Consider the following 57,671-nt stretch of genomic DNA (forward strand, 5'->3'; position numbering starts at 1 on the left):
CCACTGCCCACAGGGGGAAACGGCGACCGGGTTGTGGTGAGAGTCTGAGTTGGAGCGGTCGATGCCGGTCAGTTCACAAATGCGCTCCATGAGTTCGGCGGACCCGGCCATGGCGCAGGAGAGGGTGCGGCAAATACGGAAGTGATACTTTCCGGGCGCGCTTTCACGGAAGCCGGGGTAGAAGGAGACCACTTCAAATACCTGCATCGGTTCAAGTCCCAGTTTGCCAGCGATCCACTCAGTGGCCTCTTTGTTGATAAAACCAAACTGATGTTGGATGATATGCAGCAGGGGGAGAACCGCTGAACGTTTTTTGTCGTCCGGATACTGGGCAATACGTTTGTCAGCCTCCGCATCGATCTCAGCAGTAATTACAAAGGGCGGAAAAGTGGATGTGGTTTCCATTTCTAGGATGTTTTTTGCCTGCTGAGCAGACAGGGTTGACAGGTTTCTGTAAGATTTCCTGATGATTCAGGGGGAGTGGGTCTTGATCTTTTTTTGCGGTCTGGTTTCTGCTACCTGTCACATTCGCCGAGCACGAAGTCGAGAGAGCCGAGGATGGCCGGGACATCGGAGACCATGTGTCCTGGGATCATGTGGTCGAGGATGGACAAACTGACAAAGGATGGGGAGCGGATTTTCATGCGGTGGGGGACACCGCCTCCTTTGGAATGAATATAAAATCCAAGTTCTCCCTTCGGGTTTTCAGCGCCGAAGTAGACTTCACCGGCCGGGGCTTCAATCCCCTGGGTTGCGATGATAAAGTGGTGAATGAGCTCCTCCATGTTGGTCAGCACCTTGTCTTTTGCCGGGAGCATGTTCTTGCTGTCTGCGACGTTCACCGGGCCTTCGGGCATGTCGGCAATGATTTGGCGCAAAATGCGGATGGACTGGCGCATTTCTTCCATACGGACGAGATAGCGGTCGTAGGAGTCTCCGTTTTCACCGATTGGCACATCAAAGTCATACTGGTCGTATCCGAGGTAGGGGCTGTCTTTGCGGAGGTCGCGGGCGACTCCCGACCCTCTCAGGTTGGGGCCCGTCAGGCCCCAGGAAATGGCATCCTCTTTGGCGATGGTTCCGATATCGCACATCCGGATCATGTAGATCTTATTGCGGTCGAGTAATTGGGAAATCTCATCGATTGATTTTTCGCACTCGTCACAGAACTTGGCGAGGTTGTTGAGGAATCCGTCGGGGAGATCCCGGATTTGGCCGCCAACACGGGTATAAGAGGTGGTGAATCGCGCGCCGGTGAGTTGTTCGCAAAGGTTGTGGGTTTTTTCTCTTTCCGTGTAGCTATAGAGGAAAACCGTCATCGCTCCAACGTCCATAGCGCAGACCCCAACGCCGAGCATGTGCGAGGAGATACGGGCAAGTTCGCAGCAAATGACCCGGATGGCCTCGCCACGGGGGGGGAGTTTCCAGCCCATGAGTTTTTCCACCGCACAGGTGTAAGCCACGTTGTTGGCGAGTGGCGCCAGGTAGTCCAATCGGTCGGTGTAGGGGACAAACTGGTTGTAGTGCATGTTTTCGGCGATTTTTTCGTCGCCCCGGTGCAGGAACCCGATATCGGGTTGGCACTTGGTGACTTTTTCGCCATCGAGTTCGAGGATGAGACGCAGCACTCCGTGGGTTGCAGGGTGCGAAGGCCCCATGTTGAGCACCATTTTTTCACCGAGGATGTCCTGGGTTTCCGCCTGGTAATCGTCTTGGGTGGATTGCTGCTGGGCAGCGTCGAGCCCTGCCTGCGTTTTGGCAGCGGTGTCGGGGACTTGGTATTCCTGCGAATTCATGAGATTGAGACGAGGAAAAGGAGGGCCAAAACCGCCTCATAAGCAAGTCATTTGTTAAGCTTTTTTGTAAGAATCGGAGCCTTCTAGACGTGCATCGAGAGGTGGTCGTGACAGATGGGTGAAAAATAATTCCACAATAGTTAAAAAACTTTCAAAATGGGGGTTGCAATTTTCTTCGGTCTCTGCTTTTTTGCGCGCGTCTCCAACAATGTGCGCACGTGGCGGAATTGGTAGACGCGCATGATTCAGGTTCATGTGTCCTCACGGACGTGGAGGTTCGATTCCTCTCGTGCGCACCATTTATTTATAATAAGCCTCCGGTTAAACTCGGGGGCTTTTTGTTTGTATGGCTCGATCGAGCCTTTAACCACCATGCAGGTGGCTTTTTGGATAAGAAATGGGGATGAGCGCTGTATTTAAGAGAAAACGTGATTTCTACCTATTTCTATCGCTAAGGGGGCCTCAAGGAGGCCTCTAATCGTAGCCTCTAAGTCCGCAGTAAGGGGGCGTCAATTTGTTGAATAGGCGGAAAATTCAGCTTCGGTATCTTTTTGGCATCTATTGCTTATGATTCATCCCAACATACAACCATTTCGGAGTTCTGTAGCCCGAGCGGCACTTTTGTGGTTTTTTATGTGCTGTCTGGGGCTGAATTGTGCTTGGGCTCAAGTCGCGGATCATCCGCTTATCAGCGAAGTAATGGCGGACAACGATACGACCCTTGCCGATGCCGACGGAGATTTCTCCGATTGGCTGGAAATTTACAACCCGACAGAGCTTGCGTTTGATTTGACTGGATATTATTTGACGGATGATGCTGAGGAACTGACGAAGTGGTCATTTCCAAGTGTTTCGTTGGCTGCCGGTGGTAGACTTTTGGTTTATGCCTCGGACAAGGCCCCAGCTCAGCCAGGAGGAGAATTGCACACGAATTTCAAGTTGAGCAAAGCTGGGGAATACCTCGCACTGGTTTCTCCCGATGGCGTCACGGTGATGCATCATTTCTCTCCGATGTTTCCGGCTCAGACGAGTGATGTTTCTTATGGCGTCATCGGTGGGAATCCTGAGTATGAGCAATTCATGTCTATTCCGACTCCAGGTGCAGCCAATGACCAGACCCTTCCGGCACCCGGTCCGATTGCTTTTTCCGAACCAAGCCGAACTTTTTTCGGAGAATTAAGCGTGCGTCTTAGTTCCAATGAGCCAGAAGCGAGTATCTACTATACGACGGATGGAAGTGATCCTTCGCCTGCTAATGGGCTGGAATACAGTGGCCCGATTACGGTAAATTCCACAATCCGACTACGTGCCCTTGCCCTTTTTGCTGGCCAGACGGGTGAAATGTCAGGGGTGAGTTACATTCGTCTTGCTGCTGACCTTGCGACGTATCAATCGGATTTACCCTTGATGGTAATCGATAACTTTGGGGCTGGAACCATTCCGGCCAAATCTTGGAGTGGGAACGGTTCCGGGATTCAGCAGGTTGCCCGACAACCCGCCGTATGGGCTACATTCGACCGTGATGAGGTGTCGGGTATGGCCGCGTTGACTGACGCCCCGCAGATGATGAGTCTTTTGGGGATTCGTGGTAGGGGGGCGTATTCCAGTAGTTGGTCGCAAAAGCCATATAGCGCCGAGGCCTGGAATGAAGTGCAGGATGAAAAAAATGTGCAGGTTCTGGGCATGCCGTCTCATTCGGACTGGGTGTTGTATTACCCGGATACGGATTCCGACAAAGATCCGGTGATGATGTTTAATACCTTTATGTATGATCTTAGCGCACGGATGGGGCGTTATGCGCCACGGTTTCGTTGGGTCGAGGCTTTTGTCAATGAGGATGGCGGGGACTTGACACTGGCTGACCGGCGTGGGGTTTATGCCATTATTGAAAAAGTTTCACGGAGCGATCAGCGTCTGGATTTTAAAAAGATGAGCGATGATGGGACCGGAGGAGGGTTCTTGGTGGGCATCAATCGAATGGATTCCATCCCGGTTGGAGGATTCCCTGCGGAAAATGGCGCCACGTCCCCTCAGTTTTTCCATACCAAGGGGGCGAATCGTATTGCTGAATCTACTCCGAATGTCGGAGGGGGCGGGGACGATATTCCACGTCAAAGCAATGGTTATCTAAATTTTGATAACCCTGGAGGTTACAAAATCAATGCGGCTCAGCGCGCTGCTATCGAGCATTGGTTTTCCAGCTTTGAGGATGTGTTGTATGATGATGCGCGATGGTTGGATCCTGTTGATGGATATACGCGTTATCTCGATGCCGATGATTTTGTGGATTATTTTATCTATAATAACCTGTCCAAAAATGGTGATGGAATGCTGATCAGTATGTTTCCCTGGGTGGGTGATGATGGGAAGCTGAGTATGGGGCCGTCGTGGGACTATAATTGGGGGAGCTATTATCGCTCGGGCTCAGCGACCGGGACGTTGTGGCATCGGGCTGACCGCCTTTGGTACGGTAGGTTGTTTGCAGATCCTGATTTTGAACAACGTTATATCGACCGTTGGTTTATGCACCGCGACGGGCCCCTTAGTAATGCTGGGATCGCACAGGTGATTGACGAACAAGCGGCCGAGATTGGCGCGGAGCGAGCTCAAAGGCAGGGGTTTGCAAGCGAAAGTGCATGGTTGAATGAGCAGAGTACATTCAAAAACTGGCTGACGACACGTGCAGATTGGTATGATTCTCAGTTTGTCAGCAGACCGGTTTTTGTGACGGCGCCTGGGAATGTGCAGGCGGGTGACAGAGTGCGTTTTGCTTCGCCTGAAAATGGTATCATTTATTATACCGTCAATGGCACGGACCCAAGGGCAAGTGGTGGGGGCTTGTCCACTGGAGCGATTCAATATGACGGCTCGAGTCAGTTGACACCCTTGGTGGGAAGTGGGGCTGCTGTGAAGGTGGTGGTTCCTACTCAGAGCAACCCTGAGACCGGTCTTGGATGGACGGCCATTGGTTATGATGACTCACATTGGATTTCGGGGGCTGGCGGAGTCGGCTACGACCGTCAATCGACGTATCTTTCCGAGATTCAATTGGACGTCAGGAATCAAATGGATGGAGTGAATGCGAGCGCCTATCTGCGGTTAGTGTTTAATGTAGACGATCCTGCAAGCTATGATGTGATGCGCTTGAAGATGAAATATGATGATGGCTTTGTGGCTTATCTGAACGGGAATGTAATGGCTTCTGCCAATGCACCTTCGGATCTGGATTGGAATGCAGGGGCTACAACCTATATCAATGATTCGGACGCCTTGCAGTTTCAGAGTATCGATGTGTCGGAGCACCTTCAGCATTTGGTTTCAGGAGAGAATGTCCTGGCGATCCATGGTTTGAACTTTAATACGAACAGCTCGGATTTTTTGATGGTACCTGAGCTTGAGGCTGGGGTTGTCGCAAATGATGTCGGGATACCGATACCAAGGTCTGCTCTGCTGACCGCCCGGCGGTATTCGGGAGGGGGCTGGAGTGCCCCCGTGGACGGCTATTACTTCGTGAACGCCGTGCCCGCAGCTTTGGGCAATCTCGTGGTTTCGGAGATTCATTACCGTCCGGAGGATGCTTCCCCTGAAGAATTGGCTGCCGGATTTTCAGACCGGGACGACTTTGAGTTTGTCGAGCTCATGAATGTGGGGGCTCAATCTATCAATTTGACCGGTGTCAGGTTTGTTCGGGTCGAGGGTGAGGGTGTTGAGTTTGATTTTTCCAATGTCTACCCTCGGGTGTTAGGCTCAGGGCAACGTATGCTGCTTGTGAAGAATCAGGCAGCCTTTGAGTTTAGATACGGGACGGCCGTATCAGCTCAGACAGTGGGATCCTTTTCCGGCAACTTAAGTAATGACGGCGAGCTGCTCACCTTACTTGCTGATGATGGGCATACGATTCAATCGATTCGTTATAACGATCAACATCCTTGGCCGACAGAGGCGGATGGTGGTGGTGAAAGTTTGATTCTCATCAGTCCCGAACGAATACCCGATAGCTCGGATTTCGGGAATTGGCGCGTGAGTAAAAGCGATGGGGGAAATCCCGGGTTCAGTGATGCCTTGCCCTATCTAGGAGGCGACTTGATTGATTACGCTTTAGAGTCTCCTTTGAAATGTGGGGTGATGGACGGAGGGGTGGTATCGGTTTCGTATGCTGAAACCTTGGGTGCTGACGACGCAAGGGTGGTTTTACTGTCATCCACGGACATGGGTAGCTGGGAGCCCTTGTCCTCCTCGATCATGGAGAAAAGCTACGTCGATGGCAAAGTCATCTGGCAGGGAGTGCTGGATAGTTCACAGGCCAGCGGCAGAGAAAAGCTCTTTTTAAGGCTGTCTGTGACTGAGAAGTAATCCCTAGATCAGCGCAAATGAAAGTGAGACTTCTCCGAGGGTGATATGGTCACCGGGGTTTAGCGGCATGGGCTGATTCGGGGTAAGGCGCTTGCCATTGACGCTGGTGCTGTTGGATGAGCCGTTGTCTCGGATGTTGAGTTGGCCATTGATCAGGCTGATTATTGCGTGGGCTTTTGAAATACTTGTGTTGTCGATGACCAGATGGGCGATGCCGGGTTTGCGGCCAATGGTGATATTTCCACCGTAGCGTTGAATCAGTTCCGGGGTTAGTTGGAAATGGATGGGTTTGCTTTTCCCAGCCTCCGGGTTGTTTCCTTGGAGTGACCATCCGTTGGGTGTGTCGGTTGCGAGTGGTGGTGCACCCGCCGCGTTGGCTGGCATCTGAGGAAATGGGTTTGCTTCAGCTGCTGAAGGTGCCTGGGGTGTTGGCGGGTTTGCGGGAGCCGGGGGAGCCGGGGGAGGAGAAGCTGGCGGTGTGGGAGGAGAGTTGACAATCTGTCCTCCATCCCAGGTCGGGCCTGAGTTGGTCGGAGGCAAGCTGCCGGGGCGGCTCTGCAGGCGGGAGACTCCGGATACGCGTTTGATATACTGGGTGTAGCTTTCGGTGGATGGCTTTTTCCTTAGTGCGACAAGTAGAGAGGTGAGTGCGGCGAGAGTAACAAGCCCGAGGACAAGCCAGATTTTCCAGTCGACGCCCCCGCCTTGGCTTGTTTCACACGGCTCATCCGTGGTGACGGCTGAAATGCTCTGTTTTTTGAGAACCGAAATGAGTTCGGTGATACGTGACGAGTTTTTGACATTATCTGCGACTGAAAATGTCAGCCCCTGAGTGTTGATGCCGATGACCCGGCCGCATTCGTCAAACAAGGGGCCCCCGCTATTGCCATGGCCGATATTGACGTCGTGGTCGATCACTTCGAGTTCGGTGCTGTATTGGGGGGTCCATTTCCGGATGAGTGTTTTGCGGACTTCTCCACTGGATACCGTCGGGTCGAGGAATTGGACGAGGTCTTTGTCCACGTTGTCCAAGACGCCTCGGCGTGAAGAATAGGCAAGTTTGATGAATTCAACTTCGCTGGGACCAATTTTATCGCTGCCTGATCGGCGGCTGGCATCTGCGGCTGTAGGAAAACCAATGGCATAGGCTTGGCTGCCTTTTTCGATTGGGGCCTCTGATAAGGTCAGGGTGTCGCAACCGATGCCGTCCACTTTGAGAATGGCAATATCAAGTTCTTTATCCGACCAGGAGACGGAGGCGTCGACGATCTCAATTTGGTTGCTGCTGACCTTGCGTGCCACCACCAGCTTACCCTTGTCCGCGCCGTCGATGACGTGGTGGTTGGTAATCAGGGTGTTTTCCCCGATGTAAAAACCGGAGCCGCTGCCGTATCCCATCGAAGATGAGGATTTCATGGCGATGATGACCCGGACGACTCCCTGTTCGGCTTTTTTTGCATCAAACCCTTCTTGTTCCTCTTGGCAGGAACAGATGAGCCCCAAGCTGAGAAGGCAAAGGATGTGGAACAATGGCCGGAATGATCGGCGTGTCGATTTACGGGGCGGGGTAGCTGGATTCATATCGGATAGGGTTATTGGGATAAGAAAATGTAGAACAAAATGATGATGTCGATCACAATGAATGTATAGAAAATAATGAGTAAGGTCGACTTGATGACAGAACGAAGTGGAGACGATTGCGGATGTGCGGGCGCCTGATGTGATTTGTTGGGGGCTGCTACTTCGGCGATCGCAATGGTGGTGTTATCACCGTCAGGACCGTTTTGTTTGACGGCTTTTGTTACCAGTCGGTTGATATGATCCTCGAGTTTCCGGTCGCGTGGTCTGCTTGGTAGAATCGGTGCCTTTGCGGGCACACTCTCCCAGTAACCGTCAGAGCAGAGAAGGAATTGGTCACCTGGTTGATAGGTGCAGGATTGGTAGTCGCTACCTTTGAAGCTCCCTCCTCCGAGGCTTTTGAGGATGCGCCCTTTATCGGGGTGGCTATTGAGCTCTTCTTCGGTGATTTTCCCTTGCTCTACCAGAAGTTGAACCACCGAGTGATCTCTGGTTCTGGTGGCAGTTTGACCATTTTGAATTCGATACAGGCGGCTGTCTCCGCAGTGGATCCAATGGGCTTCGTGCTCATCGAGATATAGTGCGACAATGGTGCTGGCTGGATTGCGTCTTTCTCCAGGGGTAAGTGCTGCTATCCGTTGGTGGGCGAGCTCTGCAATGTTCTCTAGCGATTGCCGAGGTGAGGAGAATCGGCCATGCTGATGATTCCAGATTTCATCTGCGGTTTCAATGACCGTTTTGGCTGCTGCCGCACCTCCGATATTCCCTCCGACTCCATCTGCCAGGACCAGTAGGCAGGTGTGCTCACTGGTCCATGAGTGAGCGGCGTCTTGTTGTTCTTCTCGGCCCCCAATCGAGGATGCAATGGCGATATGGATAGAGTGCATGGTCGTTATTCGATAGGTTCTGAGCTTACCCCTGTGATGACTGGTTGTCCACGGTGGTAGGTGATCTGGTAGGTGTTAAACAGATTGCCACTGTAGGCCTTTCCCGAGTTGGTGTTGCGGGTGCGGTAGTGGAGAACTGCAAATGCGGTTAAGGTGTTGCGGCCTGCACCCTTGACCCGGATGGCTTCGGTGATTTGATAACTGCGCTGGTTGTATTTCCCTGCATATTTCAAGAGGTCTTTTTTGATGTAGTCTTGAGTAGCAGATTCGATTTTGTAGTAGGGGCTTACTTGCTTATCGTAGTAATCGAGCTGTTTGAGGATGGATCCTCTGTCTGAGTTGCCCGCTTTGATGAATCGGGTGATGAATTCGACGATGTCTTTTTTCTGGGCTTCGGCATTGTAGCGGACCGATGCTTCCTCGAGGACTTCGTTGTTGATCGCGGAGATGACAGGTTTGTTGTGTTTGGTTCCGATGGAGAGTTTGCTGAGGACTTTACCTGTGCGAGATTCCACACCATTGCTAACTTCGTATTGCAGGGCTGTTTGCGTGTGGTAGAGATGGGAGGATGCGCGATCAATATGGATGTTGGTGCCTGGTGTGTAATTTCGCTCGGGCCACCGCTGGTTATAATTCCGGCTGTCGGTGTCGATGGCATTCCGAGGATACGACGGTTTACCAAAGTAGTTGACGTAGTCGGCATAATATTTGAGTTGTTGTCCGGTTTTTCCATCATTGTAGTAGTCGAGGACGAACTGCCTGATGTCGGAATGGCTGACGGGTTTGAGGTCGTTTTTATTGTCAGTTGAGTCTTGCTGGTTCTGCTGCTGTTTTGATTCGGATGTTTTTGTTTGGTGATTGGTTTCTGATTTGAGGGTGTTGGTTTGCTTCGCAGTTTGGTTTTTGTTTTGCTGTTGGTAGTGTTTGACGCCGAGATAGGTTCCCAGCGTGATGAGTCCGATTAATAAAAAGATGATGCCGCTTAGGAGCACGACCGGTTTTTGTTTGCGGTGGCGTGTTGTCTGTCGGACGGTCGATGGAGACCTGCGGTCGGGCTGATGGGGGACGGGCGGTTTCGCTTTGTTGGGGTTCGGTTTGAGGGGGGCGGTGGTTTGCTGATGGTTTGTTTGTTGATGGTTTGTTTGTTGTTTCGCCGCTCTTGGGCCGATTTGAGCTGCGATATGCCTCAATTCATCTTGCCAGATGCGAGCATTTTGAGGTCGCTGGCGTTCGCTCATCTGCATAGCGTGCGCAATGGCGTTCGAGAGTGTTGGCGAGGCTTTGCGGAGCTGGAGCAGGGGAATGCATGGATCTTTTTTTCCATGGCGCAGGGCGTTGTTGCGGTCCGGGGCCTCAGGCGGAGGCGTGCCCGTGAGCATGAAATAGGCGACGGATGCCAGGGCGTAGACATCGGACCATGGCCCCTGGTATTTTGCTTCGGTCGAGTATTGTTCGATGGGTGCGTATCCGGGGGAGATGATGGAGGTGATGGCTTGGCTTTTGAGCGCGACGAGATTGCGGGAGGCTCCGAAGTCGAGCAGGATCGGCATCTGCTTGCTTTGCTCGAGGATGATGTTTTCGGGTTTAATGTCCCGGTGTAAGATCCCGGCTTGGTGGATGGTGTTGACGGCATCACAGAGAGAGATCAATATATTGAGACATTGGCCTTCCGTGAAGGTTCCGTAGGCTGCTACGTGACCTTTGATGTCATCGCCCTGAATGTAGGGCATCACCATGTAGGCTGTGCCGTTTTGCTCAAAAAACTCAAGCATCCGGACAAGGTGGGGGTGTTTGAACTTAGCCAGAGTTCTGGCCTCTTTGATGAACGAGTCGATGGCCCAACGGAAATCATCATGCAGCGACTGGGAGTGTGCGCTTACACTGAGGTCATGATGTCGTGTTGCGATCGCCGTGGGAAGCAGCTCCTTGATGGCTAGTTCCGAGCCCGTATGAATATCTTGTGCTGCATAGGTGATACCAAAGCCACCCTTGCCGATCACCCGCGTGATTTGATAGTGATTGACAATATGTCCAGGAGGGAGCGCCAAGGCGTCCTCATCTGGGAGGTTGGGGGACATGATTTTGTAGGAGGTGTGGGTCAGGGCGAAAGGGTCGCCCGGATCAGACTGTTGAGCATACGGCCGCTGTCTTCAATGTATTCTCCGTCACCGCGGCGGGCCAGATTTTGGAGGAAGCCGGGTGCTTGATCGTCCATGTTGTCCGTTCTGGCCAAAATGGATGTCACTCTGCTGGAGATTGACGAGCGGGAGCTGTTGCTGAACTTGGAAGCCAATTGCCAGGCCTGCTCTTCGTTTTTGGCGGAAGCATCGGTGATGACCACGATGATGTGTTTCCAATTACCTGAAGTCCAACTCATTTGACTAGCCTGCTCCAGGGCGATGGATACGGACTCGGGTTTGTCCGAGTTCTTATCGGAACTTGCTTCCAGAGCATCGACGAAGCGGCTCAGGCTGCGAAACGATTGGTCGTTCATTTCTCGGATTGGAAATTTTTTGGTGACATAGGATGTGGCGCTGCTGGCCTCGACTTCATCCCGGTAAGCGACAAAACCAATTCGAATCCGTTTATTGACGAGCTTGAGGGTGTCAACCACATCCTTGAGGTTGGTTTTGATGTCCTCCAGATGGCTGTCCATGCTGCTGGTCGTGTCGCAGACGAATACAATTTCCACATCTTTCGGTTGAAGTGATGCCGCTTCGGCTTCGGCTTTTTTTTGTGCGGCTTCGTGTCGGGCCGCTTTGGCTTCCGCTTTGTTACGGGCTGCCTCCATGGTGGCCGCTGTCTTTTTTGCTTCTTCTAACTGGGCTGAGACGATTCGAGCTTTGGCTACGAGGTCATCATTCTTCATGTAGTAGGGGAAGAGGATGACAGCGATGATTACGAAGGCCCCCATAGCCGACGCAAAAAGGTCGAGCGTGGAAATACTAAAAATATTCAATTGACGGGATGGGCGCCTCATAAGTAATACCACTAGGGTAGTCTTGTGATGTGTGACAAGTTTATTTCAGTGTCATAATGTCATTTGAACGTGCATCCAAACTCTTAAGCCACTAGGCTTGTTAAATCTTATCCCCCTATAAAATGATTAGACGCTCGATTGATAGTTCACTGTTTGCCAAGGTTTTTCTGATTTGGTTTTTGATTCTAACCAAACTGATGGGTGGGTTGGATGAACGATACACTGGGGTAAGTGAAGATGTGGATAAACCGAATCTGGTTCGTTTTGAATATAAGTTGAACCCTTACGAGGAAGTTACCGGAGTCTCCGTTAAGAGTGATGCAGATGAGCTCTTTCCCAAATTGCTTTCCTATGTTGATCAGCCGGATGCCAAAACCGCAGTGTTGTTTCTCATCGATACCAGCAACCCTCGGCGGGGAAAAGAGGTTGAGCAGGCGAGAAAGTTGGTTATGGACACCTTGAGTGCTGCGGATGCCACGCGTCATGTGATCGGGGTCTATCCTTTTCATGGTCAGATCGACGAGGGGTTTGCTCCCATGGGGACGCCTTTAAAGGAACTTCAGGAAAAAGCAAAGACGATCAAGGCAAACGGGATCAACACCATTCTTTATGGTAGTGCGTTGAAGGCAATTGGTATTTTGGAAAAGACCGAGGCCGAACGTAAGGCCATTGTAATTATTTCGGATTGGAAAAGTGAAGACAATGTCATGGATGCAAAGGGCTTTGTGCAGAAGGCCGAAACATTACTTCGAAATGGTAAGATTGTTTGCCATAGTGTGATTCTTGCAGAAGAGGATCAGAGTGAAGTGGATACGGCTGAGCATTTGGCTGAGTCAACCGGAGGGCAGGTAGTCAAGGTGTCGAAAAAGAATCTCCGGATCCCGGCATCTTTTGCTGGAGAGTTGCTGTTGCATTTGGAAAGTGGTGGGCAGGCTGTGGTTGATCTGACAGGTCGGGAACAAGCCGCCAAGGTTGTCTTCGAAGTGCAAACAAAATCAGGCGCTACTTATCCTTATACCTATGACCGTCAAGCGAAGACGGGAGGGGCTTCGGACGTTGTTGATCCAAAGAACCCCCAAGCGACAGATCCTGATGCTGATCCTGGTGCCGCTGTTGATCCTGATGAGGATACCAGTGGTGGCGATGCTCCGGGGGATACGACGAACCCTGATGAGGCTCAAGGACCTGACCAAGGTTCGGCGTCGTCAGATGATGGGGCAGCTGGGTCTGATTCGAAATCAACGAAATCGGAAGAGGGTGGTTTTCTTGGGCTGCCAATTTGGATGGTGCTTTCCGGTGTGGGAGTAGGTGTCGTTGTTCTGGTGATTTTGATTGTTCTGATTCTGCGCAATAAAGAGGAAGATGTTTTTGAGCAGGATTATCAGGCTCAGGATCTGGATGGGGACAACCCGTTTGTTGTTGATGATGCCGTAGATCCGGTTGACGCTCCTGAGAACGATCCATTGCAAGTGCCTGCTCTGTATGCCGCTGAGTTTGAGCTCGGCAATGGGACGGCCATTTGTAACACCTTGCCGGATCCTGGAGAGGAGGTTGCGGCCTACCTCAAATTTGGAGAAGCAGGCTCACGCGGTGTGTATCCGATTGCCAAGACCGCGGTTCGCATTGGCCGGGGGCAGGACAACGATCTGTCATTGAAAAATGACAGTGTGTCGAGGCATCATGCTGAGATTCTGAACAAACGCGACGGAAGTTTTTCCATCACTGATCTGGACTCCGGGAACCGGGTCTACGTGAATGGTGAGGAGATTACTCAGGCCTCGCTGCAGGTAGGCGATGTGGTCGAGGTCGGGGAAGTCACATTTACTTTTGATCTCGAGGCCTGATTTGAAAGGAGTCCTTCAAATGTTTATTCACTGCGATTATTGATTTCCCTATGGAACGATTATTAACGGCGATTATCGCCATCATGTTGGGTATTGTAACGGTGGTTGTACTGAACCTCTCGTTGACGGGCGGTGAGACCGCCGCGATGCTACTGATCAACAAGTCAGATAACGCGTTGGTCTGGGTATCTGAGCAGGCATTAATGTGGATGTTTTTTTACCTTGGCTTGGGAGAGTTGGTCTTACGTTTTCTCGCCTCGAGCAAAGAGGGAAAACAAACCAAGCGCAACCTGCTTCCCGAGGAGGATTCTGTGATATTGACCTCCAAGGAATTGCCCGCTGTTTATACCAGGGCCAAACAGGCGGGGAGCGCGTATTTACCCCGCTTGATTCAACGAGTGGTCCGCCAATTCCAAATTTCGCAATCAGCAGATCAGGCCAACAGTGTGCTGGATTCCAGTATGGAGCTTTTCCTGCATGAGATTGATTTAAAATACAATATGCTCCGATACATTATGTGGGTGATTCCTACGATTGGCTTTATTGGAACGGTTCGAGGGATTGCTTTGGGCTTGAGTACCGCAGCCGCGGAATCTCATAAGGGCAATACCGATGATTTGCTTTATGTGGTGTCGACCGATTTGGCGGTTGCTTTTTATACGACCATGCTGGCGCTGGTGATGTCCGGTGTGCTGGTTTTGATCATGCATATTTGCCAAGGCCGGGAAGAAGGTGGTCTGAACCGCTCCGGGCAGTATTGTATCGACCACCTGATTAATAAACTCTACAATCCACAACCATCATAAACCAAATAGACGACTATGGACTCTGACGCCGATAAAACCCGAATGATCCGAAGGAGCCGTCCAGCCAGCGATGCTGGGACGCCTGCTACCCCACCGAAATTGCCCGACACTTCTCATCACGACCCGGATGCAACCCGTATTATTCAGCCCAATCAAGCGCCTCAACCCAGTTTGCATCAAGTTCCTGAAACAGGGGGGATCGATGACGATGCGACCCGTCTGATTGCGCAACCGAATCCTGGTCTTGATCCAGGGGCACCACAAAGTGCAGGAGTGGATGATTCCGATAAAACCAAATTGGTGCGTCGGTCTTCCGGGGGTGCGGCAAGTGTTGCCACCACAGGCTCATCGCAAGGGCCCGGAACTTCCATGGACGATCCTGTGACCGGATGGTTGGTGGTTATTGACGGACCGGGTAAAGGGAATCAGGTGGCCATTGGTGAGCAGGATAATCATGTTGGCCGGTCAGGAGGGGCAGACGGGGCCCGGGTTTGTTTGGATTTTGGCGATCACGGTATCTCCAGGAACAATGCCTTTGTGCTACGCTATGATCCTAAAAAGCGCCGCTTCAAAATTTTGCCAGGGGAGGGAGCCAACATTGTTTATTTGAACGATGATGATTTGGATGTCCCCACGGAAATAAAAGCGGGAGATGTGATTGAACTCAGCGATACCAAATTACGTTTTGTGCCGTTTTGCGGACCTGAATTTGATTGGGTCGACACGGAGTAAGGCCGCGGGGTTCGATTCTGAGGACATGATTCATGTTTGAAGTAGAGAGAGATTTTGCTGGTTTGCAGCGTCCGGGGGCTCGTCCGTATCAGGAGGATTCCCAGGGCTTTGCTGTGCTCTCGGAACGTGAGGACGGCGGGATTGAAACCTTGCTGGTTGTCTTGGCTGATGGCATGGGGGGTGAAAATGCCGGTGATTATGCAAGCCAAACAGTGGTTGATACCTTTGTTGCCTATTGTCATACACACTATCATTCGGATCGGGTTCCAGAGATGTTGACAAGCGCGATGCAGGTAGCCAATGAAAAGGTGGCAGATGCCATTGTTCGCAAACCTTCATTGGAGGGCATGGGGTCTACCTTGCTTGCCGCTGTGGTGAGCGAGGACTCTTTGTATTGGCTCAGCGTCGGAGACTCACCGCTTTATTTGTTCCGTGACGGGAAGTTGAGTCAGATCAACGAGGATCATTCGATGATGCCGGTGTTGTTGAAGCTCGTTGAAGAAGGGGATTTGGAAGAGGCTGAGTTGGCGACACACCCTGACCGGAACGTGTTGCGATCAGCGATTATCGGGGATGAAATTGAACTGATTGACTGCCCCGATCAAGCAATTGCCATGCAAGCGGGTGATGTGCTGCTTGTGGCATCAGACGGATTGCAGACTCTGGAGAAGGAGGAGATCGAATTGCGGCTCACGCGGCATAAACAGCTGCCCGCAGATGGGCTTGCCCGGATTCTCTTGCGTGCTGTTGAACGTGCAGCGAACCCTAAACAGGACAATGTTTCGATTAACGTTGTTTGTCTACCCGGTCTGACCCGAACAGGGGATGTGGATGAAGATTGGATGAGTAAAACCCGTATCTTACGGCGCGGTGAGGAGGGGTGATCCCGAGCTGGGTTTCTCCGAGTAATGGTTAATACCTGACGGATGTGACGTAAGGTTTTCCTTTTTGGAAGCGGACTTTGACCCGTTCGTCACGAGTGGTTTTATGGGTTCCTTTGATGACATCCGTTTTACAGACAAAGGTAAAGGTCGTGCCTTTGCCTGAGGCCGCATCCGTGATGTGCTTGAAGTCTGAATACGAGCGGGCTGTATAGATTCTGGTTCCATGTTTTGCCCGGGATGTTTTTATTTTTTGTGTGATTTCCGCCCGGTTAAGCGTCCGGTCGCCATAGTATTCAGTGCTGTCTGAGTAGTAGGCCGCTTCGCCTGCCGGGGATTCACCACCCTCGGAGTCTCCCGCAGTGAGCCGTTTTTGATTAAATTCTTTGAGTCGTTCGATCAGGGCGTCGTCGTCAAAGCTTCGGTCGTCTTCATCATCTTCTCCATCCTGGTCATCATCTCGTTTAATGCTCTTGTGTGACCCGATCAAAGGAATGCCATTAAATTCGGCAATAGCAAAGAGTCCTTTTCGTTTCCCTTTAATGGTGAAGATTCCATCGCTCCATTCGTAGGTGTATTTGATCGAGACGACCCACGTTTGTTTGGAGTCTGAGAGGCGGGATGTTACAGAGTCGGGGTCAATGGTGTATGACCTGATTGACCAATGGGAGAACAGCTCGGAGGTTTCTTTTGCTATCTCTGTTCTGGATTTGTGGTTCTCCTGATCGTCACCCCAGTAGACCTGGGTGTGTAGTAGTTTCATTTGTTCGGCAGTGCTGTGCCTGCTGCTCCCTTTGTTGATGAAAGCTTTTGCGACGGCAATGGCTTCTTCTTTTGTTATCCCTTCTGGGGCCTCCTTTTGAGGGGATAGCTTGATTGCTGGCAAACTGATCGGGCTGCCGATGCTGTTCATCTCGAACTTCTTTGTAGATTCCTGGAATCCCTGCGCTTTTACCGTCAATGTGTTTGGACCCTCTTGGTTTGCCCGGAATGAGCCTGATTGAAGTTGGATTTTTTTTCCGTTTAGATAGAGGTCTGCTGTTTTCGGTTCTACAGTGATAGAGACGAGGGATTGATTTTTTTGAATGAACTTATCTGCTTTTTTGATGGATGCCTTGGCCTTGTCCTTCAGTGATTCGGGTATGTCTTCTCCTTTGAGCTCCTGGTTTGCATAGTAGATATTTTGATACTCTTCATCTGCGAGTGCTTCATTAAGATCATCAATGAGGTCTACAATTTTTGTTGATTGTTTGTCAGGTTTGAGTGTGACCGACCCCAGTTCGATGACGCCGTCGATCTCTTTGACGTTGAAATTAATCGATTGTGGTCGATAGCCATCAGCGGTAATTCTCAAGGTGCGGTTACCGAGCCCTTTGACTTTGATGCTGCCATTCTTCAACGGGCATGGCGTGCCATTGATCGAAGTGGTGACTGCCCTCGGCTGGATATTGATTTTCACACTGGTGAGAGAGTTTTCGACCAGATGCGAGTATTGTTTTTTGAGCTTGTCGTAGTGGCTTTGCTGTTCCGGCGTCAGGCTGTTTCGTTCGATCCCGTCGAGAATGGCAAGTGCTTTTTCATGTTGCCTGACATCCAGATAGGTTTCTGCCTGGGTGAGTTTTTTAGGAGTGGTGGTGTCGGCGGGGGCAGCTTCAGGTGTTGTTTCAGCTGTTGTTTCGGACCAGTGTTTCCATGCGACCAGTCCTCCGGCTGTAACCAGAGTCAGCACGAGAACGGCAACGGCTCCGAAGAGTAAGATATGGGGCTTTTTGCTCCGTGGTGCTTGGCCGGATGGGGGTGTCGCGGCAATGGGAGAATTGGGGCCTAGTGATGATGTCGGACCTGTCGAATGTGGTGGCGGAGAGTGTGGTGGTGGAGAATGAAAGCTCGACTCGGGAGTGGCTGTTGCCGGTGATGGAGTGGTGGTGGTCGAGTGAAGCGTTAGATGATCTCTCCAGGCGGAAATGGATTGTGGCCGCTGGCTTTCCGCCATTTCGAGAGCTTGGTCAATTCCTTCCAAAAAGGATGGAGGAAAGCCGATATACTGGGAAGCGGTGTCTGATAATTTCGGTTGAGGGTCAGGTTGTTGGTTGCGATGCGCATCACTCCGATCACTGGCCGGAACCGGCTGTTTGCCTGTGATCATGAAATAGGCACAGGCGGCAAGAGCGTAGATGTCACTCCAGGGGCCCTGATACTTGGCATCGGTCGAATACTGTTCTACGGGAGCGTAGCCTGGAGTGATGATACTGGTTACATCCTGGGTTTTGCCACTGATCTGCTGGCGAGCTGCTCCGAAATCAATCAGCATCGGTTTACCTTCGCTAGAGATGATGATGTTGTCGGGTTTGATATCGCGGTGTAGCGTGTTGGCCTGGTGCACGATCTCGAGCCCATCCATCAGGGCCAGTAGGATGGCTTGCACTTTTTCATAGGGCAGGGGGCCGTTGTTTTTGACAACTTGTTTCAGGCTAAGGCCTTCGACAAAGGGCATGACCATGTAAGCCGTCTGATGGGCCTCGAAGAGGCGGTAGACGTGTACGATGTTCGGGTGGTTGAAACTAGCGAGAATCTGAGCTTCTTTCAGGAAAGAATCCACGGCCCATCGGAAGTCGGATTCCAGACTGCGGGTCTGGGCGATCACACTGTATCCGTCTCCGCGGGTGGCAATCCCGTCCGGCAGTAGCTCCTTGATTGCTACTTTTTTACGTAAATTGACATCTTCCGCAAGATACGTGATTCCAAAGCCCCCTTTGCCGAGGACGGATTCGATGCGGTAGTCTTTGATTTGGCTGCCTTGGGGAAGGCAGTGAGAAGGGTATTCAGGGGGAGTCATGTTCGCGTGCGTAACAACCTGAACAATGTATGAAAGATAGGATGGCTTACAAGAATTAGTTTAAATTAACACGTCATGACAGATATGTGGATTTGTTCAAGCGACAGGCGTAAATGCGTTTGATTGGACCGTGAATGCGTTTGATGGGATCTCTACTAGGGCGAATATTGCTTTTTGATTTCGGTGAAGCGGCGGTAGGCTTCGAGTGCCCGTTCCCGGCCTTCGGTGTGTGGAATGATGGGAGAAGGGTAAGCCGGGGCTCCTGATGCAGCCTTGGGGAGGCTTGCATGTCCTGGGAAATCCCAAGGGGTGTGGATCCATTTGGCCGGAAGGTCCCGAAGTTCGGGGATCCAGGTTCGGATGTAGCTGCCGTCGGGGTCGAATTTTTTGCTTTGTAGGATGGGGTTGAAAATTCGGAAATAGGGTGAAGCGTCGGCTCCTGAGCCTGCGATCCATTGCCAGCCCATGGTGTTGTTTGCGAGGTCGGCATCGACCAGGGTGTCCCAGAACCAACGGGCACCTTCCTGCCATGGTTGGAGCAGGTGTTTGACGAGGAATGAGGCGGTGATCATCCGCACTCGGTTGTGCATCCATCCGGTCTGCCAGAGTTGGCGCATGCCGGCATCGATGATCGGGAAGCCGGTTGTCCCATCTTGCCAGCGTTGCAAGTGGTCACGATTGAATTTCCATGGGAATAGATCGTATTCCGGTTTTAAGGCATGGGATTGACTGTGTGGGTAGTGATAGAGTAAATGAGCGGAAAACTCACGCCAGTAGAGTTGCCTCAGGATGCCGGACTGCGCAGTTTCGGCGGATGCAGAGTGCTGGATGAGATGGTGGTGGAATTCATGAGGGCTGATTTGGCCAAAGTGCAAATAAGCTGAAAGCTGACTGGTGCCGTCGATAGCCGGGATGTCTCGCTGGTCATGATAGTTGCAGCAATGGATAGCGGTTTTTTGTAGCTGACTGAGGCCCGATTTACGTGTCGCTTGCCAATGCTGTGAGATTCCAGTGTCCCAGTTTTTTGTTGGTAGGAGATTGAGTTTTTCCAAGTTACAGCATCCGGGGATCTGTCCGGAATAGGAACGATGGCCGGAGTGGGTTATACTCAGGTCATCTGAATGGATCGGTGGTCTCGGCGGGTCTTGCAGACAATGTTTCCAAAAGGGCGTGAATACCTGGAACGGCTTGCCTGAGCGGTTTCTGAGGCTGAGGGGGTCGCACAAGAGGCTGCCATTCATGCTTTCGACGGAAATCCCTTGTTTCGTGAGAGCCGCTTTGATTTTCGAGTCCCTCTCTACGAAAGCGGGTTCGTAGCAACGGTTCCAGACGATCGCTTTGGCTCCGCTTGAGTGGAGAATATGATCTAATATCGATTGGCTCGATTGGTTCGTTTCGGCCTTGAAGATGAGTAGCTGGCTTCCGCTCTGTTTGAGTTGGGCCGAGAGATCTTGTAGTGCTTGGTGCAACCACCATTTCGATGCCGCCCCTCTGCTCCACGGTTGTTCTTCTCCCGGAGCGTGGATATAAATCGGGAGAATGGGGGCTTTTCGTTTCAGCGCCCAGTTCCAGGCCGGGTTGTCATCAAGCCGGAGGTCTCTTCTAAACCAGACAATGGTGGAGGACATGTTAGATTGATTGGGTCGATGGGTGGAGGATTCGGATCAGGCGGATACGCGTGTATCTGAGATTGAGAATGCAAGGTAGGTTGGACAAGGTGGCGTAGATGAGAATGATGAGGTGATAAGGGGAGGGCGTCCAGACAATGAAGCATGAAATGGCGAGCCATTGTAGCCAGTGTGAACATTCCCCGCGTCTGGTTTCTTTGACGAAGGTTTCCAGATACTCTCGTTCAGTTGATTGGAGGGAGCTCTTTGAAAACCCCTTGAGCCAAGGGGCTCCATCCGGAAGGTAATGCTTCCAGCGTTTGATTTGGAATAAACGAAGATAAAGCCGGAGGTTTTGTTCTTTTTTATCGAGAGGTCGAGAAAAGCAGCTTTCCGGCAGTTGCGTTATTCCCCATGCGATGAGCAAATGGGCCATGGGGATGCCGAGGGCATTGATGCCGGCAATCCAGTAAGGATGGAGTTCGATCCACATGGTATGAGTTCAGGACGTTGGTCGACCTTTCCAGAGGATGTTTCGCCCCCGGCGTTTGTCGATGATGGATGAAAAAAAGAGATACTGATAGAATATCAGACTGACTGGATAACAGAGGGCATTGACCCAAGAAAAGTTACCGGCCATACGAAAGGCGATCAGGCATTGGAAAACATAGACGATGTAGGCGATCAGGCTGAGTGGTAAAAATGCCGGGGGAACAAAAGGGGTGCACATGCATGCGAGGGAGACCAGAGAGAACATAGCTCCGGTGATCCAGATGGAGCTAAGAGCCAATGCCGTTGGGTTGGCTTGGGCTGCACCTGAGGAAAAACCTTTTTTCCAACTCGAGATCAATTCGCTCATGCCTCCCGGGAACATACGCATCTCGATCTGCCCACGACCTAGCCGACAATCCCGAGGGATTCCACACTTGGCAAGTTGTCGGGCTAAGCTGAAATTTTCGAGGATCTCCCCCTTGACCGATGTATGCCCGCCTACACGTTGGTAGTCGTGTTTGGAGATGAATAAGCACTGACCGAACAGGGCCGAGTCGGGGTTGGATTTATGGTGGATTCCGAAGGCATTGGCTCCAGCCAGCATCAAGACATTGAAAAAAGCGGAGAACTCTTCATAGTTTTTTTCGATGCGATGATAGGGGGCGACTGAGATACAGGCCTGCTTGTCCTCGTAGTTGAGGATCAGATATTCGAGGGCCGTAGGCTTGAGTTCGGTATCGGCATCGAGAAAGAGCAGGAGTTCCCCATGGGCAGTGTCAGCCCCTTGTTGGCATGCCCAGGACTTTCCCAGCCATCCTTGCGGTGCCTTTTTTCCCTCGTGCACGCGGGCTCCACCTTGTGCAGCGACTGCCGCAGTGGAATCCTCCGACTGATCATTGACAACAATGATTTCATGTGGCTTCTGAGATTGTCTGGCCAGCGAGTTGAGTAGTTTCGAGATGTTCTGCTCCTCGTTGCGTGCCGGGATGATGATGCTGACTTTGGGATTGAGGGGGGGATTGTTGTCTGGTAATGCCTTACCGATTTTCCTGTGATCCATGTAGCGTGGTTTGCCAAGGACGAACCAGAATGCGGGGGCGCAGACCAATGCCAGAATGGGAAGGATGACGAGCATAGGGGGGGGGATGAGGTGGGGTGGCTTAGCTCACCGGGTGTCGTTGCATGATGCGGTCCGCACATTTTTGTCCGGAGAGAACGACCATGGGCATGCCGCCCCCAGGGTTGGTGCTGCCTCCGGTGAAGTAGAGGTTGCGATACTTGCTGGAGGTTTTGGGGGCTTTGAACCCGTAGTTCTTTTTCCAGTCGGTGACCACACCGTAGATGGACCCCCGGTTGGACCGATACATTCGTTCGATGTCGACCGGTGTGAGTAGGTCTTCGGTGATGATGCTGTCGCGTAAGCCGGTGAGTCCGCAGCGTTCCATTTTGTCCAGGCAGCGATCTTTCAGGGCGAGATAATCTTCATGGCTGATACCGGACCCGTCTTTGAGGGGGGGGATATGCGGTAGGATTTTGATGTTGTCGCATCCGTCGGGAGCTTTGTCCGGGTCGGTCCGGGTTGGGGCTACGACGTAAAGTGTGGGGTCGTCAGGGAGTTGTTCTTTGTGGAAGACCGTGTCGAAATGCTTGTGTTGGTTTTCTGAGTAGAAAAAGTTATGGTGGGCAAGTTGAGGGAACAGTCGGTCGGTTCCGATATGGAGCACGATGCCTGAACAGGCGGGGGCAAATTTTTCCAGCTGCCGGGTGAAATGTTCGGGTTCTTTGAGTAGGTGTTGATAGGTCGGAATGACTTCCATGTTGCTGACCACCAAATCGGATTCAATGTGCGTCCCATCGGCGAGTGTGATACCCGTCACTTGTTTGCCTGCTGTAGTGATCTGCGAGACATCGGCATTCAGGTGCACCGGGATATTCATTTCATCCATTAGTCGGCCGAGTCCGACAGCGAGTTGATACATGCCCCCGCGAACGTACCAGAGTCCGTAATCAAACTGAATGATCGGCATCAGGTTCATGTAACCCGGGGCGTCAAGTGCGGATGATCCGACGTATTTGATGAAATATTCGAAGATCATGCGGAGCTTCGGATCGCTGAAGTGGCTGGCAATGGTTTCGGCCATGCTGCGGTTGTAATCGATTTTACCTCCTAGCAAGCTGAGTTTGTAGTGGCAAAGAAACTCCCACAAGGTATCGAGCCCTTTATCAAAATAGCCGCTGTCGACGATCTGATACTGGCGGCGGGCGTATTCAAGAAACCCTTGAAGTTCCTGCCAGTGGGCGTTGGGTTCACCTGGCAATTTTGCCAGCTCCTGTTTCATCAAGTCGTCCTCCTGATAGAGGTCGATGCTTGGACCTGACTCGAAAAAATTCCTCCAGTGTGGAGTAACCGCATCCAGTTGCACGTAGTCTTCCATTTTTTTTCCAGCCCTTTCGAACAAGGATTCGAACATTTGAGGTAGAGTGAAAATCGAGGGGCCAAGATCAAAGGTAAACCCGTCTTTTTCCATCACGTTGAGTTTCCCTCCGATCTGTGGATTTTTTTCGTAGACTTGCACGTCATAGCCTGCAGCCTTCAGAGAAATGGCTGCGGAGAGTCCCCCAAGACCGGCACCAATAACAGAAACACGTGTTGATTGCATAATCCTAACTTGAATCAGAATAAGCACTTGTCAATGTGGAGCACTGTCTTAGTTTGCATAGTCTTGGGATGATGACTCAAGGCTTGGATATGAATCAGATGAATGAGAGTTTGGATATTGAGGAGGTGGTGAATCGTCAACGGAGGTATTTCTCCGGGGGAGGCACCCGGGATCTGGATACGCGCTTGGAGGCATTGTCCCGGGTGGAGCATTATCTACAGGGTCACCGTCAGGAATTATTAGATTGTTTGGCTGAAGACCTTGGTAAGCCGGCAATGGAGGCTTACCTTGCCGAGTATCATTTTTTATTGCAGGAAATCCGTTTGATCCGAGGTTCTCTGAAAAGCTGGCTTCGAGCGAAGAAGGTGAAGAGTCCATTGTATTTTCAACCCTGCAAAAGCCGAATCGTTTACGAACCTCTCGGGGTGACTCTGGTTGTAGGTCCATGGAATTATCCGGTTCAACTCTCGTTGAGCCCCTTGCTGGCATCGATCGCCGCTGGCAACACGGTGGTATTGAAGCCCTCGGAGGTATCCTCGGCTAGTGAGACGTTTTTGTTGGACTTGGTGGATGCGTGTTTTGATCCCGGGCATGTCTCGGCGGTTGCAGGAGGTCCTGATGTTGCTTCTGCCTTGTTGGGTCAGTGTTTTGATTTTGTCTTTTTTACCGGGAGCACTTCGATCGGGAGAGTGGTGGCTCGGAAGGCTGCTGAACATTTGACCCCCAGTATTCTGGAGCTAGGTGGAAAGTGTCCTGCAGTGGTTGATGCTTCTGCGGATTTGGAAACTGCGGCCCGCCGAATTCTTGCAGGCAAAATGTTTAATGCCGGGCAGACCTGTTTTGCTCCGGACTTTGTCTTGGTGCATCATGATGTCCGGAGTGAACTGTTGGAGTGGATGCGCCGGATTCTGGACGAAGTGCCATGGGCCGAGGAAATGACCCGAATCATCAATCGCCACCATTACCAGAGGATTGAGGGATACCTCGAGGCCTATCAGGGCGAGGTCATGACGTCGTTTGACGATGATCCGGAAACCTTGCGGCTCGCCCCCCGGATCTTACCTGATGCCAGGTGGGAGGATTTGGTGATGCAAGAGGAGATTTTTGGCCCGGTCTTGCCGGTGCTGACCTACGAGGACGAGTCTTCATTATGCGGATGTTTACGCGATAGGTCATCGCCTCTGGCATTGTATTTGTTCAGCAAGGATGAGGCCTGGGTTCAGAGGCTGATAGCTGAAACTCGCTCTGGCGGCGTTTGTGTGAATGATACAATGAAGCAAGGGAGCAGCCTGAGCTTGCCCTTCGGTGGTGTTGGGGAAAGCGGCTACGGTCGCTACCGGGGTCGGGCAGGAGTGCTTGCTCTCTCGAATCAACGGGCGGTGGTGGAACGTCCGGCAAAGGGGCCGGCCTGGGCCGAGTTGATGCCACCATACGGCAAGCGCTTCGAATGGGTTAAGAAGTGGCTGCGTTGAAAATCTCATCACAAAGTCGGGCACGTTCATCGAAGATGTGCTGGAGCTGTTGTTTTACATAAAGCTTGTGAACGAGTTTGCCGAGTGGGCCGAAGGGCATGGCGTAGTTGACTTCATCACTCATCAGGACGCCGCCATCTTGTTCTTTGAATTTGTGGCAGTGATGCCAAACCTTGTAGGGGCCAAGCCTCTGGTCGTCGATAAATGAATCCATGGGGACGACCTGGGTGATCTCAGTCATCCAGCTAAGCCACACCATCGGAGCTACTTTGATTTTGTAAGTAATAATTTGTCCCGGGTGCATCTGCTCGGACTGCAAGTGGGTGATTTTGAATCCAACGGATTTCGGGGTAAGTCGATCGAGGTTGCGCGGGGATGAAAAAAAGCTCCACGCTTGTTCAAGATGGCAGTTGAGCCACTGTTGTCGATAGAGGTGATACATGGATTTAATTATCGGGGATAATGGAATAAAGGTGCAGCAAGTCCTGAGGTATGCAAGCTGGGATCGGGACAAGGTGGCAAGCATGCTTGGTGCCTACTGGCTGGCTGGAAGTGGATTCCTATAGGATAGTGCTTGCCTAGCGGGGCGCTGGCTCGTATTTCCATGGGTCTCAGCCCATTCACTTATGATGCACTTAAGCCTAGATGATATAGTCGGCCTCACCGGAGGAACCTTGATCCGATCAGGAAACACAACGGTATTCAAAGGAATGGCCGCATTGGATGAGGCCGGGGAAGACGAGGTCTCATTTCTAGGTAATGAGAAATACTATCAGGATTTTATCAACACCAGCGCGGGCGTGGTATTGATTCCCGCCGGGGTTCCCGAATACCCGGAAGGGGCGGCATTGATTGAAGTGGAGAATCCGACCTTGGTATTTGGTGAGGTCATCAAGCATTTTGTGTCTTCGGCTTCAGCTTTTTCCCCTGGGGTGCATCCCACTGCCTATGTCGCCGAGGGCGTTTCTTTTGATCCTGATCAAGTGAGCGTCAAGGCGGGTGCTGTGATTGAGCACGGCGTTTCCATTGGTGACGGAACGGAAATCGGTTGTGGCGTCGTTATTGGTGCCGGTGTGGAAATCGGAGAAAACTGCCTGTTGCATGCCAACTGCACGGTGCGGGAGCGCTGCGTGTTGAAGGACCAAGTGGTTTTGCAACCTGGTTGCGTCATCGGATCCGATGGATACGGATACCAATTGGTCGACGGCAGACATGAAAAGATCGACCAGGTTGGGATTGTGGTTTTGGAAAAGGATGTCGAAATTGGAGCCAACAGCACGATCGACCGAGCCCGGTTTGGAAAAACCATCATCGGAGAAGGTTGTAAAATTGATAATCAGGTGCAAATCGGGCACAATGTGCGCATGGGCAAACATTGCCTGATTGTTTCCCAGGTGGGGATCTCAGGTAGCACGCAGGTGGGGAATTACGTGACGATGGCCGGTCAGGCCGGGGCGGCCGGGCATCTTAAAATTGGAGATAAGGCTACCCTGACGGGGCGGACCGGGGCGATCAAGGATCTGGATGGCGGTGTGGTCTACATGGGGATGCCCGCTCGGCCCATGAGGGAAGAGCTCAAAAAACAGGCCAATCTTGCCCGTCTGCCGAAGCTGATTGCCGAGGTGAAGGAATTAAAGAAAAAGCTCGCTGAAGAATAAGGGATCGATCCCCGGAGACGCCCGCATTGTCATCAGACGAGGCACTTATCGGGCTGCTGTCTGCAATTCTTCATTTTCTAGGTGGACTCGCCGGGGATTTCGGTGCAGAAAACCTCTGCCCAATTCTAATAATCGAGGCATTTTTAAAATGGATATTCAAATTGCTACTCTTTGTGACTTCGCTGCCGACTACAACGGCAAGATGGTTCTTTCCGGAACTTTTGACACTCTCGCAGCCCAGGCATTGCCCGTGGTTCACCCACAGTGCTGTCTTGCTCTTCGCCTTTGCATTACCCCTGAGGACAACGGCCAACACAAGTTTTCTGTAAACATCATCGATGCCGATGGAAACTCACTTGATAAAAACATGCCGATCGACGCCGATATGCCTGTTGAGTTGCCTGATAACGTGCCCTTTATGACGCGTAACCTGGTGCTGAACCTGCAGGGACTCAAGTTCCCTGAGGACGGATTCTACTCCATCGATATCAGCATCGATGACGAGCTTGTGCAGCGACTGCCATTGCGCATTGTCAAAGTAGACCAACAGCAGGGACAACCAGCCTAAGCTGCTAATTTCAATATGACTGCCCCTGTAACCTCGCCATCGGCCGATCTGGCTTACCAATGTGCTCTGGTTACAGGTGCGTCGTCGGGGCTCGGCGTGGAATACGCCCGCCAGCTTGCCCCGGCATGTGAATCAATGATCCTCGTGGCCCGCCGCGAGGATCTTTTGCATCAATTGGCTGAGGATTTGCGTCAGTGCTGGCCCGGCCTGGTGGTGCATTGTTTGAATGTGGATTTGACGCTTGAGGCGGATCGGCATTCCTTATTCGCGTGGATGGAACAGAAAAAACTGGTTCCAGATTTGTTGGTGAACAATGCCGGCATGGGGGATTATGGTGAGTTTTCTTCTGCCGAATGGCCGAAGCTTGATGCCATGTTGCAGGTAAACGTAACCGCCTTGACCCACCTTTGCCACGGGGTGCTTCCGGCGATGATTGCGAGTGGTCGGGGCAATATCATCAATGTCAGTTCTCTGGCGAGTGCCTTGCCAATTCCCGATTTTACGGTTTATGCCGCGACCAAGGCTTATGTCACAAGCTTTTCGGAAGCCCTGCGTATGGAGTTGCGGGATTTTGATATCCCGGTTTTAGCGGTATGTCCCGGACCGGTGCATACTGGTTTTGGTAAAGTGGCGATGCGGATGACGGACGCCGATGGCATTCCGTCACGGGAGGGGTTTTACACCGAGCCTGAGGTGGTGGTTGCGGAGTCGATCCGAGCTCTTCGAGCGGATAAAGCACGGGTCTATCCAGGGTGGAAAATCGCCTTGTTGGCTGCCGGTATTTCCATACTACCCATGGCTGTCATTCGAGCTGTGCAGATCGGGCGGCGATCTTAATACAAAGGGGCTCGACAATTGGAAGCGCTCTGCCTAGAGAGGCTCCGAACGTCACACCAGCGATGTGTGAAGAACTTGAAGCTTCATTGATTTTGCCATGCTTTTTTATTGGGACATTGCGGGGGTTTTTATTTTTGCCATTTCCGGGGCGTTGGCCGGACGTCAGAAAAGTATGGATTTTTGGGGGATCTATATCATGGCGCTGGTAACGTCATGTGGAGGAGGCACCTTGCGCAGTATCTTGATTGGTGACGTTCCTCCGTTTTTATTCACCCAGCCTGTGTACCTTATCGTTGCTGCAGTAGGAACCTTGTTTGCTCGATTTTTTCCCTCTCTTTGGGATATGTTTAGTCGTGAGGTTTCTGTGTTGGATGCCTTGGGGCTGGGAATCTTTGTGTGTATTGGGACGGACATCGCTCTGGATCATGGCTTATCCTGGTGGGCGGCTGCAGGTTTGGGCGTGATCACAGCCACTTTTGGTGGCGTGATTCGGGATGTCTTGCGGAATGAGGTCCCTTTGATTTTCCGAAAAGAAATCTACGCCACCGCAGCTCTTGGCGGCAGTTTGTTGCTGATGGGCTTGCAATCGGTCGGCTTAGGTCAGCAGTGGTGTATTGCCATTGCCACCGTGGCAACCGCGGTGGTTCGCTTGCTGGCGATTCGTTACGCCATCAATCAATCGTCTTCGTAAAAGCAAGAAATGCGTGGGGTCTAGCAGGCTGGACCTTGCGCATTCAGGGTGTCATGGCATAGGCTCATCGGCACTATGTACATAAAAACGATGATTGCCGTGACCTCGGGACTTGCATTGCTTTGTTTTCCCTCGTGTAAGAAGACCTCAACGGGTCAGGGCGGAGCGGCGCCCGAAGTTGAAGAAAAAGACCAGAGTTATGTTTTGTATAAGGAAGGGTATTCCTTGCCGGTGGGCACGGTGATTACGGAATCCAGCGTGAACATGATGAAGGATGCTCGGCTGGAAGTTGCTATGATGGGGCAAGTGAGCAAGGGAACCATGGAGAGCAAAGGTGAAACGGTCGAGGTTACGACTTATGACAGTGAGAGCCAGCGCACCTTGTTTTTCGAGAAAGATCAGGAGATCAAAAAGTCTGAAATGGATGGGAAAGAGGAACCGGAGCAAACTTTGACCAAGCCCATGCAGGGGAAATCTGTGGTGCTTTCGAAGGATGATCAGGGAGTTTGGTCGGCGAAGCTGAAAGAGGGCGAGCCAACTGAAGAAATACAGAAGAAAATAGACAAGCTGGTAAAGTCACAGAACACCGAAGAAGGAGCCGAGATGTATGGTGCGGCTCCTCGCAAAATTGGAGACACCTGGGAAGTGGATATCGCAAAACTGTCGGCGTTTGATGTTGCCGATGGCGATTCCGAGGGAACCATTAAGCTTACGTTTCAATCGGTTGAAGAATTCGAAGGGATGCGTTGTGCCGTCTTGAGTGCAGACTTGGAGATGGTTTCCGAGCTGGACCAGGGGATGAAAATGAAGTTGAAGGGCACGGTCACCGTTCTGCGTTCACTGGATTACTTTGAAGACCTCAAAATGAAGGTCGAAGCGGATGTGAAGCTTACAGGTGCAATCGGCAATGGGGCTGGATCGGTCAAGATGACAGGTAAGATGGTAGCCGATGGAAAGAAAATGCTGAAACTTCCTTAGATCGTATCGTCAGCCAGATCATCGACCTCTTCCGGGACATCGTTCCGTTTATTCCGGTTTAATCCGGAAAGACAATCGCCCGGTTGCGGTGGATGATCGTTCGGTCGTTGACGTGGTAGCGGATCCCTCGAGCCAGCGCGATACGTTCGCAATCACGCCCGAGACGCATCAGGTCCTGAGGCGTGTGAAAGTGTTGAACCCGCTTGACCTCTTGCTCAATAATCGGGCCGGCATCGAGCTCGCTGGTCACGTAATGGCAGGTGGCTCCGATCAGCTTGACCCCGCGCTCGTAGGCTTGACGGTAGGGGTTGGCTCCGATGAACGCGGGAAGAAAGGAATGGTGGATGTTGATGATTTTTCCTCCAAGTTCCTGACAAAACCAGTCGGGAAGGATCTGCATGAAGCGGGCAAGCACCGTGAGTTCCACTTGTTCGTCGATGAGAATTTGGCGGATCTGTTGGAACCCGGCTTCTTTCTTTGTGGCGTCGCCGTCCATGTCGACCAGATGGAAGGGGACTTCCGCTTTTTCTGCGATGCTTTGGCAGGTGTCACGGTTGCCGATGATTGAGGTGATTTCGACGGGCATTTCCCCAAGTTGGGTGCGCCAGAGGATTTCATTGAGGCAGTGGTTGGTGTTGGTCACCAGCACAGCCGTGCGCATTTTATACGGGTAGTGACGGAAATCCCAGTTGGCTGAAAGAGATTTTCCCAAGGTGCGAAAGCCACTGATGAAGTCCTCGGTATCTACGGTCAGGTCGCTGGTATCAATTTCCACCCGGGCAAAAAATTTGCCATATTGTTCATCGGTGAATTGGGAAAGCTCAATCAAGTTGCCGGCGTAATCTGCGATATACGATGCAATTTTGGCGACGATCCCGTGTTGGTCCGGGCAATCGATTTTAAGAATCAGACCTTTCATGGCAGACGCTGATATAGCGGATCGGATGCGCGAAGCAATGCTTTAGCCTGTCACGATCTAATCGATCACTTCGTCGCGGACGTTTCTCTGGCTTGCTGCATTTCTGCCAGAACCGACTCCAAATGCGGGAGAAGCTTGTCTGCAAATGCCCGAACATCGACATCGGTGCCGCATTCATTTTCCAAACAGGTCATTTGTACGCCATCGATTCCACATGGCGTGATGGCAAAAAATCCGTTCAGGCTTTCACGGGTGATATTGATGGCGTAGCCGTGCAGGGCAATCCACTTGCGCACACCAACTCCGATGGACGCCAGCTTACGGTTTTCGACCCAGACACCGGTCAGCCCCTCGCGTCGCCCTGCCACCACATTAAACTCGGAACACGTCCGGATCAGCGCTTCTTCGAGCCCCCGGATGTAAGCATGCAAATCGTTGCCCAGTGGGTGCAGGTCGATGATCGGGTAACCTGTCAGTTGGCCGGGGCCATGGTAGGTGGCCTGGCCGCCTCGACTGATTTCAACAACCGGGTGGGGGAGATGGGATGTTTGATTCCCCAGTGAAGACCGGTCACGCGTGCGGCCGATGGTGTAGACCGGGCTGTGTTCCAGATTCAGCAGTTGATTGCCGGTTTTACCATCGATGATGTTCTGGACACACTGGTTTTGGAGATCGAGCCCTTGTTGGTAATCGATGTTTTGTCCAAGCCACTGGTGTTGCAAACGCATACCCATGCCTACTTGTGATTGTCGCCGTGCGCAAGAGCCGAGTGTGTTCGCCCCACGGGTGGGGGGTCATCTGGGTTAGCTAATTGTTTCACTTTTCTTAAGTGCTGATATATACAATATATGCTATATGTTTGCCTGTATAATACAACATATGCTGTTTTTGATCGATTTCACTTGGTCGCTGTCTGTTCTTGACTATAGTGGTTTAGCGCGAGACGTCATGTCCAGACATCGACGTCCCGCCTTCCCCCTCGTTAATAATCCCTGAACTCTGATCCACGTTATGTATCTCAAATCTCTCGAACTCCACGGTTTCAAATCGTTTGCAGACAAGACCAAGTTTGAATTTCATCCAAACGGGGTGACTGGCATTGTGGGGCCGAATGGTTGTGGGAAGTCCAACGTGGTGGATGCGATCCGTTGGGTCTTGGGGGAGACCTCGGCCAAGGCCTTGCGTGGTGGAGAGATGGCGGATGTCATTTTCAACGGCACGGACAAAAGCGGAACCAGTCGTGCCCGGGCAGCCTTGAGTATGGCTGAGGTGACGATGACGCTGGCCGACTGTGAGGAAATTCTCAAAATCGATTATAACGAAGTGGCAATCACACGCCGCGTGTTCCGTGATGGGAAGTCGGAATATCGGATCAACAACACCTTGTGTCGCTTACGTGATATTCATGAGATGTTTATGGATACCGGTATTGGTCGGACGTCTTACTCGATCATGGAGCAGGGTAAAATCGATATGTTGCTGAGCTCCAAGCCGGAAGACCGCCGGATGGTCTTTGAGGAGGCTGCGGGGATCACGAAGTTCAAGAAGGAAAAGAAAGAGGCGCTTCGCAAGTTGGAGTACACGGAAGTGAACCTTCTGAGGGTGTCCGACGTTCTGGCGGAACAGGAGCGGCGGATGAACTCACTGAAGCGTCAGGTTTCCAAGGCCCGTCGTTACCAAGAGCTAGCCAAGGATGTTACCATTTTAGACACCCACTTCAGCCATAAAAAATGCACCGAATACAAAGCCGAGTTGTCCGAGTTGGAGAACTCGATTCACTCATTGGAGGTGCGTGAAACCGAGCTGGAGGTTGGCTTACCCGAAAAAGAGCAGGCTGTTGTGGAAGCCCGGGATGCGGCACAGAGACTCGAGGCCGAGCTGTCTGAGATTCGTCAGCAACTGAATCACCACACCAATGCCGCGAGTGCGTCTGAGAGCCGGATGGCATTTAACCAGGAAAACCACTCTGAGCTGCAGGGACGGGTGAGCCAAAACCAGCAAGAAATCGAAGAAGCCCGAGGTAAACTCGACCAGCAGCAGTCGGATTATGAAGAATCGGAAAAACTTTTGATCGAGTTGACTGAGCGGATTGAATCGAAGCAGGCACAATTATCCGAGCTCGAATCGCGGGTTGCAGGTCTGCGTTCGGAGCGCGAGGAAAAAGACGGCATATTACGTAGCCTGCGTGGCGAGGCGAATACTACTCAGTCGGTGATAGCAGCAAGCCAGGCAAAAATTGAAAGTTCGCTTTCCCAGATGGAGAACAGCCGCGAGCGCTCTCGCAAGCTGTCTGAAGAACATGACCGACTTCAGACCGAACACGAGGAAGCTGCGTTGGAGCGGGGGAAAATTGCCTCCGAGCTTGAAAAGCGTCAAGACAAGCTGAAGGCACTGGAAGAAGAAAAGGAGGTGGCAGAGCGGACGTTCCAGCACACCCGGGGTGATCTGGATGCCACCCGGGATCGTGCAACATCGGCTCACAAGGAGTTGGCCCGGGCGTCATCTCGCCTGGATGTCTTGCGTCAGTTGGTAGACAGCGGCGAAGGGTTTGAAAAGGGGACCCAGTCGGTGCTCAAAGGGTTGGATGAACCTGAATTTTTTAACAACGGTGTGCGCGGTGTTTTGGCCGGCTTGATCGAAGTAGAAAAAGAATTTACCTTGCCGGTCGAGGCTGCTCTGGGGTCTCACCTGCAGGCAGTATTGGTGAGTGACAGCTCTTATACCCAGGCGATCATCGACCGTCTGACCGAGAAAAAACTGGGTGAAGCTGCGATCATCTCCGAAGATTTTGTGGCGGCTGCCGCCGAGAGCCAGATGATGACCTTGCCGGACGGGGCCGAAACCTGGGCCATGGACCGGGTGAAGTTTGATCCGAAAGTGGCATCGGTGATCGAGAGCTTGCTCGAAAATGTATTGATTGTCTCGGACTTATCCACGGCGATGGAAATGCGCAAGGACCTGCGCGGTGTGACCTTGGTCACCATGCGTGGTGAGTTGTGCACGCCGGATGGTGTTGTGCGTGGAGGATTGGGGAAAGGAGGTCAGAGTTCGGTGCTGGAGCGCCAGAATGAAGTGCGTGAACTCGATGCCGAAGTTCGTGAGTTGGAAACTGCCGATGAAGAAGCCCGGGTGGCTCTCTCACGTCTGGAGCAACAACTGACAGAACAACGGGAAGCCACCGAGGCCGCACGCGAGAGAGTGCAGAAAGCCCATGTGGAGGAGTCCACGTTGAAGGGACAACTCAGTCTCGCAAGCCGCGAAGTGGAATCGCTCGAGAGTAAGATCTCCAGTGTGGAGTGGGAGCAAAATGATATCAATGAACGGGACGCCAGTGCGAACAACGGCCTGGAAAACTTGCAGGGCGATCTCGAATCTGCCCGGGTTCGTTTTGAGCAGCTTGAGTCCGACCAGATTCGTTTGGTTGGCGAACTCGAGGAAGCCAGTCGGCGGGAGAGTGAAGCTGCATTTGAATTGCAGGAATTTAGAACCAGCCTCGCGGTTGAGCGTCAGGCATTTGAAGCGGCCGAAGCCCAGCGCTCGCCAATGGCTGCTCGCCTGGAGGAGCTGCGGTCGATCAGCATGCGGAGGGACGAGGAAATTGCCGGGTTCCTAGAGCGGATGGAAAAGGCACTGGCTGAAAATCAACAGCTGGCGGAAACGATCGAGACCCATCGCGCTGAGGCCCGGGACCTGGAGGAGTTGTTGGAAACTACGTCGGCGAGCCGCGGGCAACTGCATCAGGCGATCGAAGTCAGCGAGCGGGGACTATCCGAACTCCGGCATGAGGTGGCAAAAATCATCGAACAAAAAGGACGCGAAGAAGTAGCCGCCACAAAAATCGGCTTACGTCTGGAAAACCTGACCGAAACCGTCATGGAGCGGCATCAGATCGAAATCGAACATTTCCGGCCGGATGCTCATGCTCTGTTAGCCTGTCTGCAAGAGCGGGCGAAATCCTATGATCGTCAGGAAATGCGCCGCGCCGAGAAGGAGGGCCGGAGCTATGTTTCCCATGTCAAAGTGCCGGACGAATCAGAAGAATCGGAGCAGGCGCTTCCGGGCGAGTCCGGACCCGACTGGGAGTTGTTGGAAAAGATTGTGATCGACCTGAAACGCAAGCTCGATTCGATGGGACCGGTCAACCTGGATGCCATTGAAGAATACGACGAATTGGAAGATTTGCATAACAACCTGCGCAACCAGCATGATGATCTGGTGAATTCCAAGACGGAACTGATTGGTGTGATCGAACGGATCAATATCGAAACCAAAGCTCGCTTCTCAGAGACATTCAATCAGGTGACCAAGAACTTTAAAGGCATGTTCAAGATTCTCTTTGGCGAAAAGGCCAAGGCCAATCTGGTCCTCATCGATGAAGATGATCCGCTTGAAAGTGGTATTGATATCATTGCCAAACCTCCCGGGAAAAAACTGCAGTCGATCAGCCTGCTGTCCGGTGGTGAACGCTCGATGACCGCCGTGGCCTTGCTCTTTTCGATCTTCCAAATCAAGCCCAGCCCCTTCTGTGTGCTGGATGAGTTGGATGCTCCTTTGGATGAAGCGAACATCGGTCGATTCCTCAAGGTGCTGGATAACTTTATTGATAAGAGCCAGTTCATTATCGTGACCCACAGCAAACGTACGATGCATCGTGCCGATGTGATTTACGGGGTGACCATGGAAGATTTCGGGGTTTCCAAGCCTGTGGGCATGCGTCTCACGGATGCGGACCACGCTCACAAGGGGGAAGCCAAAACGGCAGCCCAGAAGGCGGCACTCGAGCTGGATTCCTAGATCCGGTCAGGAGACGTCGTCTCTTGATGCCTCAAGTCTCGACCTTCAATGAGCTTGGGTTCCAGATCCGAAGGGGGCTGGGTGATGCCTGGCCGCCTATTGTCTGACCTCAGCTTAGTGTTGGTCATTCTTAGGCTGGACGATTCAGCCTGCTTGCCCTAAACGATGCGCATGCGTGGCACGATCAAGGTCGAACCGGGAAACGAAGGGCTTTTGTCTTTTGTTGATCCGGAGCGGCCATTCGAGAGCCTCAGCGAGTATTTTGGCTATCCGCTTGGGAAGCATCAACGTCGGCGCTCCAAAGTGGCGTGTAAGGAGTTGAGCGGAAGCGATGGCGAAAAGGTCGTCGTGTATTTTAAACTTTATGGTTACCGGCGCTTGAGACGTGCTCTTTCCCGGATATTCAAACCGACCCGTTCTCAGTCGGAAATTGCCAATTTGAAGTGGTTCAAAGAACTGGGGATTCCATGTTGTGAACCCGTGCTGCAAGGGGTGTATCGCAATTGCTTTGGGATTGCGCGAAACTGCATGTTGATCACCCGTGAATTGACCGGGACACAGCAATTGGATGATTTTGTGCCGGCTTTGAGGGAAACGGTCCCGGATGAGGAGCAGAGAAAGGCAATCCGGCGAAATCTCTACGTTTCTTTGGCTTCCAGCCTGAAGAAAATTCATGATCGGCGTTTTTATCATGACGATTTCAAATGGCGTAATATCCTTGTGCGTCGTGCCGGGGCTGCGGAGAGCACCGAGGTCGAGGTGTTTTGGATTGATTGTCCGAATGGCTATTTTGACCGGACCGGAGGGATGCGTGGAAAACACGGTATGGTCAAGGATCTGGCGACCTTCGATTATGATGCTAAAAAGTGGGTCAGCGATGAGGAAAGGATGCTGTTTTTGTCTTTATACAGCGGCGAGGCTCCGAATAGCCCGGCGTTGAAGGCTCTTTTTTCCGAGGTCGAAGCCTACCGAAAGCTTAAAATCGACGACGATCGGCCGGGGCGAAAAGGACGCTGAGGCTTGTTTGGAACGCCCCCGGTGGGTAGGAATCGCTTAGCTGACGTAAATTATCTTAAAAACTGTGATAATTGCGGGTGGATTGGCTGCGTAGCTATGGTATATGAACAGCACGATGGCTGAAGAATCAGAAGAAAACGGCGAAAACGGCGAAGACGCCAAGATGGAAGCAGCGTATGCGCATACCCGGAAGAGTTTGATTGCCAGACTGGATAACTGGGAGGATCAGCGGACGTGGGATGATTTTTACAAAACCTATTGGAAACTGATTTACTCGGTGGCCATGAAAGCCGGATTGCGTTCGGAAGAGGCATTCGACGTTGTTCAGGAGACCATTATTTCGATTGCCAAGCAGAGTAAGAAAAACATGTATGATCCGGACAAGGGCTCATTCAAGTCCTGGCTGATGAATATGACCCGTTGGCGGATCAACGATCAGTTCCGTAAACGTAAAAAGGACACGGCGATGAGTATCAGCGAGTGGGGTGAGGAAGGCCGGAAGACTTCGGTGATCGACAGTGTGGAGGATACCAAAAGTGGCACCCTTGAGCGCTTGTGGGAAGTGGAATGGAAAAAGAACCTGGCGGATGCCGCGCTAGCGCGGGTTAAGGCGCAGGTCTCTCCCAAACAATACCAGATCTTTGATTGTTATGTCATCCGGGAGTGGGATGCGGACCGGGTGAAAGCCCACCTTGGCGTGAGTATGTCGCAGGTGTATTTGGCAAAGCACCGGGTAGGAAAGATCCTCAAAAAGGAGCTCGCCCGTCTGAACGAAGATGAGGGGTAAGGTTCGTCCAGAGCCGGAGATTCCGGATCACAAGGTGCTGCGCAAGATTGGTGGTGGCTCCTATGGCGAAGTGTGGTTGGCCCAGGGGGTGACTGGCGCGATGCGTGCCGTCAAGGTGGTTCGTCGCGAAGACTTTGAAGACGAGCGGGGATTTGAGCGCGAGTTCGAGGGGATTCTCAAGTATGAGCCGATTTCGAGGGATCACCCCGGTCTGGTGAATATCCTTCACGTCGGGCGCAGTGAGGTGGAAGGCGAGTTTTATTACTATGTGATGGAACTCGGGGACGATATTGATACCGGACAGGAAATCAACCCGGTTGAATATGAGGCCCGGAACCTGCTGACCGATTTGAGAAATGGTGCAGGCACGCCTTTGGATCCTGATTTTGTCATCGATGTGGGAGTTCGCCTGTCCGAAGCCCTGCTGCATCTGCATAAAAAGGGACTCGCTCATCGCGATATCAAGCCGTCGAATATTATCTTTGTCGGGGGTAAAGCGAAATTGGCGGATATTGGACTGGTTGCAGCCCGCGGGCAGCGAACGTTTGTGGGGACCGAGGGCTTTGTTCCACCCGAGGGACCGGGATCGGCGCAGGCAGATGTTTACGGCCTGGGCAAGGTGCTCTATGAGATGGCAACGGGCAAGGACCGCCTTCAATTTCCCGAGTTGCCGGATGAATTGCCTGAATCGGCGAATCGCAAGCGCTGGCTGGCGCTCAATCAGGTGATTTGTGATATTTGCGAACCGAGGTTGAGCAAGCGTACGGTCACTTCGGCTGAGGAATTGGCGGATGCTTTGAGGCGATTGCAACGCGGAAAGCGGATTCGCCGTCGGCGAAAGTGGTCGGTTTTGACCGTGGTGCCGATAGTTGCCGGCTTGATATTAGTGGGTTGGGTTTTACGGGATCATGTTCCCTGGTTCCAACCGCAGTGGGGTGGTGGAGACCAAGTTGTGGATGATGAAGTTCAACCTGAAAAGTATGGCTTTGTAAAAATCACCAGCGATTTGGAAGATGTTGAAGTTTACGATGGCAACGGTGAGTTTCTCGGGTTCACTCAGTTGAAGATCATGCGCATGAAGGCTGGACGTAGCTATGCCTTTGAGTTTCGTATGGAGGGATACCGAACCGTACGTGAGGAGGTTTTGGTCAAAGCGGGTGAGACCACGGTCGTTCGTCCGGAGATGTCGATTTATGCTCCTCCGGAGCCCGGACAAGAGTGGGTGGATAACTTTGGTATTCATTACCAACCGATGGACGGTTACCACATCAGCGAAGGTTATGTTCGTTTGTTCCAATGGCGGAGATATGAAAAACACCTGGGAAAAGAAACCGGGGCCGAGGTGATTGACCACAGTGAAAGTGGTCTGAAGCGACGGATTATTTTGGTTCAGCGGGAACAGGCTGAAGCGTATTGCCGCTGGCAGACGCAGCAGGCAGTCGATGAGGGCTACCTCGATGTAGATCAGTATATTTCGCCGAAAATGGATCAGAGTTTTTCCGCCGCCTCGATGACGGATAAGGCAAAAAAGGAACAATTCCGGCCGTTCCAGTGTATGGTGAAGAATATCGCCTTTGCCAGCATGGCGGTTCATTCGGAGCCGGAGGGGGCGAGTGTTCTGGTTAATGGCGTTTACAAAGGCGTGACCCCAATGCCTGTTATTGGCCGAATCAAACCTGGCAAGGTGGAGTTGAGTTTGGTGTTGGAAGGATTCAGGAGATCCACTCAGACGGTTGAACTCAAAGACTGGGCGCATGAGCAAATTAGGGTGAACCTGCAGCGAAACAACAGCGTGGTCTTTGATGCCAACTGGGAGAATAGTCTCGGGATGCGATTGGTGCCTGTATATAAAAATCTAATGGTTTCCGCTTGGGAGACCCGAGTCTCTGATTACCAAACGTATGTTAAAGAGACCAAGGCAAACAAGCCGCCGGCCGCTGGATTTGATCAAAGCCCAAACCACCCGGTGGTGCAGGTGTCGCGCCAGGATGCCATGGGCTTCTGTGAGTGGCTCACCGAACGAGAACGCAAACAAGAGCGAATCACCAACGATGATCGGTATCGCTTGTTGACCGACTGGGAGTGGAGTTATGTTGCCGGGCTTGAGGACGGGCTTCATGATTTGCCTGCCCAGCGCGAGTTGCGTCAAGTGGGCTTGTTCCCTTGGGGCCGTTCATGGCCTCCGGAGAGGGCCGGATTTCTAGTCGGCAATCTCGCCGACCAAACGGCGAGCCAGGCTGTGGATATCCGGCGTGACCGAACATTGCTCAACTACGACGACGGCTTTGAAAAAACCTCACCGGTTGGCTCGTTCCCATCGAATGAATTCGGGGTTTACGACCTGGCGGGCAACGCCCACGAGTGGGTGATGGACGATTACAACGGGCAGGGTGACTATGGCGTTCTTCGCGGAGGGGGCTGGAACAGCTGGCAGAAAGAACACCTTTATGTCACCCACCGAAACATCATCGAACCGAAAAAACGAAGCAACCTTTACGGATTCAGGGTGGCATTGGTAAAGACACCTCCGCAACCCGAGGAACCGGAAACCGAAACCGAACTATACGAATTGAACGAAAACAACTAAATCCATGGTCGAAATCAATATCAACTACGAAGGTGGGCTGCGCTGCCAAAACACCCACGGGCCGTCCGCTGTCCAAGTCTCCACCGATGCTCCCGTCGATAACAACGGCAAAGGGGAATCGTTTTCTCCCACCGATCTCGTGGCCACCGCCCTGGGAAGCTGCATGGCCACCATCATGGGCATCGTCGCAGAGCGTAAAGGGCTGGAACTCGAGGGCTTGAACATCAAGGTGGGCAAACACATGTCGACAGAGCTACCACGGCGTATTTCCAAACTCGAGGTCAGCATCGAGGTTCCCTTACCGGACGATCACCCTGCCCGCAAAGCTCTCGAGGCTGCCGCGCTGGCTTGCCCAGTGCACCAGAGCATTCATCCGGATATCGAAGTGCCGATTCTCTGGAAATGGCAGACTACTTGATGCTGGCTGTATGATAGGTCAATACATTGTAGATCAAAAGCTTGTCATTCATACGATTGATTAACTTTTTTTGATTAAAAATTCCAAAAATCACTTGCGGAGACCGGAAAGCTGGGGCAAATGGATCATGTCAGCGCGAGGTTGTCCAAGGGACCCAGCAGCCGGACGTTTGACAGGCCTCGAAAATTCACTTCTTAGTCCCAAGCGGTGGATTGGATAGGTAACAAATCTTTCCAAAATATTCATGAAGGTGAAGACCGGATGGTGCGTAGAGAGATTCTGCGACAGGAGGAAGTTAACCTCCTCATGAAACAAAGGTGTTCACTGAATATGGAAGAGGGATTTCGCAAATAATGGGCTGTCTGTCAGCGCAAGATTTGCAAACTCATTTGAGGCAGGCAACGAGATTTTCTCGTTGCCTGTTTCTTTTTTTGTTCGGGTGGGTTGATTCCCACCCAATGCCGTCATCGAGCCTGAGCCATTAGAGTAGGCCATCAAGAGCAGGCCATCAGCGTGGTTTTACAGGGGGCTTGTTATGGTTGGTGAACGGGGGGGATCGCAACCGATGGGCTGTCCACCGCCGGAGCTTTGCTTGTGACAAAGTCGCTGCGGTTTTTTTGCAAGGCGGTGAGTGTGGTGTGGCCAACTTGGTAGATACGCCCCTCAAACACCCGGCTTTGCTCGAGTTGTTCTTTGAGCTGGTTTTGGCGTGTGGCAAATTCTGCATCGAGTCGGGCGGCGTCTTCCGCTTTTTCGTCGGCTTGTTTGCTGCGTTCCTTGGGGAGTTCGGCTGTGATGTTCACGGTGAGTAGCCAAGCTGCCTGGGCGGGGGGAAGTGGTGATTCCGGATCATGGCTTTCGGTCGCTGGTTCTTTTTGTGGCCAGTAGGCGAGCTGGTAGGTGATACCATCGAAGGTTTGGATGACTGCTTGTCGTTTGAGTTTGGCATCCGGGTTTGCACTGGCACCGGCTTCTTCTTTACTGAGCACATCCTGGAATGAGCTGTAGGAGAAGAGGTTACGTAGGGGGGCTGTTGAGGTCACTTGCATGCTTTCCTTTTCTCCCAGATCGGCCAGTTTGAACTGCGAGCTGGCTTGATTACCTTCGCGACGAAGTTCCCAGCTTACAAAGTTGGGGTCGGAGGGGGCGCTCACCTTGACGCTTTGAATATTCTGAATACTCAGGAATTGTTTTTCCAGCCATGATGGAGCGTCAGCGTAGACTCCGGGAAAAGTTTCACCCACCGCGTAGATGCCGGAGTCATCGCCGGTAACGCGGATGAAGCGTCCGGCGTCACCGCGGCCTGTTCCACTGTATTTGCCGAGGTAGGCTTCTGCCAGAGTCTCACCGGAGCTATTGTTCATGCTTACTTTTAATCCCAGGTCACTTGCCTCTTCGCTTTCTTTGGCAAGGCCAAATTTGCCGAAGTGTTTGGCGCTGCAGGGGAATCCCTGGGTGACCTTGACCTCGTGTAGGGTGCCTAGCAAGTTTCTCAGAAGTTCGTGGTTGGCTGGGTAATGACCACGTTCCTTGACAGTCCAGAGATTGTTCTCTCCGCGAACCAGTGTGGTGAGCTCGTCACCTTGTTGCAGTGTGACGGACGTGAGTTCGCGAATGGGGAGCTTGGGCAGAACTTTGTCGCCGGCGACCCTGTTGGTCTGGCTTCCCACGGTTTCATTTCCGTGGAATTTAACGAAGTAGGCTGCGATGCCAAGCACGATGGCAATCGACCAGAGGATGATGACAGTGCGTTGTTTCATGAAGAATAGGTATCGGTTATTCGTTAGCTGCTGTGGAAGATGGTGAGCGCAGCGTGAGGGGGATTAGAGGGCCCGGGTGGTTTTCCGGCGGATGAGCCAGACGGCGAGCCCGAGTAGAGCCACAAAGGCAGGGGTCACGGCGACGGTGAGTCGGGTGATTTTAGCGTAGAGGGCGTCTTTTCTCGATCTCAGGCTTTTTTGCTTATCGCGTAGTTCGCGTCGGAGTTGGATTTCTTTCTCTTGCAGTTCAATGATTTTCAGCTCTTGTTCAGGGCTCAGGACCAGTTGTTTTCCTTGTGATTTCTGGCTTTGCAGTTGCTGCAGCTGAGTGACGATGTCCTGCATCTCCTGTTGTGCTTTTTCGACGTCTTCACGCAGCTCTTTGGCAAACTGGGTCTCCATTTCCTTGACGACAGTGAAGGGGCGCATGGTGGCCGCACGGCTACGGGCTCCAATCAGATGCTTGGAGCCGGTGCATTGATCGAGGATGTTTTCGATCAGAGCGGCGTTGTTATTGACTGCGATATGCCCCTGGGGAGAGGATTGGAAACAGGCAACGTCAAAGAGGAAGTCGGCATCAGAGATAAGGTAAACGGTTCCGGGCTTTTCAGCTTTCTTGAGGCCGGACGACGCGTTCTCGGCCAGCGTTTTGTCTCCTTCGGCCTCAGCCTTTGTATCGGCGCTTTGTTCATTCCCAGGTTTGCCGTCGGGGAAGGCACTCGGGAAGGAACCTTGAAGCCGCATGAGCAAGCCATAGGATTTGCCGGTGGGTTGACTGCGGGTGAACAGTCCGGGATCCGGGTTGCCGGCTGATTGCGCCGTGACCAGAATGACTTCATTGGAGCTCTTGACCAGTGTTTCGACATTGAGCCCCTTGTTCTCATTGAGTGTGAGCCCGCCTGCAAGCGGCAGATAGAGGCTTTCAAAATTACGGGTCGTGATTTCGTCTTTATCAGTGATGGCCTCCTGACTGAGATTAAGGTGGGCGTACATCCGGCGGTTTTCACCGAAATCCGATGCATACTTGCCGTCTGCGATCACGTGGGTGCTGTCCATGCCGATTCCCCAGGCCTGAAGGAGTGTGGGCAGGTGTGAGGATTTTGGCACGCCGCCTCCACCCATGGCCCCCATCATTGGGTTCCCCTGAGGAGCCGTGATGGCATAGGGGTCGATGCAGGCGATGATGATGCCTCCCTTGAGTAGATATTGGTCGAGGGTGTATTCGGTTTCAGGAGTGATCCCGGCAGGGTGGACGAGAAGGATGACCGGTGTGTCTTCCGGGTTGAGATCCGCCGGCGTCATCCCGAGGTTCTGGAGCTCGTAGCGCTGTTCGAGGAGCTGATACATGATCCACGGTTGCTGTGGCTGCTGGCCGGGCATCTGGGCAGGTGAACCGGCCATCGGCAGGGTGGTCATCAGCCCGACACGAGTCTTTTTGAATGAGGTGACATTGGCGATGGCGCTCGAAAGGTGGTATTCGAGCATGGTTTCGTCGTTCGGGTCGAGGTAGGGGATTGCGGATTTTTGATTGAGACTGGAAATGGAAAGCCCGAAATAGAGGTTTTCGTCGTTGATGCGCTGCCCACTGATGCCGTCGAGGTTGGCGGAGTCTTCGGCGTCGGTGTCGGGTTGCGGGTCCAGATGTTCGATGATGATTTGGCCCTTGGACAAGTTGCGGTACCGGTTGAGCAGGTCGTCGACCTTACGCATGTAGTTTTTGAGCTGTCGGGGCATCATTTCACTTTTGCGCGTGGCGTAATAGCGAATGATTACCGGGGTATCGAGCTCGGAGAGGATGGCCTTGGTTCCTTCGGTCAGGGTGTGGCGTTTGTCTTCGGTGAGATCGAGATTGCGGTTGCCCAGGGATGTGGAGCTCATCAACCAGTTGGCAAAGATGACGATCAGGATAACGGCAATGATACCAAGGATCGCCCTGCGGTTTGGGTGTGTGACTTTGGTAGACATGTTCTGAAGCGGTGGTCGGAATGAAAAAAGAGATGAATAAAGTCGGAATACTGCGGAATGCGTTTGCGTGAATCTTCCTCTTAGGCTCGTTTGGCGTTGAGGATGGCACTGGTGCACACCAGGCAGGCTGCAATGATGGAGCCAAAGTAGGTTAGGTCCTGAATCCGGATGGAACCTCTCAGCAGAGGTTGCAGATGGTTGAGGACCGAGGTCGAAACAATGGCATCGGTCGTAGCGCTTGAAAAGTTGCGTGCGATCTCGGTTTCGATGTTGCGGAATCCGATAATGACCAGCAGCACGCAGATACTGCAGGAGATGATCAGACAGGAGACTTGGTCACGGGTGAAGGCTGAAATCAGGCAGGTGATCGCGAGAAAACTGCAGCAAACCAAATAGCTGCCAATGTATCCGGAAAAAATCGTCAGGTTGTCGGGGTCACCCAGCGTGTTGACGGCCATCACCATCGGGCAGGTCAGCAGCAAGGCAACGAGCCAGACGGTGGCCGCGGCCAGATACTTGCCAACGATGGCCGACCAGATCGTGGTGGGAAAGGTCCCGAGCAGTTCAATGGTTCCGCTGCGTTGTTCATCGGACCAGAGGCGCATGCCGAGCGCAGGAGCCAGCAGCATAAAGATCCAGGGGTGCCAGAAGAAAAAGCTCCACTCCAGGTTGGCGTCACCGATTTGGATGAAACTGCCGAGCGTGAAGGTCAGGAAGAGTGACATGAAGAGGAAAATACAGATGACCGCGTAGGCCGTCGGCTGCGTGAAATAGCTTTTTAATTCGCGTTGGTAAATGGTGAACATGAAGCCGGTAATTCGTTAATCGTGAATGAAGAGGGAGGGGGGGGAGTTTATTCGGTTTCCTTGGTGGTGACCGTGCGGAATAAATCGTGCAGTGAGTTGCTGCCGGACTGTTCCCGGAGCTCGGCCGGGGTGCCGTCGGCAACGATCGAGCCTTGATCGATGATCACGGCCCGGGTGCAGGCTGCGTCCACTTCTTCGAGAATGTGGGTGGAGAAGAGAATCGCCTTGGTTTCTCCCAGGCGGGCAATCAGTTGGCGCACTTCGTGTTTTTGGTTGGGATCCAGACCATCCGTCGGTTCATCCAGAATCAAGACCTCCGGATCGTGCAGCAAGGACTGAGCCAGACAGGTCCGGTGTCGGTATCCCTTCGACAGGGTGCTGATGGACTGGGGGGCGACTTTTTGCAAAAAGCAGGTTTCGATGGCGTAATCAACCGCCTCGCGCCTGGCTTTTCCTGAAAGCCCACGCATGGATGCGCAAAACTTGAGGAAATCGACCACTGTCATATCATCATAGAGAGGTGCGGATTCCGGCAGGTAGCCGATTTTGCCCTTGGCTTGTTTCGGATGATCCACCATGGAAATACCACAGATTTTGGCATCCCCGCTATTGGGGGAGAGAAAGCCGGTCACCATACGCATGGTGGTCGATTTCCCCGCGCCATTCGGGCCGAGAAAGCCGAGAACCTCTCCCGGTTCGACTGTGAAGGATAGATCGCGAACCACGGTCTTGGGACCGAAGTGTTTGGTAAGATTGCTGACCTCGATCATAGTTTAATGAATATACAAAATGAGTGCCGAGAAACTTATGGATTCCGGTGAAAAATCAAGAGGAAAATTGATTTTCGCCTAGGCAAAATACGCATAGGATGGCGGAACGATTGCTGGGTAATGAACGGTGGAAACTTTTCTTTCGGGCTTCACCGTTCGATTTTCCTTCTGGGTATGTCTTTATCGCAGGGGGGATGGGGTGTTTTTCCTTCCTGAATTGGTTTATCTGGGTGAGGGGGAGTAAATTTAGCAAGGTGACGTAAGTGGTATTTGACGTTTTTGCAGGAATTGTCTATCACCTGTGTATGAATGACCTTGTTGCAGCGGGAAAGATTTTATCCGCGATGTTGGAGAAGCTCGGTTTCGAGGTGGAACTCGAGACTTCGGAAAACGAGGATGGCCCCTGTCTGAATATGATTAGTGAAGACAGCTCTTACTTGATTGGCAAACACGGCGACCGACTCGAGGATTTGCAGTATTTGATGAATCGTATTCTGGTTAAACACTACCCGGATTCGCCACGAGTCCGAGTGGATTGTGATCATTACCGGGCTAATCAAGAAAAGCAGTTGCGGGAGACCGCTATTCAGACCGCCAGCCAAGTCATTGAAGATGGTAAAGCCCGCAAGCTCAAGCCGCTGAATGCATATTACCGTCGATTGGCATACAATGCGATTATGCAAGTGGAAGGGGTGAAAGCCACCTCACCTAACGGGCGGTCTCGATACAAACGGATATCCATCGAAAAAGTCGGAGCAACAGATTCGTGAAGCACGCAATGATACTACGTCCACCGAAACGATGATCACGCACCGACTTGTCTTACCCGAGGACTTGAACCAGTATGGTTTTTTGTTCGGTGGGAAAATGTTGGCCTGGGTGGATGAAGCATCGTGGATTGCTGCTAGCTTGGATTTTCCCGGATGTCACTTTGTGACGGTGGGCATGGATAAAGTGGAATTTCACCACGGCGTGGCCAAAGGGGTTATTCTGGAGATCCAATGTGTCCTCGTAAAACAGGGACGGACGTCCGTGACCTATCAGGTCGAAGTCAGACAGGGGAGTAGTAAGGATCAAGGTGTGATCTTTTCCACCTGTGTCAGTTTTGTCAATGTGGATTCGGACGGATCTAAAAAAGAGCTCGGAGATAAAATCGAATCCACCCCATCAGTATGAAACAGATCGTTACGACGGATATTATCCTCCCCTTGGAGGCCTCTGAAAATCAAGAGGTGTGGCGTAAAAAATTGGCTCGCAAACTGAAGGTCCATCCAAGGCAGATTCTTGACATGCGCTTGCGCAAGCATTCCATTGATGCCCGCAAGAAAGAGCTCAAGGTCAACCTACGCATCGAGGTTGGTCTCGGCCAAACATTGCCCCCGGAGCCCGAATATCGAGCCGATTACCCGCAGGTTCCTGATCAGGCCCGTCAGGTGATTATTGTTGGTTGTGGTCCAGCAGGCATGTTTGCGGCACTCAAGGCCATTGAATTGGGATGGAAACCGGTGGTGCTGGAGCGAGGCAAGGATGTCTCAGCCCGACGTTTTGACCTGGCTCCGATCATGCGCCATGGCAAGGTGATCGAGGATTCGAATTACTGCTTTGGAGAAGGGGGCGCCGGGACGTTTTCCGATGGGAAGTTATACACGCGGGCGACCAAACGAGGTCCGGTGCGCGATGTGTATGAAACCTTTGTAGCCCATGGAGCCCCACGAAAAATTTTGACCGACGCCCACCCTCATATCGGGTCGAATCTGCTGCCGAATGTAGTTAAGGCCATCCGTCACAGTATCTTGAGCGCAGGGGGGGAAGTGCATTTTGGAGCCAAGGTGACGGAGTTTTTGAGAACTCTCGATTCCGGTAAGGTGCGTGGTGTCGCTACTGCTGACGGTCGTGAATTTTTAGGGGAAGCTGTCATTTTGGCCACGGGGCATAGCGCCCGGGACATTTACCGAAAATTGGCTGAGGAACAGGTGTTGATGGAGCAAAAAACATTTGCCGTCGGCGTCCGGATAGAACATCCGCAACCCTTGATCGATAGTATCCAGTATCATTACCGACGCGGGACTGAAAGACCTCGCATCCTACCCGCTGCACGCTACCGTTTGGCGTGCAAGATCGGCGGACGCGGAGTTCACTCTTTTTGTATGTGCCCCGGTGGTTTTATTGTGCCTGCCGCCACTGAAAATGATGAGGTTGTGGTCAACGGGATGTCGTTGGCCCGGAGGGATTCACCCTTCGCGAATAGTGGGCTGGTGGTAAGTGTGGACCCTGAAGATACTCGGAGTTTTGATGCCGAACATGGTATTCTTTCAGGGATTGCTTTTCAAAAAGAAATGGAAGTGCTGGCATCTCGCCTGGGTGGTGGAATGCAAAAAGCCCCCGGCCAGCGAGTGAGCGACTTTCTTGATCACAAGCTGTCGGACTCACTGCCTGATACGAGTTATTTTCCAGGGGTGACCAGTGTTCCCTTGCATCAGGAGATGCCTGCCTTCATTTCAACACGTATGCAAACGGGACTCAAAAAGTTCGGGCGGGAAATGAAGGGCTATGTGACAGAGGAGGCTGGGTTGTTAGGTTTTGAGACCCGGACAAGTAGTCCTTTACGTATTCCTCGAGAGGATGGTCATTTGCAACACCCTGAATGGTTGGGGCTTTACCCTTGTGGTGAAGGGGCGGGTTATGCTGGAGGCATTATTTCAGCGGCCTTGGATGGAATGAAGTGTGCGCAGGCTGCGTGCGGGTAAGGGGAATGGATATTGACGCCTCAAGCTCTCCCTGATAGGGTGCACGGGATTTATGAATGCTGAGAAAAAATCTCAATGGGGCCGGCAGTGCTCAAACTCGGACTGGGCTGGTTTGGTATGTGGCGTGTTGATGAGCCTTACCGGGGGTGTTATCGCTGAACCCGGACCGGCATATTTGGCTGCGGAAGCCCCGGTGACCCCCGAATTGAGAGGTGACCGATCCGCAACCGCAACGGTCGGCGCCATACCGGAGGACTTGCTTAATCAGTATGATCCTTTTGCTGTTTTGCCGCGAAAGTGGTTACCTTCTTTGAGGGAAAAGTACATCCCCAAGACGGGGCACTCTTTTGTTGATGGTATTCAATTTGAGGTCAAACCGAGGTTTTATTATTTTCATCGGGATGTGGAGAGTGAGGGGATTCAGGAGACTGCGGCATTTGGCGGAGAGTTAGGTGTGGAAAGTGGGTGGTTCCGCGATTGGTTCCGCGTGGGGTTAACTCTTTACACTTCACAAAAAATTTATGGACCATCGGATCGGGATGGTTTGAATTTGTTAGCTCCAGGCCAGCATGGTTACACAGCTCTGGGTGAGGCCTACGCCGACTTCAGGCATGGGGAGAACCTGCTTCGAGCTGGTCGGTCTCGAGTCGATTTACCATATATTAATGCCAATGATTTTCGGATGACTCCTCATACTTTTGAAATGGTGGGCTTTCGTATCGCCTCGATCGAAAATCTGCGTATCGGAGCGGGGCATGTGGCACGTATCAAAACCCAGACATCGACAGATTTCGAATCCATGTCGTCTGTGGCTGGTAGCGACCAGGGAGACCGTGGTGTTTCGATCGTATCATTACGCTATGAGTTCAGTGATGAAACTTTTGTGGCGGCATCCGAACAATATGGATGGGATATGTTTAATAGCTTTTATGTGGAAGCTGAAACCTTGATTGAATGGTCGGATGACTTGAAGCTTGAGCTTGGTGTTCAGTTCACCGATCAGCGAAGTGTAGGAGATGAATGGTTAGGTGACTTTAAGACCCAGTCGGCAGGAGTGAAAGTAGCTTTGCAGTATTGTAACTTTGCTGCGGCATTGTCTTACCAGAGGACCGCTAATGGAAGTGGCGTCCTCAAACCCTGGGGAGGCTCTCCAGCATATAACTCATCCATCATTCAGGATTTTGACCGGGCCGGTGAGGAGTCGTTTCGCTTGGGCTTGACCTATGATTTTGCTCCGCACGGTCTGGACGGGGTTTCCGTTGATACTTCCTGGATCATTGGTGATACGCCGGACAGCGGAAGCCAGGCGTCACCTGACCAGCAGGAATTTGATTTCACCATCGATTACAAGCCGTCGGTTGAATTGTTTGATGGTGTATGGTTTCGAGCCCGTTATGCAAAAAATTGGATCGATGAAGGGAATGATATCGAGGATATCCGCTTCATCTTAAATTACTCCTATCAGTTTTAGCTCATCTGATAGAGTTGGGTGGTATGGGTGTCTGGTTTTGAGTTGAAACCACTTGATGTGTGGTGACGCTCAATGAACGATGTGTATAGTGAGGATTATACAAATCCAAATCTATACCGTATGCATCTCAGTGTTTTATCAGCCAATCGTAAAAAAGTTTCGCATCGAGTGCGGTGTCGGTCTCAAGCGAGTGGGCACGGTTTTGCTTTGGTTGCCACGATTTCGGTGATGGTCTTGCTCGTCATGGTTGCGCTGTCGATGCTTGGTTTATCTACGGTAGAATTAAGGTCAGGCAGCCAAGGGCGAGCGATGATGGAGGCCAGATCGAATGCTCGTATGGCATTGATGTTGGCTATTGGAGAATTACAAAAACACGCAGGGCCGGATCAGCGGGTGACCGCGGAGGCTGACATTATAGGTGATTCGGGTTTTGCAGGGTGGTCTCGGCACGAAACAAAAAAGCATTATGTCGGGGTGTTCACCACTGAAAAGTGGGCGGATAGGGATGATGCTGGGATGCGAGCATATTGGAAACCGTATGAGCAAACCCGCAATGAAAAAGCGTTCCTTCGATGGTTGATTTCAGGTGCTCCGGAAGATGTGGGTAATTTGGAATTCGCAAAATCGAGTATTGATTCGCGAGATGTCGAGGAACTCATTGGTGAAGGAACCTTGGGCAAAGCGATGGCTGATGATGAGCGTTTGCTGGTTCCAAAAATGAAACTATACAAGGATGGTTTACATCGGGGGGGATATGCTTGGGGGGTGATTGACGAGGGGGTGAAAGCAAATGTCGCTACGGCTCCGTCCAGAGGGTATACAGCCATATTGGAAGACCGGACGTCTCGGCTGAATCTGATGAGTCAGGCTACGGTCGGTGTGAAGCACCTTGATGGTTTTGAGCAGTTTGAAAGTGATGGACACGAATTGGAATTGAACCGGGTGCTTAGTCGGGGGCAGATGTCATTATTTCGCGATGGGGTGGTTTCTGAAGAGGTTGCCAAAGAGCGTTTTCATGATGTGAGTGTGGTTAGCCGTTCGGTTCTCGCTGATGTGTTGAGGGGTGGGTTAAGGCGCGACTTGTCATTGCCATTTGAATTGCCTGACCTAAAGGCAAATGACTCAGCAAGTGACTGGGAGTATGATCTGAATGATGCAGATTTGCTTACGGACCGGCCTTCGAATTACACCTCGATTTGGGAGTTTAATAACTCGGGTGATCAAGAAAGTCAGTTCAGGCATGCCCGGATGGATGCCTCGAACTACAGCCCCTACTGGTGGGCAAAAAAAATGGGATACCTTTTTGCCTATCCTGGCGAATCGTCGGGAAGTGACCGTACGGGGAAACGCAAATATTTAAGGGGGCCTTCCTGGGATTTGCTGCGTTGTCATTACAGACAATACAAACGGGAATTTGAAAAGTTGGACAAAAGTCACCGAGCCCGAAGAGGGATGAAATCTCCTTCAAACGAGCGGACATGGTTGGCCCAACCGTATCAACCTTACAGTCATCGGACAGACTCGTATGGACGGCACCCCTTGTCTACGACATATGTCGGTGAGTCGGAGACTTCGGGAGGAGGGTATGCCTCAGACAGTCTATGGGACCCGTTCTGGGTTTACGACAATGCCGCGCAAAAGGGTGACCGGCCGTGGAATAATCTGTCATTCAGAACTTATGGAATGACCCCGGTGCTCACCAAGTTTGGGTTCGTCCTCAGTGTCTACAAAGAATACAGCAGTCGTTACAAATCAGATATCTTGCACGTCTGTATTGATGCCGTAGGAACCTTGTGGAATCCTTACAATGTTTCAGTGGAAGCGGAGTCTGTGTTCACGCAAATGAATTTGGCGGGGTTATTGTGGTCTCTTGAGCGCAGGCGTGGAAGCAGTGTCGAGCAGTGGGCTTCAGAACCGGGGAAACCGTTCGGGGTTGACCGCGCATTTCCTTTTAAGCATATCAGGATCGGTGTGGCTCATCCTCTGGGGGGAGATTCCCGCCCTGAGAAAAACCTTGAGCTGCAACCGGGAGAGTTGCGGACATTTGCCTTGGATTTTCCCGCGCCCAAAGCCTATTCGTATAGTAAACTTTATACTGAGCCCGGTAAGTTTACGAATAATTGGAATGGCGGGTATTATTTGAAGCATTCGAGTAAATGGCAGTTGCAAGCCGGGGATGAAATCAAATTCATTTTTAAAGCCGACAATACGCAAAGGTCATCGTTTGAAACCAATCTCGGATACTTTGAGACCTTGACCGGTGGGGCATATAATCCTTTTGATACGAAAACGAGTGATGAGCTGATTGATCAGCCGGAGATGAGCTCAGTACATATCACAGATAGCTCGAAGATGGTTGAGCAAGGTAAGTTCGAAACTAGTACGACAACCATTCCCACGGGGGCGGACAATAAAAAGGCGGTTGCCTATATTGAGTTTAAACGTCCCGCCTCTGATGAAGCGCTTTATGGTATGGCGACGGCGATAGACCCCCGGTCCATTGTGAACCATAGTAAGGCGATGAACTCCGGCGGAGGTATTCCTGAAACGTGGATGGCATCCATTAAGAAGGTGGCTGACTTTGATTTGTTACAGAATGGTGTCGGGGCTCGGAATAACGGATTCTGGGGAAGCTCGCATGAAGGGTTCGGACAAAGCCGTGTGATTTATTATGATGTGCCAGATGCTCCACTGGTATCATTGGGTGGTTTTCAAAGTTGCCAGTTAGCCTCTTCGGGGTGGACGAACCCATATACGATAGGTAGCTCTTTCCCTCATCCGACGCTGGCAACAAATGAAATTGTCAAAAGTGAAACTGAAGATGGTTTTGAAAATGTAATCTATGATCTTTCCTATTTGACGAATATGGAATTGTGGGACCGGTATTTCCTGAGTGGTCTCTATTTGGAGGGGGATTATGATGAGAACAGTGGTGATGCTGCGCTTGAAGAAGCGGAAGAACACATCCGGCGCTATCTCAATCCTAGTGAGAAGAATCCTTTGGCTAACAAGAGGATCGTGCTTTCTCCGGATAGCTTGGCAAAGAGTGAAGACCAATTGGTTGATGAGCTTACTCACTACCGCTGGATGGCCAGAAATTTGATGTTAAACGGAGGCTTTAATGTGAACTCCACACGGAAAGAAGCGTGGAAGGCATGGCTGGCGAGTATGTATAAAAAAGACATACCGAAGTTAAACCCAATCAATGGTCAGGTATCCGTTCATTCCACCAGCGGAACGCCATTCGCCCGGATGTCCGTGCCTTCAGGAGGAGAAGGTGAAGATTGGCTTGGATACGTTGAGCTCACGGAAACTCAGATTGACCAACTGGCTGAGTCCATCGTTGAACAAGTTCGCTCGCGAGGGCCGTTTTTATCCGTCAGTGATTTTGTGAACCGGAGGATCTCCTCTGACAAGACAGGGGAGGCCGGAGCCTTGGAAGCAGCTATTGAAGACGCTTTGTCTTCCGGACTTTATGGAACGGGAACTGAGCGTGGAATTACCGGACGTCTGAGGCAGAGTGATGTATTGGCAAGTTTGGGGAATGTGTTGGTTGCGAGATCGGACACGTTTGTGGTTCGGGCTTATGGAGAAGCGGTTAATCCATCGACAGGGAAAATTATGGCAAGAGCATGGTGTGAGGCGACCGTTCAGCGTGTGCCAACACCCGTCGGTGACAATGGCAGCTTACTGGATAGACTGAATCCGGAATATAAAACGACAAGTGACCCTGCTGGAGAGGACCCGTATGTTTTAAATACTGACGCATCAGAGGAAGCCAAAATTTACGGCCGTCAAATCAAGGTGGTTTCGTTCAGGTGGTTGAATGCGAGTGAAGTTTAATGTGATGATATACAAAATTTTATTGTTGGCGCTTGTTTCAAGCTCGTTGTTGTCTGTTGGTCGAGCCCAAAGCCATGAGCAGAATGAATTAGGCGAGCGGATGCATGCGGCGAGTCTGAAATTTAGAACCGCCGGATGGAAGAACATCAAGGAGCCCCTTTATTACCGGGTTTTTCGAAAGAAAAAGGGCGGGGGGGAAGCAAAGCAGGAGTCCGTTTATAAACAGACCAGTTTGTTTGAGATGGAGCCATCACTCGTTGGACAAACATTTCCGGGAAGATGGGTGTCTTTTTACAGGAAGGCATCTGTCGATGGCAAGGATGTGTATTCGCTTGCTGCGAAAGCCAGAATCAACCCGGAAAAGAAAAGGTATCTCTTTTTGTTTTTCCCGAAGGAGACAGCCCGTGGCAAATACAAGGTCTACAGTATTCCTGACACACGATTGGATTCACCCTATGGAGCCTATCAGTTCCACAATATGACCCAATTGAGCATGGAAGGTTCCATCGGTAAAAAGAAATTTAAGATGAGCCCCCAGAGGAAAGTGCACACACTTCAGTTCAAGTATTCGAAAAAAACGCCTCTTCCATTTGCCCTCTACCGAAAAGAAGCGGAAAAGGTAGAATGGTATGCTCGCAATACCTATCATTTCAACCCGAACAAACACCTCAAGTTGTTTGTGTATTCAGAGAAGGATGTCCGGGGGCGGCCCCGGGTTAAGGTGAAGGGGATCGTTGATTTTTATGAGCCCCCGGTGAGGCGTGAGCAAGATTGATTGCGCTCACATCCTCGATAGATCTCGAGCTGTGTGGCTAAGCCAACAATACTGAGAACTACAGAGAATGGCTGAGAATTGAGTGGCGCGCTGCAATGGCTGGTATGCCTTTATGGATGCTAACGCCACGATCAAGAGGTGCCGCAGCGGGGGAGTCTTCCCCTTTGATCGTATGTATTGGCCATGGTTCTGCTTTTCGTCCCCGACTCATACCACTCCGCAAAACAGACGAGACGATTGATCGTTGTTGAGGTATTTGGAAAAGTACTGTGGAAAAGCACTGCGTGATCCATGAGAGTTCCGGATGAATGACTCCTTTGGCTTTGTTTCTCCTTAGTCATGGTTCCCGCACCATTCCTTCGTCGCGCCTTACCAAAGAACTCATTCATCTCGGCTATCGTCCCGTCTGTTTACTACTTGGTATTAGCTCGTCGGGGGGAGTGCTGGTAGAGACGCTGCGGCAACAGCCTGTCCATGACGCTTCATTTTTTCGTCCGGTTGGGTGATATTGATTTTTTCAGCCAGGGCTGGAAATTCCAGCTTGAGCACGTCTTCTGCCGAGTCGATCATGATTTGACCTCCGGGTCCGGAGGTGGCACGGCCCATGATGATCAATGTTTCGATATCGTAGAAATCGGCGTAATGGGCAATGGCATATCCAAAGCACGTTCCGATGGTCTGGTAGATTTTAGCCGCCCTTTCGTCACCATCGGCCATGGCTTTTTGCACTTCGACAAGTTGTTCCGGGAAAGGCATGTCACCAAAATCAAAGCCTGCCGCGGGTGCAAGCCGAGCGACCCCTTGTTGGCTGAAGAACTGCACGCCGCAGCCTTCATCACCGGACCATTCATCGACGGGGCCGTTTTCACGGTAATCAATCGGAGCAAAGGCAAGTTCGTTGATTTGGGCGGTGACGTTACCCTGCGGATCGACATAGCCCACGGCTTCGGATGTCCCCATGGCGACGCCGAGAACGGCGTTGGTATTCATGCTGATGGAGCCCGCAAGTGCGGTGACCTCACCGTCATTGATGACTTCAAAAGGAATGCCTGGGTATTCTTCCGCCATGATGTTCTTGAACATAGGTCTGACTTTTTCCCCAAACAGGTCTTTATCGGTGATGCCTCGGAAAAGTGATGCAACTCGGACGTCGTTGTTGATGTAGATCCCTGCGGACGATCCTCCAATGGCGTCGACTCGTGGTAAATGCTCGGCGGCGAGTCGCAGCGAGTCAACGATCCCTTCATATTGATAGGAGGGGTCTGACTGGAAATAGGGATCCCATGGCACCTCTTCGGAAAAAACGACCTCACCATCCATCACCGCAGCGCATTTACGGTCGGATCCTCCGAGGTCAAACCCGATACGGCAGCCCTCAAGGTGTCTGCCCAGTGGGGCTGCTGCGTTGTTTTCGGCAGGGATGTCTTCGAGTGTGCAGGCAATCACTTTGATGTGTTCACCAAACATGCCGTTACCAATGATTTCCCAGTCGAAGCGTTGCCGGCCCTCCGATGTGTAAAACTCACTGAGTGATGCCGCGATGGCGTCATCGCCTGCAATGTGGATTTGGCTTCCTCCAAGGCCCCAAAGCATGAACTTGATCAGGCGCTCAATGTATTTGATGTTGGTGGCCTGGTTTTCCCCTTCGTGATTGAGGACCCGCACGGATCGGCGAAACACGGTTCCATCGGTTCGACACAAGGCGATTTCGACATCATGGGCTCCTGGGTCGGAGCTTATTTTTTCTTCAAACGCGCGGTTCCAAAGGACTGCAGGAACAAAGTCGGGGTCGAGGACGGGTGTGATTTTTGCTTGTGGTGTGATCATGGGTATGTTGGGTGAAAGGTTTATTGTTTTTCTGTTTGGAGTTGGCGAAATCCATGTTTTTTGAGTTCCTCGTTTGCGACTTTCAAGTAGGCCTCAATTTCTTTTTTGCTTCTGACCAGAGGGTTGTCAGATGGTGGGATTTCGGGGATATTGAGTTGTTCGCGGGGGATAACATCTGAATTTGCTGCCCATTGGTCGTAGAGGCCACTGAGTTCTTTGACTTTTTCAGGGTGTTGGGATGCTAGGTTTTGTGTTTCGGTCCGATCTTTGGAGATGTGGTAGAGCTCCCATGCTTGCTGGTAGCCCGCAACAATTTTCCAATCTCCCACACGCGCCGCTCGGTTGCCGTGGTGTTCCCAGAAGAGGGATTTGTGGTTTTTTTGATCTTTCTCAAATACCGGGAGCAAGCTCTTGCCGTCCAGCGGCTTGAGTGTTTGGCCTTGATAGCTTTTGGGATACGGCGTTTGTGCTAGTTCGAGACAGGTTGCCATTATGTCTGCGACGTGGGATGGTTGGTGGCGAAGTTGGTTTTTGGCTTTGATACCCTTGGGCCAGTAGGCGATCATCGGGGTTGAAATTCCTCCTTCGTAGGTGTCCTTTTTGAATTTTTTGAACGGGGCGTTGCTGAGGTGAGCCCATTTGGTTCCGTAGCCTCCATATGTGTTGGCCGGGCCGAGTTTCCAACCTGGGATATCGCCGGCGATTACTGGGGCTCCGTCCGGTGTATAGAGCGGAACGTAGCGCATGTATGCCCAGGGTTTACCCGTGTTTCCGATTTCGCCATACATGTGTTCCTGTTTATCTCCACCGTTATCGGAGAGAAAGAGGATGAGTGTGTTGTTTCGGACCCCTTTGCTGTCGAGCGTTTCGAGAAGGCTTGCCGTGCTCTGATCAATATGGTCGACCATGGCTGCGAATGCCTCGAACCGGCTTTGCTCCCACTCTTTGTGTGGAATACTGTCCCACGCCGGGACTTTTGCATCTCTTGATGAGAGTTGGCTTTCTTTGGGGAGAATGCCTAATGCCTTCAGGCGTTCCAGACGCTGGGCCCGGAGTTTGTCCCAGCCTGCTGCAAATCGCCCTCTGTATTTTTCAATGACTTTTTGGCGGGCATGCAACGGCCAGTGGGGAGCTGTATGAGCGAGGTAGAGAAAAAAGGGTTTTTGGGTGTCGTGCTGTTGGATGTATTCACATGCTTTGTTTGTGAGGATTTCCGTGTAAAACTCACCGGGCTTCATTTTTGTGTAGCTGTTTCCTTCGGTCAGAGTAATGGGGTCCCACTGGCTTCCTGCGGCTAACAGCGTTCCATAAAATTTGTCGAACCCTCGCTGGAGCGGCCAGTTGTGTTTGGGCCCGTCTTCGGAAAAATCCTTACTAACATGCCACTTGCCAGTCATGTAGGTGCTGTAGCCTGACGTTTTTAAGGCTTCAGCAATGGTGACACATTGCCTGTTGAGGTCAGCCCGGTATCCGGGTTTGCCAAAATCCTGAGCGGTCATAAACCCGATCCCGGTTTTGTGAGGATAGAG

General features: G+C 51.9%; 41 protein-coding genes, 1 tRNA gene and 1 pseudogene (2 of these 43 cut by a window edge). 23 read left to right on the forward strand and 20 right to left on the reverse strand.

The genetic code is table 11. The features are described 5' to 3' along the window. Positions 1-405: the 5' portion of an NADH-quinone oxidoreductase subunit NuoE family protein gene (locus HW115_RS00485; RefSeq protein WP_178930618.1), read on the reverse strand. It extends 126 nt beyond the left edge of the window; only the first 405 of its 531 coding nucleotides appear in the window; it begins with the start codon at positions 403-405; the stop codon falls past the left edge of the window. 110 nt (positions 406-515) lie between these two features. Further along, entirely contained in the window at positions 516-1,796 is a 1,281-nt protein-coding gene (gene nuoD, locus HW115_RS00490; protein ID WP_178930619.1) for an NADH dehydrogenase (quinone) subunit D, read from the reverse strand. Between the two features lie 212 nt (positions 1,797-2,008). On the opposite strand from nuoD, the gene HW115_RS00495 reads away from it, so the two are divergent. Next, positions 2,009-2,095: transfer RNA gene (locus tag HW115_RS00495), tRNA-Leu, on the forward strand. Between the two features lie 334 nt (positions 2,096-2,429). Beyond that, positions 2,430-6,149, forward strand: coding sequence for a CotH kinase family protein (locus tag HW115_RS00500; RefSeq protein ID WP_264373128.1), 3,720 nt, complete (start codon positions 2,430-2,432; stop codon positions 6,147-6,149). Between the two features lie 3 nt (positions 6,150-6,152). On the opposite strand, the gene HW115_RS00505 is transcribed toward HW115_RS00500, so the two are convergent. The 4 genes from HW115_RS00505 to HW115_RS00520 are packed head-to-tail and all read right to left on the reverse strand — an operon-like array spanning position 6,153 to position 11,594. Further along, positions 6,153-7,730 (reverse strand): trypsin-like peptidase domain-containing protein, encoded by a 1,578-nt coding sequence (locus HW115_RS00505; RefSeq protein ID WP_178930621.1) that lies wholly within the window; start codon positions 7,728-7,730, stop codon positions 6,153-6,155. 11 nt (positions 7,731-7,741) lie between these two features. After that, positions 7,742-8,614, reverse strand: a complete 873-nt coding sequence (locus HW115_RS00510; RefSeq protein WP_178930622.1) for a PP2C family protein-serine/threonine phosphatase — start codon at positions 8,612-8,614, stop codon at positions 7,742-7,744. Positions 8,615-8,619: 5 nt separating this feature from the next. Beyond that, positions 8,620-10,692, reverse strand: a complete 2,073-nt coding sequence (locus HW115_RS00515; RefSeq protein WP_178930623.1) for a serine/threonine protein kinase — start codon at positions 10,690-10,692, stop codon at positions 8,620-8,622. A gap of 20 nt (positions 10,693-10,712) precedes the next feature. Then, the gene (locus HW115_RS00520) at positions 10,713-11,594 is read right to left on the reverse strand and encodes a VWA domain-containing protein (protein ID WP_178930624.1); all 882 of its coding nucleotides are present in this window, start codon (positions 11,592-11,594) and stop codon (positions 10,713-10,715) included. Positions 11,595-11,716: 122 nt separating this feature from the next. Between HW115_RS00520 and HW115_RS19645 the strand changes: the two genes are divergently transcribed. From HW115_RS19645 to HW115_RS00540, 4 genes are read left to right on the forward strand one after another with little or no spacing between them, the layout of a single operon-like run. Continuing rightward, the gene (locus HW115_RS19645) at positions 11,717-13,438 is read left to right on the forward strand and encodes an FHA domain-containing protein (RefSeq protein ID WP_227021192.1); all 1,722 of its coding nucleotides are present in this window, start codon (positions 11,717-11,719) and stop codon (positions 13,436-13,438) included. Between the two features lie 50 nt (positions 13,439-13,488). Next, complete coding sequence (locus tag HW115_RS00530) at positions 13,489-14,244, forward strand: MotA/TolQ/ExbB proton channel family protein (RefSeq protein WP_178930625.1); 756 nt, start codon at positions 13,489-13,491, stop codon at positions 14,242-14,244. Positions 14,245-14,259: 15 nt separating this feature from the next. Next, entirely contained in the window at positions 14,260-14,976 is a 717-nt protein-coding gene (locus HW115_RS00535; RefSeq protein ID WP_178930626.1) for an FHA domain-containing protein, read from the forward strand. 32 nt (positions 14,977-15,008) lie between these two features. Beyond that, entirely contained in the window at positions 15,009-15,860 is an 852-nt protein-coding gene (locus tag HW115_RS00540) for a PP2C family protein-serine/threonine phosphatase (RefSeq protein WP_178930627.1), read from the forward strand. A 28-nt stretch (positions 15,861-15,888) separates the two neighbouring features. Here HW115_RS00540 and HW115_RS00545 read toward each other — a convergent pair whose 3' ends face one another. The 5 genes from HW115_RS00545 to HW115_RS00565 form a co-directional block, all read right to left on the reverse strand. Further along, a complete protein-coding gene (locus HW115_RS00545) occupies positions 15,889-18,693 on the reverse strand; it encodes a serine/threonine protein kinase (protein ID WP_178930628.1) in 2,805 nt (934 codons plus the stop codon). A gap of 155 nt (positions 18,694-18,848) precedes the next feature. Beyond that, positions 18,849-20,321: a cryptochrome/photolyase family protein gene (locus HW115_RS00550; protein WP_178930629.1), complete on the reverse strand. Its 1,473-nt coding sequence runs from the start codon at positions 20,319-20,321 to the stop codon at positions 18,849-18,851. A 1-nt stretch (position 20,322) separates the two neighbouring features. Next, positions 20,323-20,793, reverse strand: coding sequence for a glycosyl-4,4'-diaponeurosporenoate acyltransferase CrtO family protein (locus tag HW115_RS00555; protein WP_178930630.1), 471 nt, complete (start codon positions 20,791-20,793; stop codon positions 20,323-20,325). 9 nt (positions 20,794-20,802) lie between these two features. Then, a complete protein-coding gene (locus HW115_RS00560; protein WP_178930631.1) occupies positions 20,803-21,927 on the reverse strand; it encodes a glycosyltransferase family 2 protein in 1,125 nt (374 codons plus the stop codon). A 25-nt stretch (positions 21,928-21,952) separates the two neighbouring features. Further along, positions 21,953-23,452, reverse strand: a complete 1,500-nt coding sequence (locus tag HW115_RS00565) for a phytoene desaturase family protein (protein WP_178930632.1) — start codon at positions 23,450-23,452, stop codon at positions 21,953-21,955. A gap of 89 nt (positions 23,453-23,541) precedes the next feature. On the opposite strand from HW115_RS00565, the gene HW115_RS00570 reads away from it, so the two are divergent. Next, positions 23,542-24,924 (forward strand): aldehyde dehydrogenase family protein, encoded by a 1,383-nt coding sequence (locus HW115_RS00570; protein WP_178930633.1) that lies wholly within the window; start codon positions 23,542-23,544, stop codon positions 24,922-24,924. Here the strand turns inward: HW115_RS00570 and HW115_RS00575 are convergent. After that, on the reverse strand, positions 24,905-25,366 hold the full coding sequence (locus HW115_RS00575; RefSeq protein ID WP_178930634.1) for an SRPBCC family protein: 462 nt from the start codon (positions 25,364-25,366) through the stop codon (positions 24,905-24,907). The two genes, HW115_RS00570 and HW115_RS00575, sit on opposite strands and share 20 nt — an antisense overlap. A gap of 184 nt (positions 25,367-25,550) precedes the next feature. Between HW115_RS00575 and lpxD the strand changes: the two genes are divergently transcribed. From lpxD to HW115_RS00600, 5 genes are all read left to right on the forward strand, one after another. Continuing rightward, positions 25,551-26,582 carry a UDP-3-O-(3-hydroxymyristoyl)glucosamine N-acyltransferase gene (gene lpxD, locus HW115_RS00580; RefSeq protein WP_178930635.1) on the forward strand — a complete coding sequence of 344 codons (1,032 nt, stop codon included), beginning with the start codon at positions 25,551-25,553 and terminating at the stop codon, positions 26,580-26,582. A 148-nt stretch (positions 26,583-26,730) separates the two neighbouring features. Beyond that, positions 26,731-27,150, forward strand: a complete 420-nt coding sequence (locus HW115_RS00585) for a DUF6941 family protein (RefSeq protein ID WP_178930636.1) — start codon at positions 26,731-26,733, stop codon at positions 27,148-27,150. A 15-nt stretch (positions 27,151-27,165) separates the two neighbouring features. Continuing rightward, positions 27,166-27,987 carry an SDR family NAD(P)-dependent oxidoreductase gene (locus tag HW115_RS00590; RefSeq protein ID WP_227021193.1) on the forward strand — a complete coding sequence of 274 codons (822 nt, stop codon included), beginning with the start codon at positions 27,166-27,168 and terminating at the stop codon, positions 27,985-27,987. A 97-nt stretch (positions 27,988-28,084) separates the two neighbouring features. After that, positions 28,085-28,678 (forward strand): trimeric intracellular cation channel family protein, encoded by a 594-nt coding sequence (locus HW115_RS00595; protein WP_178930637.1) that lies wholly within the window; start codon positions 28,085-28,087, stop codon positions 28,676-28,678. Positions 28,679-28,753: 75 nt separating this feature from the next. Further along, positions 28,754-29,656 carry a hypothetical protein gene (locus HW115_RS00600; RefSeq protein ID WP_227021194.1) on the forward strand — a complete coding sequence of 301 codons (903 nt, stop codon included), beginning with the start codon at positions 28,754-28,756 and terminating at the stop codon, positions 29,654-29,656. A gap of 58 nt (positions 29,657-29,714) precedes the next feature. Here the strand turns inward: HW115_RS00600 and purU are convergent, their stop codons facing one another. Continuing rightward, complete coding sequence (purU, locus tag HW115_RS00605) at positions 29,715-30,575, reverse strand: formyltetrahydrofolate deformylase (protein WP_178930639.1); 861 nt, start codon at positions 30,573-30,575, stop codon at positions 29,715-29,717. A 65-nt stretch (positions 30,576-30,640) separates the two neighbouring features. Continuing rightward, complete coding sequence (gene lipB, locus HW115_RS00610) at positions 30,641-31,303, reverse strand: lipoyl(octanoyl) transferase LipB (RefSeq protein WP_178930640.1); 663 nt, start codon at positions 31,301-31,303, stop codon at positions 30,641-30,643. A 283-nt stretch (positions 31,304-31,586) separates the two neighbouring features. Between lipB and smc the strand changes: the two genes are divergently transcribed. The 5 genes from smc to HW115_RS00635 all read left to right on the forward strand — a co-directional run bounded on the left by smc (position 31,587) and on the right by HW115_RS00635 (position 40,178). Beyond that, positions 31,587-35,369, forward strand: coding sequence for a chromosome segregation protein SMC (gene smc, locus HW115_RS00615; protein WP_178930641.1), 3,783 nt, complete (start codon positions 31,587-31,589; stop codon positions 35,367-35,369). Positions 35,370-35,540: 171 nt separating this feature from the next. Further along, entirely contained in the window at positions 35,541-36,386 is an 846-nt protein-coding gene (locus HW115_RS00620) for a lipopolysaccharide kinase InaA family protein (RefSeq protein ID WP_178930642.1), read from the forward strand. 115 nt (positions 36,387-36,501) lie between these two features. Beyond that, on the forward strand, positions 36,502-37,173 hold the full coding sequence (locus tag HW115_RS00625) for a sigma-70 family RNA polymerase sigma factor (RefSeq protein ID WP_178930643.1): 672 nt from the start codon (positions 36,502-36,504) through the stop codon (positions 37,171-37,173). Further along, on the forward strand, positions 37,163-39,760 hold the full coding sequence (locus HW115_RS00630) for a bifunctional serine/threonine-protein kinase/formylglycine-generating enzyme family protein (protein ID WP_178930644.1): 2,598 nt from the start codon (positions 37,163-37,165) through the stop codon (positions 39,758-39,760). The genes HW115_RS00625 and HW115_RS00630 overlap by 11 nt, the downstream gene beginning before the upstream one ends. Positions 39,761-39,764: 4 nt before the next feature. Further along, the gene (locus HW115_RS00635) at positions 39,765-40,178 is read left to right on the forward strand and encodes an OsmC family protein (protein WP_178930645.1); all 414 of its coding nucleotides are present in this window, start codon (positions 39,765-39,767) and stop codon (positions 40,176-40,178) included. A gap of 533 nt (positions 40,179-40,711) precedes the next feature. Here HW115_RS00635 and HW115_RS00640 read toward each other — a convergent pair. The 4 genes and pseudogenes from HW115_RS00640 to HW115_RS00655 form a co-directional block, all read right to left on the reverse strand. Next, positions 40,712-41,938, reverse strand: a complete 1,227-nt coding sequence (locus HW115_RS00640; protein ID WP_178930646.1) for a DUF4340 domain-containing protein — start codon at positions 41,936-41,938, stop codon at positions 40,712-40,714. 63 nt (positions 41,939-42,001) lie between these two features. Further along, positions 42,002-43,903, reverse strand: a complete 1,902-nt coding sequence (locus tag HW115_RS00645; protein ID WP_178930647.1) for a GldG family protein — start codon at positions 43,901-43,903, stop codon at positions 42,002-42,004. 80 nt (positions 43,904-43,983) lie between these two features. Beyond that, the gene (locus HW115_RS00650) at positions 43,984-44,709 is read right to left on the reverse strand and encodes an ABC transporter permease (RefSeq protein WP_178930648.1); all 726 of its coding nucleotides are present in this window, start codon (positions 44,707-44,709) and stop codon (positions 43,984-43,986) included. Between the two features lie 104 nt (positions 44,710-44,813). Continuing rightward, positions 44,814-45,479, reverse strand: a pseudogene (locus HW115_RS00655) (ABC transporter ATP-binding protein); the annotation flags it as partial. Between the two features lie 305 nt (positions 45,480-45,784). On the opposite strand from HW115_RS00655, the gene HW115_RS00660 reads away from it, so the two are divergent. The 6 genes from HW115_RS00660 to HW115_RS00685 all read left to right on the forward strand — a co-directional run bounded on the left by HW115_RS00660 (position 45,785) and on the right by HW115_RS00685 (position 54,315). Then, on the forward strand, positions 45,785-46,249 hold the full coding sequence (locus HW115_RS00660) for a Jag family protein (RefSeq protein WP_178930650.1): 465 nt from the start codon (positions 45,785-45,787) through the stop codon (positions 46,247-46,249). A gap of 31 nt (positions 46,250-46,280) precedes the next feature. Further along, positions 46,281-46,655 (forward strand): acyl-CoA thioesterase, encoded by a 375-nt coding sequence (locus HW115_RS00665; RefSeq protein ID WP_178930651.1) that lies wholly within the window; start codon positions 46,281-46,283, stop codon positions 46,653-46,655. Then, positions 46,652-48,226 carry an NAD(P)/FAD-dependent oxidoreductase gene (locus tag HW115_RS00670; RefSeq protein WP_178930652.1) on the forward strand — a complete coding sequence of 525 codons (1,575 nt, stop codon included), beginning with the start codon at positions 46,652-46,654 and terminating at the stop codon, positions 48,224-48,226. Before HW115_RS00665 ends, HW115_RS00670 begins: the two co-directional genes overlap by 4 nt. A gap of 52 nt (positions 48,227-48,278) precedes the next feature. Continuing rightward, positions 48,279-49,697: an OprD family outer membrane porin gene (locus HW115_RS00675; RefSeq protein WP_227021195.1), complete on the forward strand. Its 1,419-nt coding sequence runs from the start codon at positions 48,279-48,281 to the stop codon at positions 49,695-49,697. Between the two features lie 207 nt (positions 49,698-49,904). Continuing rightward, positions 49,905-53,540, forward strand: coding sequence for a hypothetical protein (locus HW115_RS00680; RefSeq protein ID WP_178930654.1), 3,636 nt, complete (start codon positions 49,905-49,907; stop codon positions 53,538-53,540). A gap of 1 nt (position 53,541) precedes the next feature. After that, positions 53,542-54,315, forward strand: a complete 774-nt coding sequence (locus HW115_RS00685) for a hypothetical protein (RefSeq protein WP_178930655.1) — start codon at positions 53,542-53,544, stop codon at positions 54,313-54,315. A 423-nt stretch (positions 54,316-54,738) separates the two neighbouring features. Here HW115_RS00685 and HW115_RS00690 read toward each other — a convergent pair whose 3' ends face one another. Together HW115_RS00690 and HW115_RS00695 are read right to left on the reverse strand one after the other, a co-directional pair. After that, positions 54,739-56,142, reverse strand: coding sequence for an ROK family protein (locus HW115_RS00690; RefSeq protein ID WP_178930656.1), 1,404 nt, complete (start codon positions 56,140-56,142; stop codon positions 54,739-54,741). Between the two features lie 20 nt (positions 56,143-56,162). After that, positions 56,163-57,671, reverse strand: the 3' portion of a protein-coding gene (locus HW115_RS00695) for an arylsulfatase (RefSeq protein WP_227021196.1). The gene runs 270 nt beyond the window's last position; only the last 1,509 of its 1,779 coding nucleotides appear in the window; the start codon falls outside the window, past its right edge — the gene reads right to left on this strand; it ends in the stop codon at positions 56,163-56,165.

It is taken from the genome of Oceaniferula marina (genome assembly GCF_013391475.1).
Classification (GTDB): Bacteria; Verrucomicrobiota; Verrucomicrobiia; order Verrucomicrobiales; family Akkermansiaceae; genus Oceaniferula; species Oceaniferula marina.

Excerpts from the sequence above, each read along its gene's own strand:
- nuoD (WP_178930619.1), bottom strand. The coding sequence starts at position 1,796 with ATGAATTCGCAGGAATACCAAGTCCCCGACACCGCTGCCAAAACGCAG.
- HW115_RS00500 (WP_264373128.1), top strand. The coding sequence starts at position 2,430 with ATGTGCTGTCTGGGGCTGAATTGTGCTTGGGCTCAAGTCGCGGATCAT.
- HW115_RS00505 (WP_178930621.1), bottom strand. The coding sequence starts at position 7,730 with ATGAATCCAGCTACCCCGCCCCGTAAATCGACACGCCGATCATTCCGG.
- HW115_RS00510 (WP_178930622.1), bottom strand. The coding sequence starts at position 8,614 with ATGCACTCTATCCATATCGCCATTGCATCCTCGATTGGGGGCCGAGAA.
- HW115_RS00515 (WP_178930623.1), bottom strand. The coding sequence starts at position 10,692 with ATGTCCCCCAACCTCCCAGATGAGGACGCCTTGGCGCTCCCTCCTGGA.
- HW115_RS00520 (WP_178930624.1), bottom strand. The coding sequence starts at position 11,594 with ATGAGGCGCCCATCCCGTCAATTGAATATTTTTAGTATTTCCACGCTC.
- HW115_RS19645 (WP_227021192.1), top strand. The coding sequence starts at position 11,717 with ATGATTAGACGCTCGATTGATAGTTCACTGTTTGCCAAGGTTTTTCTG.
- HW115_RS00530 (WP_178930625.1), top strand. The coding sequence starts at position 13,489 with ATGGAACGATTATTAACGGCGATTATCGCCATCATGTTGGGTATTGTA.
- HW115_RS00535 (WP_178930626.1), top strand. The coding sequence starts at position 14,260 with ATGGACTCTGACGCCGATAAAACCCGAATGATCCGAAGGAGCCGTCCA.
- HW115_RS00540 (WP_178930627.1), top strand. The coding sequence starts at position 15,009 with ATGTTTGAAGTAGAGAGAGATTTTGCTGGTTTGCAGCGTCCGGGGGCT.
- HW115_RS00545 (WP_178930628.1), bottom strand. The coding sequence starts at position 18,693 with ATGACTCCCCCTGAATACCCTTCTCACTGCCTTCCCCAAGGCAGCCAA.
- HW115_RS00550 (WP_178930629.1), bottom strand. The coding sequence starts at position 20,321 with ATGTCCTCCACCATTGTCTGGTTTAGAAGAGACCTCCGGCTTGATGAC.
- HW115_RS00555 (WP_178930630.1), bottom strand. The coding sequence starts at position 20,793 with ATGTGGATCGAACTCCATCCTTACTGGATTGCCGGCATCAATGCCCTC.
- HW115_RS00560 (WP_178930631.1), bottom strand. The coding sequence starts at position 21,927 with ATGCTCGTCATCCTTCCCATTCTGGCATTGGTCTGCGCCCCCGCATTC.
- HW115_RS00565 (WP_178930632.1), bottom strand. The coding sequence starts at position 23,452 with ATGCAATCAACACGTGTTTCTGTTATTGGTGCCGGTCTTGGGGGACTC.
- HW115_RS00570 (WP_178930633.1), top strand. The coding sequence starts at position 23,542 with ATGAATCAGATGAATGAGAGTTTGGATATTGAGGAGGTGGTGAATCGT.
- HW115_RS00575 (WP_178930634.1), bottom strand. The coding sequence starts at position 25,366 with ATGTATCACCTCTATCGACAACAGTGGCTCAACTGCCATCTTGAACAA.
- lpxD (WP_178930635.1), top strand. The coding sequence starts at position 25,551 with ATGATGCACTTAAGCCTAGATGATATAGTCGGCCTCACCGGAGGAACC.
- HW115_RS00585 (WP_178930636.1), top strand. The coding sequence starts at position 26,731 with ATGGATATTCAAATTGCTACTCTTTGTGACTTCGCTGCCGACTACAAC.
- HW115_RS00590 (WP_227021193.1), top strand. The coding sequence starts at position 27,166 with ATGACTGCCCCTGTAACCTCGCCATCGGCCGATCTGGCTTACCAATGT.
- HW115_RS00595 (WP_178930637.1), top strand. The coding sequence starts at position 28,085 with ATGCTTTTTTATTGGGACATTGCGGGGGTTTTTATTTTTGCCATTTCC.
- HW115_RS00600 (WP_227021194.1), top strand. The coding sequence starts at position 28,754 with ATGTACATAAAAACGATGATTGCCGTGACCTCGGGACTTGCATTGCTT.
- purU (WP_178930639.1), bottom strand. The coding sequence starts at position 30,575 with ATGAAAGGTCTGATTCTTAAAATCGATTGCCCGGACCAACACGGGATC.
- lipB (WP_178930640.1), bottom strand. The coding sequence starts at position 31,303 with ATGCGTTTGCAACACCAGTGGCTTGGACAAAACATCGATTACCAACAA.
- smc (WP_178930641.1), top strand. The coding sequence starts at position 31,587 with ATGTATCTCAAATCTCTCGAACTCCACGGTTTCAAATCGTTTGCAGAC.
- HW115_RS00620 (WP_178930642.1), top strand. The coding sequence starts at position 35,541 with ATGCGTGGCACGATCAAGGTCGAACCGGGAAACGAAGGGCTTTTGTCT.
- HW115_RS00625 (WP_178930643.1), top strand. The coding sequence starts at position 36,502 with ATGGCTGAAGAATCAGAAGAAAACGGCGAAAACGGCGAAGACGCCAAG.
- HW115_RS00630 (WP_178930644.1), top strand. The coding sequence starts at position 37,163 with ATGAGGGGTAAGGTTCGTCCAGAGCCGGAGATTCCGGATCACAAGGTG.
- HW115_RS00635 (WP_178930645.1), top strand. The coding sequence starts at position 39,765 with ATGGTCGAAATCAATATCAACTACGAAGGTGGGCTGCGCTGCCAAAAC.
- HW115_RS00640 (WP_178930646.1), bottom strand. The coding sequence starts at position 41,938 with ATGAAACAACGCACTGTCATCATCCTCTGGTCGATTGCCATCGTGCTT.
- HW115_RS00645 (WP_178930647.1), bottom strand. The coding sequence starts at position 43,903 with ATGTCTACCAAAGTCACACACCCAAACCGCAGGGCGATCCTTGGTATC.
- HW115_RS00650 (WP_178930648.1), bottom strand. The coding sequence starts at position 44,709 with ATGTTCACCATTTACCAACGCGAATTAAAAAGCTATTTCACGCAGCCG.
- HW115_RS00660 (WP_178930650.1), top strand. The coding sequence starts at position 45,785 with ATGAATGACCTTGTTGCAGCGGGAAAGATTTTATCCGCGATGTTGGAG.
- HW115_RS00665 (WP_178930651.1), top strand. The coding sequence starts at position 46,281 with ATGATCACGCACCGACTTGTCTTACCCGAGGACTTGAACCAGTATGGT.
- HW115_RS00670 (WP_178930652.1), top strand. The coding sequence starts at position 46,652 with ATGAAACAGATCGTTACGACGGATATTATCCTCCCCTTGGAGGCCTCT.
- HW115_RS00675 (WP_227021195.1), top strand. The coding sequence starts at position 48,279 with ATGAATGCTGAGAAAAAATCTCAATGGGGCCGGCAGTGCTCAAACTCG.
- HW115_RS00690 (WP_178930656.1), bottom strand. The coding sequence starts at position 56,142 with ATGATCACACCACAAGCAAAAATCACACCCGTCCTCGACCCCGACTTT.